Source organism: Streptomyces sp. NPDC048248 (genome assembly GCF_043201875.1).
GTDB lineage: Bacteria > Actinomycetota > Actinomycetes > Streptomycetales > Streptomycetaceae > Streptomyces.
Genome location: NZ_JBICZL010000002.1, coordinates 510752 through 559791, shown reverse-complemented (window position 1 = coordinate 559791; position 49040 = coordinate 510752). Strand labels below are relative to the sequence as shown.

Annotated in this window: 39 protein-coding genes and 2 pseudogenes (1 of these 41 cut by a window edge); 23 read left to right on the top strand and 18 right to left on the bottom strand. The window is 72.8% G+C overall.

The genetic code is table 11. The annotated features are described in order from the left end of the window. Window positions 1-148 precede the first annotated feature (148 nt). Window positions 149-964: a class I SAM-dependent methyltransferase gene (locus ACGFZW_RS05620; RefSeq protein ID WP_393891730.1), complete on the bottom strand. Its 816-nt coding sequence runs from the start codon at window positions 962-964 to the stop codon at window positions 149-151. Between the two features lie 153 nt (window positions 965-1117). Further along, window positions 1118-2602, bottom strand: a complete 1485-nt coding sequence (locus ACGFZW_RS05615) for a bifunctional phosphatase PAP2/diacylglycerol kinase family protein (protein WP_393891729.1) — start codon at window positions 2600-2602, stop codon at window positions 1118-1120. 145 nt (window positions 2603-2747) lie between these two features. Here ACGFZW_RS05615 and ACGFZW_RS05610 point away from each other — a divergent pair, with 145 nt between their 5' ends. From ACGFZW_RS05610 to ACGFZW_RS05600, 3 genes are all read left to right on the top strand, one after another. Then, the gene (locus ACGFZW_RS05610; RefSeq protein WP_393891728.1) at window positions 2748-3206 is read left to right on the top strand and encodes a GNAT family N-acetyltransferase; all 459 of its coding nucleotides are present in this window, start codon (window positions 2748-2750) and stop codon (window positions 3204-3206) included. A gap of 245 nt (window positions 3207-3451) precedes the next feature. Next, window positions 3452-4663: an aminotransferase class I/II-fold pyridoxal phosphate-dependent enzyme gene (locus ACGFZW_RS05605; protein WP_393891727.1), complete on the top strand. Its 1212-nt coding sequence runs from the start codon at window positions 3452-3454 to the stop codon at window positions 4661-4663. Between the two features lie 182 nt (window positions 4664-4845). Further along, window positions 4846-6102: an MBL fold metallo-hydrolase gene (locus tag ACGFZW_RS05600; RefSeq protein ID WP_393891829.1), complete on the top strand. Its 1257-nt coding sequence runs from the start codon at window positions 4846-4848 to the stop codon at window positions 6100-6102. 28 nt (window positions 6103-6130) lie between these two features. Here ACGFZW_RS05600 and ACGFZW_RS05595 read toward each other — a convergent pair whose 3' ends face one another. Beyond that, window positions 6131-6793: a DedA family protein gene (locus ACGFZW_RS05595; protein ID WP_393891726.1), complete on the bottom strand. Its 663-nt coding sequence runs from the start codon at window positions 6791-6793 to the stop codon at window positions 6131-6133. Continuing rightward, entirely contained in the window at window positions 6790-7572 is a 783-nt protein-coding gene (locus tag ACGFZW_RS05590) for an MBL fold metallo-hydrolase (protein WP_393891725.1), read from the bottom strand. The genes ACGFZW_RS05595 and ACGFZW_RS05590 overlap by 4 nt, the downstream gene beginning before the upstream one ends. A 180-nt stretch (window positions 7573-7752) precedes the next feature. On the opposite strand from ACGFZW_RS05590, the gene ACGFZW_RS05585 reads away from it, so the two are divergent. From ACGFZW_RS05585 to ACGFZW_RS05570, 4 genes are all read left to right on the top strand, one after another. Further along, window positions 7753-9966 (top strand): phage holin family protein, encoded by a 2214-nt coding sequence (locus tag ACGFZW_RS05585; protein WP_393891724.1) that lies wholly within the window; start codon window positions 7753-7755, stop codon window positions 9964-9966. An 86-nt stretch (window positions 9967-10052) separates the two neighbouring features. After that, entirely contained in the window at window positions 10053-11513 is a 1461-nt protein-coding gene (locus ACGFZW_RS05580) for an amino acid permease (protein ID WP_393891723.1), read from the top strand. Between the two features lie 658 nt (window positions 11514-12171). Further along, window positions 12172-12564 carry a VOC family protein gene (locus ACGFZW_RS05575; RefSeq protein WP_393891722.1) on the top strand — a complete coding sequence of 131 codons (393 nt, stop codon included), beginning with the start codon at window positions 12172-12174 and terminating at the stop codon, window positions 12562-12564. A gap of 315 nt (window positions 12565-12879) precedes the next feature. Then, complete coding sequence (locus ACGFZW_RS05570) at window positions 12880-13290, top strand: nuclear transport factor 2 family protein (RefSeq protein ID WP_393891721.1); 411 nt, start codon at window positions 12880-12882, stop codon at window positions 13288-13290. Window positions 13291-13333: 43 nt separating this feature from the next. Here ACGFZW_RS05570 and ACGFZW_RS05565 read toward each other — a convergent pair whose 3' ends face one another. Continuing rightward, window positions 13334-14146, bottom strand: coding sequence for a helix-turn-helix domain-containing protein (locus tag ACGFZW_RS05565; protein ID WP_393891720.1), 813 nt, complete (start codon window positions 14144-14146; stop codon window positions 13334-13336). A gap of 197 nt (window positions 14147-14343) precedes the next feature. Here ACGFZW_RS05565 and ACGFZW_RS05560 point away from each other — a divergent pair, with 197 nt between their 5' ends. Next, window positions 14344-14655, top strand: a complete 312-nt coding sequence (locus tag ACGFZW_RS05560) for a 4a-hydroxytetrahydrobiopterin dehydratase (RefSeq protein ID WP_393891719.1) — start codon at window positions 14344-14346, stop codon at window positions 14653-14655. Window positions 14656-14705: 50 nt separating this feature from the next. On the opposite strand, the gene ACGFZW_RS05555 is transcribed toward ACGFZW_RS05560, so the two are convergent. Both ACGFZW_RS05555 and ACGFZW_RS05550 read right to left on the bottom strand, forming a co-directional pair. Further along, window positions 14706-15623, bottom strand: coding sequence for a YihY/virulence factor BrkB family protein (locus ACGFZW_RS05555; RefSeq protein ID WP_393891718.1), 918 nt, complete (start codon window positions 15621-15623; stop codon window positions 14706-14708). Between the two features lie 430 nt (window positions 15624-16053). After that, on the bottom strand, window positions 16054-16578 hold the full coding sequence (locus ACGFZW_RS05550) for a DUF6286 domain-containing protein (RefSeq protein ID WP_393891717.1): 525 nt from the start codon (window positions 16576-16578) through the stop codon (window positions 16054-16056). A gap of 548 nt (window positions 16579-17126) precedes the next feature. Between ACGFZW_RS05550 and ACGFZW_RS05545 the strand changes: the two genes are divergently transcribed. Further along, the gene (locus tag ACGFZW_RS05545; RefSeq protein WP_393891716.1) at window positions 17127-18461 is read left to right on the top strand and encodes an NAD(P)/FAD-dependent oxidoreductase; all 1335 of its coding nucleotides are present in this window, start codon (window positions 17127-17129) and stop codon (window positions 18459-18461) included. A 90-nt stretch (window positions 18462-18551) separates the two neighbouring features. After that, a pseudogene (locus ACGFZW_RS05540) lies at window positions 18552-19051 on the top strand (DUF1295 domain-containing protein); the annotation flags it as partial. Between the two features lie 94 nt (window positions 19052-19145). On the opposite strand, the gene ACGFZW_RS05535 reads toward ACGFZW_RS05540, so the two are convergent. The 3 genes from ACGFZW_RS05535 to ACGFZW_RS05525 form a co-directional block, all read right to left on the bottom strand. Further along, a complete protein-coding gene (locus tag ACGFZW_RS05535) occupies window positions 19146-19904 on the bottom strand; it encodes an anti-sigma factor domain-containing protein (RefSeq protein ID WP_393891715.1) in 759 nt (252 codons plus the stop codon). After that, on the bottom strand, window positions 19901-20485 hold the full coding sequence (locus ACGFZW_RS05530) for a sigma-70 family RNA polymerase sigma factor (protein WP_393891714.1): 585 nt from the start codon (window positions 20483-20485) through the stop codon (window positions 19901-19903). The genes ACGFZW_RS05535 and ACGFZW_RS05530 overlap by 4 nt, the downstream gene beginning before the upstream one ends. Window positions 20486-20712: 227 nt before the next feature. Then, window positions 20713-21783 (bottom strand): DUF1266 domain-containing protein, encoded by a 1071-nt coding sequence (locus tag ACGFZW_RS05525; RefSeq protein WP_393891713.1) that lies wholly within the window; start codon window positions 21781-21783, stop codon window positions 20713-20715. 105 nt (window positions 21784-21888) lie between these two features. On the opposite strand from ACGFZW_RS05525, the gene ACGFZW_RS05520 reads away from it, so the two are divergent. Beyond that, the gene (locus ACGFZW_RS05520) at window positions 21889-22860 is read left to right on the top strand and encodes a class I SAM-dependent methyltransferase (RefSeq protein ID WP_393891712.1); all 972 of its coding nucleotides are present in this window, start codon (window positions 21889-21891) and stop codon (window positions 22858-22860) included. A gap of 76 nt (window positions 22861-22936) precedes the next feature. On the opposite strand, the gene ACGFZW_RS05515 is transcribed toward ACGFZW_RS05520, so the two are convergent. The 3 genes from ACGFZW_RS05515 to ACGFZW_RS05505 all read right to left on the bottom strand — a co-directional run bounded on the left by ACGFZW_RS05515 (window position 22937) and on the right by ACGFZW_RS05505 (window position 26919). After that, entirely contained in the window at window positions 22937-23770 is an 834-nt protein-coding gene (locus ACGFZW_RS05515; RefSeq protein WP_393891711.1) for an aldo/keto reductase, read from the bottom strand. A gap of 183 nt (window positions 23771-23953) precedes the next feature. Then, window positions 23954-25780, bottom strand: coding sequence for an AMP-dependent synthetase/ligase (locus ACGFZW_RS05510; RefSeq protein WP_393891710.1), 1827 nt, complete (start codon window positions 25778-25780; stop codon window positions 23954-23956). Window positions 25781-26055: 275 nt separating this feature from the next. Further along, window positions 26056-26919 (bottom strand): LysR family transcriptional regulator, encoded by an 864-nt coding sequence (locus ACGFZW_RS05505; protein ID WP_393891709.1) that lies wholly within the window; start codon window positions 26917-26919, stop codon window positions 26056-26058. A 216-nt stretch (window positions 26920-27135) separates the two neighbouring features. On the opposite strand from ACGFZW_RS05505, the gene ACGFZW_RS05500 reads away from it, so the two are divergent. Next, window positions 27136-28218, top strand: coding sequence for a bile acid:sodium symporter family protein (locus ACGFZW_RS05500; protein WP_393891708.1), 1083 nt, complete (start codon window positions 27136-27138; stop codon window positions 28216-28218). 112 nt (window positions 28219-28330) lie between these two features. Here ACGFZW_RS05500 and ACGFZW_RS05495 read toward each other — a convergent pair whose 3' ends face one another. Both ACGFZW_RS05495 and ACGFZW_RS05490 read right to left on the bottom strand, forming a co-directional pair. Continuing rightward, entirely contained in the window at window positions 28331-30301 is a 1971-nt protein-coding gene (locus tag ACGFZW_RS05495) for an exo-alpha-sialidase (RefSeq protein WP_393891707.1), read from the bottom strand. Between the two features lie 252 nt (window positions 30302-30553). Continuing rightward, a complete protein-coding gene (locus tag ACGFZW_RS05490) occupies window positions 30554-31495 on the bottom strand; it encodes a zinc-binding alcohol dehydrogenase family protein (RefSeq protein WP_393891706.1) in 942 nt (313 codons plus the stop codon). Between the two features lie 146 nt (window positions 31496-31641). Here ACGFZW_RS05490 and ACGFZW_RS05485 point away from each other — a divergent pair, with 146 nt between their 5' ends. Further along, a complete protein-coding gene (locus ACGFZW_RS05485) occupies window positions 31642-32085 on the top strand; it encodes a MarR family winged helix-turn-helix transcriptional regulator (RefSeq protein WP_393891705.1) in 444 nt (147 codons plus the stop codon). A 120-nt stretch (window positions 32086-32205) separates the two neighbouring features. Here ACGFZW_RS05485 and fdhD read toward each other — a convergent pair whose 3' ends face one another. From fdhD to ACGFZW_RS05470, 3 genes and pseudogenes are all read right to left on the bottom strand, one after another. Next, complete coding sequence (fdhD, locus tag ACGFZW_RS05480; protein WP_393891704.1) at window positions 32206-33081, bottom strand: formate dehydrogenase accessory sulfurtransferase FdhD; 876 nt, start codon at window positions 33079-33081, stop codon at window positions 32206-32208. A gap of 31 nt (window positions 33082-33112) precedes the next feature. Beyond that, window positions 33113-33292 (bottom strand): annotated as a pseudogene (locus ACGFZW_RS05475) (Fe-S-binding domain-containing protein); the annotation flags it as partial. A gap of 88 nt (window positions 33293-33380) precedes the next feature. Beyond that, window positions 33381-34658 (bottom strand): FAD-dependent monooxygenase, encoded by a 1278-nt coding sequence (locus ACGFZW_RS05470; protein WP_393891703.1) that lies wholly within the window; start codon window positions 34656-34658, stop codon window positions 33381-33383. Window positions 34659-35039: 381 nt separating this feature from the next. Here ACGFZW_RS05470 and ACGFZW_RS05465 point away from each other — a divergent pair, with 381 nt between their 5' ends. The 10 genes from ACGFZW_RS05465 to ACGFZW_RS05420 form a co-directional block, all read left to right on the top strand. Then, the gene (locus tag ACGFZW_RS05465; protein ID WP_393891702.1) at window positions 35040-36221 is read left to right on the top strand and encodes an ROK family protein; all 1182 of its coding nucleotides are present in this window, start codon (window positions 35040-35042) and stop codon (window positions 36219-36221) included. A 446-nt stretch (window positions 36222-36667) separates the two neighbouring features. Beyond that, window positions 36668-38254 carry a sugar ABC transporter ATP-binding protein gene (locus ACGFZW_RS05460; protein ID WP_393891701.1) on the top strand — a complete coding sequence of 529 codons (1587 nt, stop codon included), beginning with the start codon at window positions 36668-36670 and terminating at the stop codon, window positions 38252-38254. A 136-nt stretch (window positions 38255-38390) separates the two neighbouring features. Beyond that, on the top strand, window positions 38391-39470 hold the full coding sequence (locus ACGFZW_RS05455) for an ABC transporter permease (RefSeq protein ID WP_393891700.1): 1080 nt from the start codon (window positions 38391-38393) through the stop codon (window positions 39468-39470). Next, complete coding sequence (locus ACGFZW_RS05450) at window positions 39467-40543, top strand: substrate-binding domain-containing protein (RefSeq protein WP_393891699.1); 1077 nt, start codon at window positions 39467-39469, stop codon at window positions 40541-40543. Before ACGFZW_RS05455 ends, ACGFZW_RS05450 begins: the two co-directional genes overlap by 4 nt. Window positions 40544-40655: 112 nt before the next feature. Beyond that, window positions 40656-41831: a Gfo/Idh/MocA family protein gene (locus ACGFZW_RS05445; RefSeq protein ID WP_393891698.1), complete on the top strand. Its 1176-nt coding sequence runs from the start codon at window positions 40656-40658 to the stop codon at window positions 41829-41831. A 100-nt stretch (window positions 41832-41931) separates the two neighbouring features. After that, a complete protein-coding gene (locus ACGFZW_RS05440; RefSeq protein WP_393891697.1) occupies window positions 41932-42936 on the top strand; it encodes a sugar phosphate isomerase/epimerase family protein in 1005 nt (334 codons plus the stop codon). Between the two features lie 411 nt (window positions 42937-43347). Further along, entirely contained in the window at window positions 43348-45822 is a 2475-nt protein-coding gene (locus tag ACGFZW_RS05435) for a carbohydrate-binding protein (RefSeq protein WP_393891696.1), read from the top strand. 165 nt (window positions 45823-45987) lie between these two features. Next, on the top strand, window positions 45988-47352 hold the full coding sequence (locus tag ACGFZW_RS05430) for a ThuA domain-containing protein (RefSeq protein ID WP_393891695.1): 1365 nt from the start codon (window positions 45988-45990) through the stop codon (window positions 47350-47352). Continuing rightward, window positions 47352-48596, top strand: coding sequence for an inositol-3-phosphate synthase (locus ACGFZW_RS05425; protein WP_393891694.1), 1245 nt, complete (start codon window positions 47352-47354; stop codon window positions 48594-48596). Before ACGFZW_RS05430 ends, ACGFZW_RS05425 begins: the two co-directional genes overlap by 1 nt. A 281-nt stretch (window positions 48597-48877) precedes the next feature. Further along, on the top strand, window positions 48878-49040 hold the 5' portion of the coding sequence (locus ACGFZW_RS05420) for an SCO3242 family prenyltransferase (RefSeq protein ID WP_393891693.1). The gene runs 1031 nt beyond the window's last position; the window shows 163 of its 1194 coding nt (coding positions 1-163); its start codon is at window positions 48878-48880; the stop codon falls past the right edge of the window.

Sequence of the window (49040 nt, the reverse complement as noted above, 5' to 3'; positions counted from 1 at the left end):
CCCGCGCGCCACGTCGTTGTGCCACACCTACTCACAAACCCGGTAAAAAATTGTTTTAACGCCGGGGGGGGGGGGGGGGTGGCCCCTTCGGGGCCCCCCCCCAACCCCCTCCCGTCCCGAAGTGGCTCCGGCGGTGGCTACGCCGCTGTCAGACGCGGCACAGGATCTCGCCGTGCAGAACCGCGAACCAGCCGTCCTCCTTGGCGGCCCACTCGCGCCAGGCGCGGGCGATCCGGTCCAGCTCGTCCGCCGTGGCGTGACCGCCGTCCACCGCGTTCCGCGCGTAGGACGAGGCGACCGTGCGGTCCGCCCACAGCTCGCCCCACCAGGACCGTTCCTCGGGTGTGCGGTAGCACCAGGTGCCGGTGGTCACGGTGACCGCGGCGGGGTCGAAACCCGCCTGGCGGGCCCAGGCGTGCAGTCGGCGTCCGGCGTCCGGCTCGCCGCCGTTGGCGCGGGCCACGCGCAGATACAGCTGCTGCCAGTCCGCCATCCCCGCGACGTCCGGGTACCAGGTCATGGCCGAGTAGTCCGCATCGCGGACAGCGACGATTCCGCCGGGCTTGGTGACGCGGCGCATCTCGCGCAGCGCCTGCACGGGGTCGCCCACGTGCTGCAGTACCTGATGGGCGTGGGTCACGCAGAAGGAGTTGTCCGGGTAGTCCAGTGCGTGGACGTCCCCGACCGCGAAGCGGACATTGTCGATTCCGCGCGCATCGGCGGTGGCGCGTGCCTGCTCCAGCACGGCGGGGGCGTGCTCCAGTCCGGTGACCTGGCCGTCCGGTACCAGCGCCGCCAGGTCGGCGGTGATGGTGCCCGGGCCGCAGCCGATGTCCAGGATCTGCATGTGTGGCAGGAGTGAATCCACCAGGTACGCGGCCGAGTTGGCGGCGGTGCGCCAGGTGTGTGAGCGCAGTACGGACTCGTGGTGGCCGTGTGTGTAGACGGCGGATTCCTGCGGCATGGCCGACTCCTTCGCGTTCCCGGGAGCGGCGGTCGGTGTGGCACGACGCCATGCCGCCGACTGCCGCTCGGCGTGCGCGGGGGCCTACCGGGCACGCCTTTCGGTGTGGTGGTCACACCGTACGCGGGGATCTCGCATCATGAGAGTCTGATCTCACCATTCGGGCAGCAGGCGGTAGACCGTCAGTGCCTCGTTCTGCTTTTCCAGGGTCAGTCGACTTGGTGCCGCGTTCACTTCGCCGTCGAAGGCGAGGTCCGTGCCCGGTGGCAGGTCCTCGATCCGCAGCCCGCGCAGCCGGGCCTCGCTGAGCACCGGGGAGTGCCGCGCGGTGCCCATCAGCGCCGCGGCCAGCAGCCTGGTGCGGGCCAGTCGGCCGCCGTGCACCACCCGCACGTCGAGCACGCCGTCCGCCAGGTCGTGCCGGCGCACCGGAGCGAGGCCCAGACCCCGGTACTGGCAGTTGCCGACGAACAGCATCCATACGGCACGACGCTTGCCGTTCACGTGCATCGTGAGCGGCTCCGCGGTGCGCAGCACCTCCCAGGCGGCGAGCACGCCCGCCGGCCAGGCGCCGATACGGCCCGCCCACTTCTCCCGGATCCGCACCAGTTCCGGATAGGCGCCGATGGAGAAGGTGTTGAGAAAGACCTGCGCCTCGCGGTGCGGCCCGGCGCGGAACCGCGCCACGTCCACCGCGACCGCCTCGCCCGTCTCCACGGCGCGCGCCGCGTCGCCGTAGGTCTCGATCCCCAGGTCGTAGGCGAAATGGTTGTGGGTGCCGCCCGGCAGCACCGCCAGCGGGAGACCGTGCCGCAGCGCGACAGCCGCCGCGGCGTTGATGGTGCCGTCGCCACCGAGCACGCCCAGGGCGCCGTTCAGCTGCCTGGCCCGGTCCGCGGCGTCTTCGAGGAGCTTCTCCAGCGGCTGCGCGTCCGGCCCGCCGCACTCGCGCACCTCGGCCTGCGGCAGCACCCCGTGCACCTCCTGGGCGCGGTCGGGGCGCGGGCCACCACGCTGCCCCGAGCCCGCGTTCGCCACCACGACCAGACCGCGCCCCCCGGGCAGCGCGGGCGCGTCAGCCTGCGGCCGTGCGGGCGGCGCCAGCTGCGCACGGGTGGGGGCGAGGCCGCGCACCGCGAAGGCCGCACCGGCTCCGAGAGCCGCGCCGGCCAGCACATCGCCCGGGTAGTGGACGCCCGTGTAGATGCGCGAGAACGCCACCGACGCGGCGACCGGTGCCAGCGCCAGGCCCCACCACTTGTTCTCGAAGGCGACACCGGTGGCGAAGGCCACTGCCGACGCCGAGTGGCCGGAGGGGAAGGAGGAGGTGAAGGGCTGACGGCCGAGCTGCCGTATGACGGGCACCGTGTCCAGCAGCGGCCGCTCACGGCGTACGGAGCGCTTGCCGAAGGTGTTCACCGTCGCCGACGCCACCGCCAGTGAGGCCACCCCGCGCAGAGCGGCCCGGCGGGCGGGCCGGCCGCCGAGCGCGGCCGCGCCGGCCGCGATGCCGAACCACAGCAGTCCGTGGTTGGCGCTGCGGGTCAGCCTGGGCAGCACCCGCTGGGCGCCGGGCCACTCGCGAGTGGCGACCCGTTCGAAGGTCCGCCGGTCGAGGTTGGTCAGAAGCGTTCGCATGCGCCACCTTGTACCCCAGCCGGGGCGCCGCAGGCCACAAAAGCGCCGCTCGCGGCGTCGCCTGTCTCACACCGGCGTGCGTCCGTGGCCCGGACGGGAGAGAAAACCGGGTGACGGTCCCGCCCGGCTGTGCTTGCATGCCCCGGTGATCAGGAGACGCGGAAACGGTGACCTCGACGCCCTGGTGGCCGTCCTCGCGGAGGTGCACTCCCACAGCGGCTACCCGCACCACTGGCCCGCCGACCCGGCGAGCTGGCTGACCCCCGGAGACCTGACCGCCGCCTGGGTCGCCGAGGTGGACGGCGCGGTCGTCGGCCACGCTGCGCTCTGCGGACGGGAGATCAGCCGGCTGTACGTCGCCCCCGCCGCCCGGGGACGGGGCCTCGGCATGAGCCTTCTGCGCGGCGTCGAACAGGAGGCGGTGGCAAGCGGGCTGCGGCCCGTGCTGGAGGTGAAGACCACCGACATCTCGGCCATCGCCCTCTATGAGCAGCAGGGTTGGGTCCGCCGGGCGACCGAGCGGCAGGACTGGGGCGCGGGGGAGACGGTCGAGGTCCACCGGTACGAGGCGCCGTACCGCGCGGCTCCGGTCGCGGACGAGTGACCGCCGTGGCCCACGAGGCGCCCGGCGCGTCCCGGGTAACGTTCCCGTCCGGGTCCTGCCAGTGTCGTACGCGCGAGCGAACCGTTGCCCCATACGGCCCCGGCCCTCCGCCGCGCCGCCCGGCACCACCCCCGGCCGACGTGTCGCCCCCCACCGCCACGGCCCCGATCTGCAAAGGTGGACGGGGCCCGTCCCTCGTGTGAGGGCCCACGATCGACCTGCCGTCGTGGAGTGTGGAGGTACGGATGCAGCGGACCGTCCATGATCCGCAGCGCGAGCCGGACCCGGACCCGCCGGTGGGCCTGCCGGTCCTTCCGGACCTCGCCGCGCACCTCTCCGCCGCCGCCGGCCGCACCGAACCCGAACCCCCCGGCGGCGCCCTGCCGCTGCGCACCGCCGGCTGCGGCTACTGGGAACGCCGCGGCCTGGTCACCGCCCCCGACCGGGTGCTCGCCGCCCCGGGCGCACCGACCCTGCTCCTCGCGCTGTTCGCCGCGACAGGCGGCGCCGTGGTGCTGCCGCGCCCCTGCTCGCAGTGGTACGCGCCACCCGCCCGGCTGCTGGGCCGGCCGGTGCACCTCGCGCCCGTGCCCCCCGAATCCGGCGGCGTGCCCGACCCTTTCGCGCTGCTGGAGACCGTACGGCGGGCCCGGATGCACGGCGACACACCCCGCGTCCTGGTCCTCTCCGTCGCCGACGATCCGACCGGCACCTGCCCGCCGCCCGAGCAGCTGCACGAGGTCTGCGAGGCGGCGGCCGAGGAGGGCCTGTGGGTCATCAGTGACGAATCGCGCCGCGACCTGCTGCACGATCCGCACGACACGGTCGTGCTCAGCCCCGCCGAGATGCTGCCCGCCGAGGTCGTGGTGCTGACCGATCTGCGGGCCACCCTCGTGCCCGCGTCCTGGCCCGTGGCGCTCGCCCGGTTCCCGGCCACCGACAGCGGCGCGGCGCTGCGGGCGGCCGCGCATCACGCACTGTCCGGCCTCGGCGGCCCGCTGTCCGGCCCGATCGCCTGCGCCGTCACCCATGCGCTCGGCGAACCCGAGCCCGTACGCACCAGGACCGCCACCGCCGCCCGGGTGTACGGCACGCTGACCGCGGCGCTCCACCGGGCCCTCTCCGACGTCGGTGCCGTGTGCCGCCCTCCGCACGCCGGCAGCCATCTGTACGCCGACCTCGACCCGCTGCGTCCGCCCCTGGCCGCTCGCGGTATCACCGATTCCGTGGCACTGGAGCGGGAGTTGGCGCCCTGGGCGGGCCGCGGTGGGCACCGGTTCGGGGACGACCCGGGCGCCCTGCGGGTGCGGCTGGGAGCCGAGGCGCTCCTCGGTGCGGACACGGAGCTGCGGCAACGCGCTCTGGACGCGGCCGACCCCCTGCAACTGCCGCATGTCGAGCAGATGTTGACCGCACTGTCCCGGGCGCTGGCCGGGCTCGCGGCCCCGGACGGCTGAGCGCACGCGTCCCGCCGCAGCACGCAACAGCCCAGCCCCCAGCCCGTTTCGCATCAGCCTTGGTGCCCACCGAATTGGAGCCGTCGATGACCGAACAGACCGAGCGCTCCAGCGCGGGTTCCGCACCGGGCGAGCGCCGCCCGGCGGTCGAACGGAGCGCGCTGAACGGTCCGTTCGAGGCAATGCAGCCTGCGGCCGCGATGTCCTCGGCCGAGACGGCGTTCCCGGCCGAGGACGGTACGGGCGGGAGCGGGGTGGACGACGAGGCCACCGCGACGGCCGTCGGCGTCGAGGCGCCGCACGGCATCGATGGCGTGCGCCACGGCGGGCAGGTGCGTGTCGTCGAGCCCGCCCTCCCCGCCGAGGGCCTGGCTGGTCCGGCGACCGACCGTCCGGCCACCGCGTACCCACCCGTGAGCCCCGGTGCTCCAGTCCTCCCGCCCGTCCCCCCGCCACCGTTGCCCGAGCCCCGCCCGCTGGGGGAGCCCCGCAGCTGGCCGCGCGACTTCACCGACCGGTTGACGGCACCGCTGCCGGGCGTCCGCGCGCTCGCCAGGATCGCCCGGGAAGGCAAGCTACGACCTGCCCCCGAAGCGCTCCGCCAGATCACCGAACTCCCCTTCGCGCCGGGTTCGTTGCCGGCAGCCGGCCCCACGACCGTCGCTCTCACCTGGGCCGGGCACGCCAGTTGGGTCATCCGGATCGGCGGCCTGACCGTTCTGACCGACCCGGTCTGGTCCCGCAAGATCCTCGGCACCCCGGCCAGGGTCACACCTGTCGGCGTCCGATGGGAGGATCTGCCTCCCATCGACGCGGTCGTGATCAGCCACAACCATTACGACCACCTCGACGCCCCGACGCTGAAACGCCTGCCGCGCGAGACCCCGCTCCTGCTCCCCGCCGGACTGGCCTCCTGGGCCAGGCGCCGCGGTTTCACCCAGGTCACCGACCTCGACTGGTGGGAGGGCGTCGAACTGCCCGCCCCCGGGGGCGCCGTACGCGTCGACTTCGTGCCGGCCCACCACTGGAGCAAGCGGACCCTCACCGACACCTGCCGCTCCCTGTGGGGCGGTTGGGTGCTCACCGCGCCCGACGGGCGGCGGATCCACTTCGCGGGGGACACCGGCTACGGCCACTGGTTCGAGGAGATCGGCCACCGCTACCCCGGTATCGATCTGGCGCTGCTGCCCATCGGCGCCTACGACCCGCGCTGGATGCTGCGACCGGTGCACACCGACCCGGAGGAAGCCGTCCGGGCCTGCCAGGACCTCGGCGCCCGGAGCCTGGTGCCGATGCACTGGTCGACGTTCCTGCTCTCCGCCGAGCCACCGCTGGAGCCGCTGCACCGCGTCCGCGCCGCGTGGGCCGCCACCGGCCGTGCCAGGGAGGACCTTTGGGACCTGCCGGTCGGTGGGTCCCGGGTCCTCGACGAGGTATGAGGACGTCGCCGACCTGCGCACAGCTTCTTCAGTTCGACGTGCCGCCGCGGTGCCCGCCGTGCCTGTCCTGCCCGTCGGCCGGCCTGACGCGCCGCCAGAGCGCCGGTGCCGCGCCGAGCGCGAGCGTGAGGCCGACGGCCGCGGCCACGCCCTCCCACGGCTCGCTGAACAATGAGCCGCCCAGCAGGCCGATGAGCTGGTACGTCGCGGCCCAGGCCAGACAGGCCGGGATGTCGCCCCGGACGAACCGCCGCAGCGGCATCGCGGACAGCAGACACGCGAGCATGATCGGAATCCGCCCCGCCGGGACCAGCCGCGACAGCACCAGGACCAGCACGCCGTGCTCCCGAAGCTTGTGCCGGGCCCGGGCGAGCCGCTCCGGCGCGGCCCGGGCACGGAGCCGCTCCAGCCAGCGGGAGCCGTTGGAGGAGTGGACACCGCGCTGCCCGAGCCAGTACAACCCGATGTCGCCGAGCAGCGCGGCGCACGCCGCCACACCGAAGACGATCAGCAGCGAGAACGGCGAGGTGTGGTGGAAGGCCACCACCGCCGCCGAACTGACCAGCGCGCCGGTCGGCACCACCGGCACCAACGACCCCAGCACCACCAGCAGGAACAGCGAGGGATAGGCCACCGCCTGCTGTGTGGACTCCGGCGGCACACTCCGCGCCAGATCACCGAGGAGCGTCATCGGGCCACCACCGGCCGTATGCGCTCTCCGTGCCCGGGACGGTGCACCCGCACCTCCGGAGCGACCAGAGCGCTCTGCCGTTCGAACTCCTGGCCCGGCGAGTGGAATTCGTGCGGCCGTACCGCGTCCATGCCGATCGGCCAGTACGTGCCGTAGTGCACCGGGACGGCGCTGCACGGCGCAAGCCGGGCCGCCGCCTCTGCCGCACGCCGCGCGTTCAGATGGCCGTGACCGAGGAACGGGCCCCAGCCGCCCACCGGAAGCAGTGCCACCTCGCACACACCGACCTCGTCGGCCATCTCGTCGAACAGCCCGGTGTCCCCTGCGAAGTAGGTCCGGGCCGCGCCCTGCACGACATAGCCGAGCGCGGGCACCCGGTGCGGGCCGTACGGCAGCCGCCGCCCGTCGTGCGCCGCCCGCACCGCCCGCACCGTCACCGCCCCGGCCGCGACCTCCTCACCGGGCAGCACCTCGGTGACCCGCAGGCGCCGTTCAGCGGCGACCCGCCGCAGACCCGCCACCGCCGCCATCGCCCCGCGCGGCACCACCAGCCGGGTACCGGGAGCGAGACGGGCGAGCGACGCCGGATGCAAGTGGTCGGCATGCAGATGAGAGACCACGACGAGATCCGCCCGCGCGGCCTCCGGTGGAGGCAGGGCGCCACGCCGTCGCCGCAGATGCGCCAGCCGGCGCACGAACAGCGGGTCGGTCAGCACCCGCACCCCGGAGTCCTCGACCGTCACAGTGGCGTGCCCCCACCAGGTGACCTCCACCGGCATCGATGACCTCCCGTCCCGTCGCTCTCTCCCGATCCTCCACCATGCACCCGCAAGCAGGGGCCGGGTGCCCGAACGGCTCGCGGAGCCCGAGCGGTGGCCGCTCGTCCCTCCGACGGTCTGTGACACGCTGGCCGCACGCCCGCGCAGCCGGCGTGGGCCGAGCGTGTGAGGTGGCAGGACGTGCGGACGGCGAGGTGGCGGAGCCTGAGCGGCGCGTTGCTGCGCGTGCTCGCCGTCTGGGTGGTTTCCAGCCTCACCCTGCTCGCCCTCGCCGCGCTGCTGCCCGACTTCCGGCTGCAGTCCCCGGGCGGTGACAGCGTCACCCGCACCTTCGTTACCGCCGCTCTCGGTGCCGGAGCGTTCGGCCTGCTCAGCGCGCTGGTCTGGCCGCTGCTCGTGCGTGCCCTGCTGCTGGTGCCGGCCCTCGTGCTCGGGCTGCTGGTCTTCTTCCTCAACGGCTCCCTCCTGCTGCTCGCTCTCGGCCTGATCCCCGAGGGGCGCGGACAGGCCGCGCCGGAGACCGCCGTGATCGTCGCGGCAGTGATGTCCGCGACCTCCTCCGCGACGTCCGCCTTCCTCGCGCTGCGCAACGACGAGGCCTACCGCCGACGGCTGGTGCGGCTCGCCGGGCGCCGCCTGCGCCGAGCCGGCCCGGCCCGGCGCCCGAGGACCCCCGGCACGGTCTTCCTCCAGCTCGACGGCCTGGGCCACGACCTGCTCCGCGAGGCCATCAGCGGCGACCGGCCGCTGATGGAGACCGTCGCCCGCTGGGCCGGCAGCAGCCACCGGCTCACCCCCTGGCGCACCGACTGGTCCAGCCAGACCGGCGCCAGCCAGCTCGCCCTCCTGCACGGCAGCAACGACGACCTGCCCGCCTTCCGCTGGTACGAGAAGGAGACCGGCGAACTCCTCGTCTGCAACCGGCCCACCGGCGCCGCCGAACTCCAGCGGCGCGCCATCGAGCGCACCGGGTACGGCGGCCTGCTCGCCTTCGACGGCGCCAGCCGCGGCAACCTCTTCAGCGGCGGCGCCGACCAGGTCGCCCTGGTGATGTCGGTGGCGGCCCGCCGGGGCAGGCACAACCGCTCCCGGGCCGGCTACTTCGCGTACTTCTCCGACCCGGCCAACGCCACCCGCACCGCTGTCTCCTTCGTCGCCGAGGTGGTCCGCGAGATCGTCCAGTCGCTGCGCGCCCGCTTCCGCCATGAGCTGCCCAGGGTCAAGCGCGGCGGCCTCTACCCCGTCATCCGGGCCTTCGCGACCGTCGTCGAACGCGATGTGGTGGTGGCCGCCGTCGTCGGCGACCTGCTCGCCGGCCGCAGCGCGGTCTACGCCGACCTCGTCGCCTACGACGAGGTCGCGCACCACTCCGGGCCGGGCCACCGCGACACCCACCAGGTGCTGCGCAGCCTCGACCGGTCGATCGCGCTGATCGGCGCCGCCGCCCGGTACGCGCCGCGCCCGTACCGCATCGTGCTGCTCTCCGACCACGGCCAGAGCCACGGCGCGACCTTCCTGGAGTGCTACGGGCTGAGCCTGGGCGACCTCGTACGCGCAGGGTGCGGGCTGCCGGTGTCACGGCGTGTGGGGCGCACCCCGAGCGGCGCCGAGGCGAGGGAGGCGGCGCGCGCCGCCCTGCACCGGCCGGAGGAGACCGAGGGGCACAGCTCCACCCGCCCGATCGTGCTGGCCTCCGGGAATCTGGGTCTTGTGTCCTTCCCCGACGTGCCCGGCCGGATCACCCGGGAGGAGCTGGACCGCCGCCACCCCGCGCTGCTCCCCACCCTCGCCAACCACCCCGGGATCGGCTTCGTCCTCGTGCGTTCCGCGAAGCACGGAGCGGTGGTGCTCGGCCCCGCGGGCACCGAGCACCACCTCGACACCGGGCACGTCGTGGGCGCCGATCCGCTGGCGCCGTTCGGGGAGGGCGCGGCCGACGCGGTGCGCCGCACCGACCGTTTCCGCCACACCGCCGACCTCATGGTCAACTCCGCCCACGATCCGGTGACCGGGGCGGTGCACGCCTTCGAGGAGCAGATCGGCTCGCACGGCGGACTGGGCGGCGCCCAGAGCCACCCGTTCCTGCTGTGGCCGCTGGAGCTGACCGCACCGACCGCCGACGAGGAGCCGCTCGTCGGCGCGGAGCACGTCCACCGGGTGCTGCGGCGCTGGCTGGTGGAGGCCGACGGGCCGCAGCTGCCGGTCACGACGGGGCCGGGCACGCCACAGCCCGGCACGGCATCCCCGGCGGACGATCCCAGGTCACGGGTCGCGTCAGGTGGGAGGGGTCAACAGCCCCCGGCCACCGATGGTGCGGACGAACTGCGGCGCGCGGTGACTCCACCCGAAGGTTTTTCACCCGAGAGCCACACTCCACAGGACAAAACCCGCTGATTTTGGCCGACGGCCGCCGTTCGCCGACGATAATCAACCGCCCGGCAATCCCGGGTGCACCGCGTACGACGAGAGGCCACCACGCCATGCACGACCGGCACACCCGCCGCTTCGGTCTCGGAACCGCCACCGCCCTGGTGATGGGCAACATCATCGGCGGCGGCATCTTCCTGCTGCCCGCCTCGGTGGCCCCCTTCGGCACCGTCAGCCTGGTCGCCTTCGGCGTGCTGACGATCGGCGCCCTCGCTCTCGCCCTGGTCTTCGGACGGCTGGCCGAGCGCCACCCGGACACCGGTGGGCCCTACGTCTACGCGCGCGAGGCGTTCGGCGACTTCGCCGGCTTCCTCTCCGCCTGGTCCTACTGGACCATGACCTGGGTCAGCAACGCGGCGCTCGCGGTCGCCGCGGTCGGCTACGTCCACGTCCTCGTCCCCGGACACGAGTCCGGCGGTATCGACCTCGCGGTGGCGCTGTGCGCACTGTGGCTGCCGGCGCTGTCGAACTTCGCGGGCACCCGCTACGTCGGCGCCGTCCAGATGGTCTCCACCGTCCTGAAGTTCGTCCCGCTGCTCTTCATCGCCGTCGTCGGCCTGTTCTTCTTCGACCCGGACAACCTCGGCTCGTTCCACGAGGGCGGCGGCAGCGCCGTCGGCGGAATGTCCGCGGCGGCCGCGATACTGCTCTACAGCTACGTCGGGGTGGAGTCCGCCGCGATGAGCGCCGGCGAGGTCCGCGACCCGGAGCGGAACGTCGGCCGCGCCACCGTCCTGGGCACCATCGGCGCCGCCGTCGTCTACCTGCTCGGCACCCTCGCCGTGTTCGGCACCGTCTCCCACGACAAGCTGGTGGAGTCCAAGGCGCCGTTCTCGGACGCCGTGAACGCGATGTTCGGCGGACAGTGGGGCGGCACCCTCGTCGCCGGCGCGGCGGTCGTCTCGATCATCGGCGCGCTCAACGGCTGGACGCTGATGAGTGCCCAGTCTCCGTACGCCGCCGCCAAGGACGGCCTGTTCCCGGCGGCCTTCCTGACCAAGCGGCGCGGCGTGCCGACCTTCGGCGTCCTGACGGCCGCCCTGCTCGCCACCGCCCTCACGGTGATCAACTACCTGGCCGGCACCGGTGGCGTCTTCGAGATCCTGGTGCTGATCACCACCTTCTCGGCCACCGTCCCGTATCTGCTCGCCGCCGGCGCCCAGATCTACTTCCTGCTCACCGGCCGCCGCGACCGGGTCCGCCCGGCCCGCTTCGCCCGCGACCTGACCCTGGCGCTGGCCGCGTTCGGCTTCACCTTCTGGCTCGTCGCGGGCGCCGGCTACGCCGCCATCTACCAGGGCGTGCTGTTCCTCTTCGCCGGGATCCTGGTCTACGCGTGGATGGCGGCCCGACGCACGGGCCGGCAGCCGACGCCGACCGAGGCGCCGAAGACTGCCGACAAGGCCGTGGACGCGGTCTCCGACGAGTCCGGCCGGCCGGAGCAGCCCGCGGCGCCCGCCGCCGTGGCGGCCGCGCCGGCCGAGGGTCCGTCGGCGGCAACGGACGCCCGGTAGGCACTGCCCCCTCGGGGCGAACGGAAGACGGGACGAGGCCCATCCACGCCCCGGCCGTCCCCGCTGCCCCCGCACGTCCCCGGCATCACCTCTTGCGTGAGACGGCACCACGCGGGGGCACAGGCAGACGGCGAGGAAACGGGTTGGGGGAGCTGGGACTGCTCCGCCAACCGTCCGTGACTGTCGAGACAGCCCGCCTGGATGCGTCTCCGGTGGCTCCCCCCTTTGGCTACCGACCACTCCTCGGCGGCTCCCAGGCAGACGCCGAGGGATCCCTCAAGGTCTGTGTTCATCGGCCCACCTGCAGCACGATGCTTCTCTGGGGCACCGTCAGGCACCGCATCAGTTCGTTGTGTCAGTTCTGGAGCCCGGTGGCTTCTTGCCGTGTCGACCGGCCCTGACGCTCTCTCGCATAAGGGGAGCGGGGGCGCGCGACCCGCCCTCGCGTCTGGCCCGCGGGCAATACCGCCCGACACCCGGTTGGACCTCGCCGCCTCGTCCCAGGACAGCGACGTCGCTACGTTCGCCGTGCACCCTGGTCATGTGCGCGCAGGGCTGCGGTGCACTGACCAGGGAGTGGTGCGCCGCAGTCCACCACACAGAGGACGCCGTGCCCGGCGATGCGCGCCAGCGGTCAAGATCGAAAACACTTGCCGACGTGTCCGCCGAAGGGAATACCATGGCCCAATTCGAGATCTTCGCGAACGACTTCGCGCCCATGCGCACCTTCTACGAGTCCGTCTTCGGGTGGACCTTCGTCCGGAACGGGAGTCGCTGGGCGATCAGCACCGGCGACCAGGGCCCAGGAATCGACGGCAGCATGGTGGAACTCACGGAAAAGATCACCATCGGCACCCCCGGGTGCACTCTCCGCATGGTGGTCAGCGATGCTCAGGAGACGTATGGGGCCGTCTTTGTACACGGTGGCAAGATGCAGTCTTCCCCGCTGCCGGTGCCCGACGTCGGCCTTTTGGCTTTCGGCGAGGACCCGGACGGCAATGTCTTCGAAGTGGTCCAGTTGGTGCCGGATGAGCCGCCTTACCAGGCCTGACGTCACCAGATCCCCCTTGGTGTCGCCTGACTTGTCAAGCGTCGTGCGCCACGGTGGAGCCCACCCCTGACAACGACGCCCAGAAGACGAACGGCCCTGCAGGCGAGGGGCCGCTTCCATAGGGGGCTGCGATGCACGTTCGTCTCCGACCTGCACCGCAGCCGCGCCCGCTGCCCCCACCGCCATTACCTCTCGCGTAATCGACCGCCGCTCCCCGCCCCGGCAGGGTGAGGGCATCGGTTCACGGGCCGGCGCACTCCGGCTCGTGGATCGGTTTCCGTCAGCCGTCCCATCCGGACATCCAAGGAGCGTGTCATGACGCAGCACGAGCAGCAGGCCGGTCGTCCGTCCGCCGAACCGTCCCGTTACGCGGACGCCGTCGCGCGGTACTTCGAGGCGTGGAACGCGACCGAAGAGGACGCCCTGGGCAAGGCGGTCGTCGGGGCCTTCACCGAGGAGGGGCGTTACACCGATCCGCTGGCGGACGTGGCCGGCCACGAGGGGATCGCGGCGGTGATCGCGGGCGCGCACGAGCAGTTCCCGGGGTTCGTCTTCCGGCCGCTGGGCGACGTCGAGGGCCATCACGACATCGCGCGCTTCGGATGGGAACTCGTCGCGGTCGCGGACGGCAGTGCGCCGGTCGCGGGCTTCGATGTGGTGCGGCTGGCCGAGGACGGCCGGATCCGCTCCGTTCTCGGGTTCCTCGACCGGGTACCGGCAGCCTGAGCCCCACGGGCCGGTGGGCAGCGGTGGAGCCGCCCGGCGCTCCCTACAGCGACCAGGTACGGAGCGCGGCGGCTGTCTGCGGATCGGCCGGGAGGAAGGTTTCCACGGCGAGTTCGGAGACCGTGACATCCATGGGGGTGTTGAAGGTCGCGAGGGTGGAGATGAAGGACAGCACCGCGCCCCGGTGCTCGATCCTCAGGGGGAGCGCGAACGGCGGGTGCTCCCCGAGGGCCGCCGCCTCCCGGCCGCCGTCGGGCAGTGGATAGCCGCGCACCTCGTCGTGGAGCGCCCGCAGCGGTGCGGAGCGCAGCAGGGCGAGCTGCCGTTCCATCTGTGCGAAGAGGTGGGCGCGCCATTCCAGGAAATTGCGGATACGCGGTGCCAGCCCTCGCGGGTGGAGGGTGATCCGCATGGCGTTCAGGGGCGGACGCAGCAAGGACGCGTCGACGCCCTCCAGGAGCACGGCGATCCCCCGATTCGCGGCCTGCACGTCGTACGTGCCGTCCATCACCAGCGCGGGGAACGGCTCGTATGCGGTCAGCATCCGTTCCATGCCCGTGCGCAGGGCTTCCATCGACGGGTCGTCCATGGGGGTCTCGGGGAAGCGTGGCGCGTAACCGGCCGCGACCAGCAAGGCGTTGCGCTCACGGACCGGGACGTCGAGGTGTTCGGCGAGCCGGAGCACCAGTTCCGCGCTGGGGCGGGAGCGGCCCGTCTCGATGAAGCTGATGTGCCGCGCCGAGGAGTCGGCGCGCAGTGCCAGCTCCAGCTGGCTGATGCGGCGGCGATCGCGCCAGGCGCGCAACAGGGCTCCCACGCCCGTGGTCTTCGTCGAGAGCGCCGCGGCAGTCGTCATGGGAGGGACCGTACTGGACGGAGTCCCGCAGGGGCGCGCGTGATGCGCCTCCGCCCCGAGGCACCGGCGCCGGCACCGGGGGCGCCTGTGCCGGAGTCGTCCCTCGTGTCTCGCCGCGATGGGCCTGCCGGCGTGCCAGGCTGAAGCCGCCGCAGGAGCTGCGGCAGGCACCGGCACACAGCGGAGAGGCGAGCGCCATGACAGCTCAAGGGCAACCGCTCGGCGAAGAGGAGATCCAGGAGCGTCTGGCGCAGCTGCCGGGCTGGTCCGTCGAGGACGACCTGCTGCGCCGCAGCTACTCCTTCGACGAGAACTTCGCGGCGGCCGCGGCGCTGCTGCATGTCGCGGCGATCCAGGAGGAACTGGGCCATCACGCCGTCCTCACGCTCAGCTACCAGCAGCTGCGCGTGGCGGTGAACACGCACAGCGCGGGCGGCCGGGTCACCGACCTCGACTTCGACCTCGCGCGCCGCGTCGAGAAGATCGCCCCCGGCCACGGAGCGCGCTGACCGCCGGGCGGGCGCCAGGGTCGGGCCAGCCGCCTCGCGTCGGGCTGCCGTCAGCGGTTCTCGGGAAACTCCATGGGCCGCCTCGCGCGGGCCAGTTCGGCGTTGAACTGGGCGCCGGACAGCAGCGACAGGTGGGAGAACCAGAGCCAGATCAGGAAGACCACCGGGCCCGCGAGCGAACCGTAGAGCCGGTTGAAGGTGCCCACGTAGGAGGCGTAGATCGCGAAGGCCGCCGAGGACACCAGCCACATCAGTACGGACACCAGTCCGCCGGGCGCCGCCCGTCGCACACCGCGGGAACGGGGCGGCCCGGACCGGAAGAGCACCATCACCAGCACGATGGCGAGCAGCAGCAACAGGGGCCACTTCAGAATGTTCCAGGTGGCCTCGCCCGCCGTGCCCAGTCCGAGCGCCCGGCCGAGTGCGCTCGCGATCGGCCCGCTCACCAGCAGCGCCACCGCGCTGATGATCAGCAGCGCCATGAGCAGCAGCGCCGTCGCGAGGATGCGCGGCGCCTTGCGCCACGGCGGGCGGTCGTCCTTCGTACGGTGCATGGCGTGCAGGGCCCGCCGGAACACCGCGAGATAGCTGCACGACGACCACAGGGCGCTGATCATGGCGCCGCCCACCACCACCCACGCGGCAGCGCGCTGATGGGCCATGGTCACCAGCGCACGGCGCACGGTCGGACCGGAGTCGGCCGGGGCGAGGGAGGTCAGGTGGTTGATGAGTTGCTCGGTGGCCGGGGGATCGGCCAGCCCGATCAGGGACACCGTGACGATCAGCGCGGGCAGCAGCGCCAGGACCGAGTAATAGGTCAGGCTCGCCGCCCAGTCCGTCACATCGTCGTTCCAGACGGACACCGGCGTCCGGCGCAGCGCGGTGCGGCACTGGGCCCAGGTGGGCAGGGTCGAAGGCGGCGTGTCGGGCTGCTCGGGTCCGGCGGGCCGGGGGGCGTCAGCGGACACGAAGGTCTCCTGGAGCCGGGGTGCGCAGCAGTGGCTCTTCGACCTGCCGGTTCGGCCCGGAGCCGCGCCGCGCTGCCGCCGACGCCGGCTCACGGCGCGTCGGCAAGCCGCGGGCGGGCACGCGCCCCGCCCTCGCTGCCGATCCCGTCGGAGCCCGCCGTGTCCGGCCCGGCCCGCGGCGCACACCGCTCCCACCCATGTCCACTTCGTCCTCTCCTGCGAGCCGGTTCACCGCGACCGGCCCATTTCCCCGCGCTCAAGGGTGGCGTGCCCTGCGCTCCGTGCCGTCGGCGTACGGCGGTGGTGCCGCCGGTGCGCCTTCACTCTCGGCCGTCAGGCCGGTACCGCCATCATCCCTCGCGCCGGTGCCCCGCCCACGCTCGCCCCTCCCGTGCCCCTCGGCTCCCGGGCCCCTCCGCCGGGACGCGTCTCACGGAGTGGGGCACACCAGCGGCGCGATGCGTACGACCAACCGCGGCGGGCGGGTGAGGCCGAGCCGGTCCCGATGGGCTGCGAGCGCGGCGACCAGCGTCTCGCGGGCCTCGGCGGGGTCGCCGAAGGCCAGTACCGCCCGCACGACGGCCCGCCGCCGGTGGACACGCACGCGGACGCCGGCCACCCCGGGGACCCGTAGGGCCGTGTCGCGCAGCACGCTGCCGACGCCGCGCCGGTCCAGCGACGCGCGTACCCCGGGGATCAGCGGACGCCTCGTCAGCTCCCGGTGGGTGCCGGGTATGAGGGCCGTGACCACCATGGCCGCTCCGGCCAGCGCGAGGAGCACGACGCCGCCGATCGCCCAACCGTCCGTGGCCCCCAGGGCGAGGTGCCCGGTCCACGTGCTGATCCGGGTGGGCAGCTCACGCGACAGCAGAACGGCCGCAGCGGGTCCGAGCAGCACGGCACAGCCCAGCAGCCCGAGGCCCACCGGCCACGCCGCGGAGCGGTGGCGCTCCACCCCTCGTATGCCTGCGTCCGCCGCCTGCCCCCTGCTCCTACGCCACATCGCAGCCCGCCTCCGTAGTCGTCTTCCTCGCCAACCGCCGCTTCACGTGCCCCACCGTCCCACGGTCCCGCCGCATCACCGACCGATCTCCCGGATCGGCACGGTTCGCCCGGCCGCATGATGCCGGATGGTATGACGTGACCGCCTCTGGAGCCGCATGGCGGGGGAGCGAAGAGACGGGCCGATGCCGCGGGCCCGCGTCGCCGCAGGGTGGCCGGAGTATCTGCCCCAGCACCGCCCCGGTAAACGGCATCGGACACCTGGCCGCACACCGTCTTCCGGGGCACCCGCACCGGCGGCCGGCGGCGGACCGCCCCTATGCGGCCCGCGGATGTGCGTGACCGCGTCCGACATGACCGGCTCGCCCGTTTCCCGTCGGTGAGGGCGTCGATCGGAGGACGATCTTCCGGAGCACGCCAATCCGTTCGCCCCTCGGCTCCGAATAGCCGGTGAAGGGGCGGCGTACCGGGCGCCGCTCACCGGCGTGAGGAGGGCCAGGGATGCGGCAGCGCAGCGTCGCGGTGATCGGCGGTGGAGTGGCGGGACTGACCGCCGCGTATGTCCTGAGCACCGCACGCGACGTCACGCTCTACGAAGCGGACGGCCGGCTCGGCGGACACGCCCACACCCACGATGTCCGCACCCCCGACGGCCGGGTGGTGCCCGTCGACAGCGGCTTCATCGTGCACAACCGCCGCACCTACCCCCATCTGCTGCGCCTCTTCGACGAGTTGGACGTGCCGACGCAGGAGTCGGAGATGAGCATGTCCGTGCGATGCGAGGGCTGCGGGCTGGAGTACGCGGGCGCCCGCGGCCCCGCCGGGCTGTTCGCCCGGCCGGGCAACGCGCTGCGCCCGCGCTATCTGCGGATGCTGGCCGAGATCGCCGCCTTCCGCCGTGCGGCACGCGCTCTGCTGGCCACCGCGGCGACGGACGCCCGGGACGGTACGCGGATGCGTACCGCGGCGCCCGGACCTCCGGCGGGCGGCACCGACATGGCCACGGAGCCGCACGAGGCTCCCGACCCCACCCTCGGCGAATTCCTGCGGCGCGGCCGGTTCTCCGCGTACTTCACCGCCCACTTCATGACCCCGCTGGTCTCCGCGGTCTGGTCCTGCGGCCCGGCCACCGCCCTGCGCTGCCCCGCCCGGTACTTGTTCCGCTTCCTCGACCACCACGGCATGCTGGCCGTCGGCGGCCCCCCCACCTGGCGCACCGTCACCGGCGGCTCGCGCACCTACGTCGACCGGGTCGCCAAGCAGCTGCACGCCGTCCGGACGGGTACGCCCGTGCGGGCCGTGCGCCGGGTGGCCGCGGCCGGTGGCGCCCCGGCCGGCGTCGTGGTCGTCGCGGAGGACGGCGGCGTCGACCGCCACGAGGCCGCCGTGATCGCCGTGCATCCCGACCAGGCCCTCCGGCTGCTGCCCGACGCCACCGACACCGAGCGCGAGGTGCTCGGCGCCTTCACCTACTCCCGCAACCCCACGCTCCTGCACACCGACACCGCGCCCCTGCCGCGCCGTGGGGGCGCCGCCGCCTCCTGGAACCACCTGATGCCGTCGTGCTCCGCGGACGCCGGCCAGGTGCTGGTCAGCTACCACATGAACCGGTTGCAGCGGCTGGAAGCTGCCGAGGACTACGTCGTCACCCGCAACCCCGCCGAGCGGGTGGACCCGGCGAAGGTCTGGCCCGCATGGTCTACGAACACCCCGTGTTCACCCCGGAGTCGGTGGCGGCCCAGGCGCGCCTGCCGGCCCTCGACGACACCGTCATCGCCTTCGCCGGCGCGTATCACGGCTGGGGTTTCCACGAGGACGGCGCGCGCTCCGGGGTGATGGCCGCGGCCAGGCTCGGGGTGCGGTGGTGAGCCCCGGGAGGCTCGGGACTCCCGTGCGCCGCCGGAGCCGAGGGGGACTTCGGGGCGTGTGCAGCTGGTCTCCTACCTGCTGTCCGGCGCGGCGGAGGGATCGGACGTGGGACGGCGCGCGCTGACCGTTGCTCTGACTCTCCGCTGGGGACTGCGGCTTGCCGGGCACATCGCCCGGCGCGGCCGCGGCGAGGATCCCCGCTACGTCCGGAAGCTGGGCAGCCGTCGGCGACCATCAGCTCGCGCGCTTCAAGGCCGCGGCGAACAAGGACCGGATCATGGACCTGGGTCTGTAGGCCTGGACCCGGCACCCCAACTACGTCGGTGACTTCTGCGTCTGGTGGGGCTCTATCTGCTCGCCTGCGAACAGTGGAAGGCCGCGGCGGTCGCCGCCGTCGTACCGCTGGTGATGACCGCCCTGCTGACCGTCGGCAGCGGAAGGCGCCTGCTGGGGGCCCATAGGGTAGGGCCGACCGGCCCGGCTTCGCCGCGTACCGGGACCGCACCAGTGGGTTCTTCCCGGCGCCGCCGCGGCGTGGTGGCGCGGGAGGACGCTGACCGCCCGTTGCCGGATGCCGTACGCGCGCCGGGCCGTTGCCGCGGCCCGGTCCAGGATCGGGCGTCCCTTGCTCCCCCAAGGGACGCCCCCGCCCTACACCCTGGAGAATTCCATCAGGGCGATCGGCTTCGTCGTGGGTTGCGGCGAACCGCCGGCCGGCTCGACGGTGACGCCCATCCCCGATGCCCCGTCCACGGCCCCGTCCATCAGCACCGCCGCGTCCGCGCGCCCGGGGTCGAGCAGACCGGCGGGCCGCATCGTGCCCCCGTCGTTGAACCACAGTTGGTAGACCCTGCCCTCCGCAGGGCGCGGCAGGCCGGACACCAGGAAGGCGGCACGGTTCCGGCCGGGGGAGACCACCACCGTGCCGGTGCCGGCATCGCCGACCTTCCCGTTCGTCACCACCGCGTCCGGGGCGGTCAGCACCCGGGCCACCGACTCGGCACGCTGCTCGATGCGTTGGGCCTGCGCACGGGCGTTCTCCGCCTGGTCGTGCTGCCACACGGCGACACCACCGAACGCGGCGGCCGCGGCGAGGCACGCCGCGAGGGCCCACCGCGGCAGGCGGCGCGCACGGGGCGCCGGGCCCGCGGCCCTACGGCCCCCACGCGCCACCCTCGGCGGCTCCTGGCGGACCGCGGAGATCCGGTGCAGCACCCGTTCCTTCATCTCGGGTGGCGGCACCACTGCCATCGCGCGCCCCAACCGCTCCGCGGTCGCGGCGAGTTCCCGCACCTCGTGGGCGCAGGCTTCGCAGACCAGCAGATGCCGCTCGAACTCGCGGGCCTCTTCCTCGGGCAGCGCGTTGACGGCGTACGCGCCCGTCAGCGTGTGCAGGTCGGCGCCGGTCATACGCTCACTCCCAGGCAGTCACGGAGCCGGATCAAGCCGTCCCTCAGCCGCGTCTTGACCGTGCCGAGCGGCACGGTCAGCAGCCCCGCCACCTCGCGGTAGGTCAGGCCCTTGTAGTACGCGAGCGTGACGGACTGGCGCTGGAGTTCGGTGAGCGTACGCAGACAGCGGCGCACCTGCTCGCGCTCCAGCCGGTTCTCCACCTGCTCGGTCACCTCGTCGAACGCCGGGGTGTGGTCCAGCAGCGCCGCCCGGTGCTCCCGGTCGGCCGCCGCCTGCGCCGAACGCACCCGGTCGATCGCCCTGCGGTGGGCCAGTGTCAGGACCCAGTTGGTCGCCGAGCCCCGCTCGGGGCGGAAGCGCGCCGCGGTGCGCCACACCTCCACCAGGACCTCCTGCGCCACCTCCTCCGACTGCGCCGGATCCCGCAGGACCGACCGCACCAGCCCGAGCACCGGCCCGGCCAGGGCGTCGTACACGGGCCCGAAAGCCCCCTGGTCGCCACGGGCCACCTGCCCCAGCAGCTCCTCCAGGTCGGGCCCGCGCCGAGCCGGCCCACCGATCCATACGGGTTCTCTCACCGAGCCGTCCTCCTGAATGCCGTCTGCGCCGTCCGTCCCTCCGCGCGCGGGTGACGCCGCCGAGGTCCTTGCCATGATTCGGAGCGGGCAGGTGGATGGATGGGCCGGTTGGCGGTTTTCTCTCCAAAGGCGCAAAGATTTGGGCAGCACGGCCCGACCCGGGGGCAGGAGAAGCCCGCGGCCGCTGCGAGGAGACGGTCCGGACGAGGCCGCGGGAGATACGGGCGTCAGGCGAAGGGCAGGCCGCGCCACGGGGAGCCGGGGTCCTGCGTGAGGACTCGGTGGATGTGCACGGTCTCGGCGTACTGCGGCCCGAACCAGCCGTTGTCGAACGCCAGCATCCGACCCAGCGCGTAGCCCGCGGCGAACTCCTCCCACGAGGAGTACACCTCCCTGGCCTGCGCGCCGGCCCGCTGTACGGCCTGCTCGGCACGCTGCGGGTCGCACAGCCGCGCGCCCAGGCCCCAGCGGACGAGATTCACCGCGTGCGCGTGGTCGAGCGCGACGAGCGAGACCACCTGGCCGTCGGGGGGCAGCAGCCCGTCGGCGCGGAACCGCTCCTCGTACCGGCCCACCAGCTCGGGGATCCCGGGCGAAGCGGCGTCCTCGGACGCGGCCCCCGCCTCGTCGCCCCGGCTGCCGGCACGGGCACGCAGCGCGGCCTCGGTGTCCGCGGGGACGAACCCGCCGCCGAGCAGCTGCTCAAGCCGCTGCTGCCAACCCGTCGGATCGGTCACCGACCACTGTGTGCGCAGGGTTTCCGCGTCCGTGGCGTGGTCGAGGAAAGCCGTACCGAGCTCGTTCCACGGCACGCTGTGGTGCACCGCGAGGGGCGCGCCGCAGGCCAGCCCCTGTGCGGTCGGACCGTGCAGGGGAGCGCCGAAGTGGGTGGCGAGCAGCCCGCCGGGCCGCACGCCCACCTGCCCGCGGATGCGCATCCAGCCGGCGCGGTGGGCTGCCGAGGCGCCCAGATACGCGGCGCACGGCGTACCGGGGTTGACCGCGAGCTGCCACTTGTCGTTGGGCCAGTCCTGCGCGAGGTCCTCGACCGACACCCGGTCGAAAAACTGCTGTGGCTGCCAGGGCGGCAGCATGCCGCGCGTCAGGACGGGAATGCACTTGCTGCCCGTCGTGGGGTCGTCGTAGACGGGCAGCGGGTCCTGACCCTGCTGCGGCACCGCCAGATACAGATCCTCACCTGCGATCGCCGCGACCTGTCCGTCCCGGTCACCACGCGCCGTCGCTTCGCACAGTCGCCGCTCCGTATCGGTCGGCGGCATCCATCCCGGAGTACCCACAGCCAGACCCTACGGTGAGCCGGCAGTCCGGCGGGAATCGGGGGGACGTTGCCGAACCGGCAAGGAAACTTGCCCCAGAACGACCCGTATCGGAGGCTCGGCCCCATGAGCAATCACCCCCACCCCGGACACGGGCAGGCCGCCCCATCCCACGCGCGCACCCACCGCCCGGCGGGCGGCAACGCCCCCGCGGCACATACGCACGCCTCCGAAGACGCGCTGGTGGACTGGGAGACCCTCGGTCCCTTCCTGGAACGCGGCGCCGAGCTGCACACACCGCTCCACGAGCAGGCGGCGGCCTGGCTGCGCGAGCTGTTGACCGTCGCCGACGGCACCGGCCCCGACGCCGTGCGGCGGGTCCTCGACGTGGGCAGCGGGCCGGGCGTCGTGACCTGTCTCCTGGCGCGGGCCTTCCCCGACGCCGAGGTGGTCGCGGTGGACGCCACCGAGGGGCTCCTGGAGCGTGCCCGTGCCCGCGCCGAACGCCTCGGGCTGGCCGGCCGGGTGCGCACGCATCTCGCCGAGGTCCCCGACGGGCTCGACGCGCTCGGCGGGGCGGACCTCATCTGGTCCAGCAAGGCCCTGCACCACGTCGGTGACCAGCGGGCCGCGGTCGCCGCCCTCGCCGGACATCTGCGGCCCGGCGGTCTGCTGGCCGTCTCCGAGGGCGGTCTGTCCCCGCGTTTCCTGCCGCGCGACATCGGCATCGGCCGACCGGGGTTGCAGGCACGCCTCGACGCCGTCGCTGAGGAGTGGTTCACGCAGATGCGGGCGGAGCTGCCCGACGCCGCCGTCGAGGTGGAGGACTGGCCGGCCTTCCTCGCGGACGCGGGCCTGCGTGCGCCTCTGACCCGCAGCTTCCTGCTGGACCTGCCGGCTCCGCTCTCCGGCGCCGCGCGGGAGTTCATTTCGGCCAATCTCACCCGTAGCAGTGAGGCGTTCGCCGAGCGCCTGGACGCGGACGACCTCGGCGTCCTCGCCCGGCTCATCGACCCGGAGGACCCCGCGGGCGTCACCCGCCGCCCCGACATCTTCCTCCTGGCAGTCCAGACCGTGCACACGGCCCGGGCACAGTAACGGCGCGGCTCCCGCCGGGGCCGGACACCGAACAGCGCCGCCCGGCACGGCCGGGCGGCGCTGGGGGTGGTGCGGGTCAGGCCACGTCGAAGGTGGCCGGGTCCGGGCCCAGCCGGTTGCCGGCGTCGAGGCCGGCGACGGCCGCGAGGTCGGCGTCGTCCAGCGTGAAGTCGAAGACGTCGAGGTTCTCCTTGATCCGGGACGGGGTCACGGACTTGGGGATGACGACGTTGCCCAGCTGGAGGTGCCAGCGCAGGACGACCTGGGCGGGCGTCTTGCCGTGCTTCGCTGCGAGCTCGGCGATCGTCGGGTCCGCCAGCAGACCCTTGCCCTGGCCCAGCGGCGACCAGGCCTCGGTGGCGATGCCGTGCCGGGCGTGGAAGGCACGCGACTCGGCCTGCTGGAACTGCGGGTGCAACTCGATCTGGTTCACGGTCGGGACGACGGAAGTCTCCCCCAGCAGCCGCTCCAGGTGGGCGGGCTGGAAGTTGGAGACGCCGATGGACTTGGCGCGACCGTCCGCGAGGATCTTCTCGAACGCCTTGTACGTGTCGACGTACGCGTCCTTGGAGGGCAGCGGCCAGTGGATCAGATACAGATCCACGTACTCCAGGCCCAGCTTGCCGAGGGAGGTGTCGAAGGCGCGGAGGGTGGAGTCGTAACCCTGTTCCGCGTTCCAGAGCTTCGTCGTGACGAACAGTTCGTCACGCGCGATGCCGGAAGCGGCGAGGGCCTTCCCCGTGCCCTCTTCGTTGCCGTAGATCGCCGCGGTGTCGATGCTGCGGTAGCCGGCCTCCAGGGCATGACCGACGGAGGTGAACGCCTCGTCGTCGGGGATCTGCCAGACGCCGAAACCGAGCTGCGGCATCGCGATGCCGTTGTTGAGCGTGATGGAGGGGACCTTGCTCACGGGGGATTCGATCCTTACGTCGACTTTCGTGTTCCCCCGTGTCAACGATCATCGGCCGTGGCGCATTCCCGTGCATCTCCACGGGATACGGAAAATCCGGCGTCCGCATCTGTGTGCGAATGACCTCGGCCGGGGTTCGCGGCGGACGGCGGGGGCGGGCCCCGCCGTCCGCCGGGCCCGCCCTCAGGACCGGTACAGCGCGTCCACCTCGGCCGAGTACGCCGTCTCGATCGCCTTGCGCTTGAGCTTCAGGGACGGCGTCAGCAGCCCGTGTTCCTCGCTGAACTGGTGAGCCAGTATCCGGAACGTGCGGATCGACTCCGCCTGGGAGACCAGCGTGTTGGCGGCGACCACGGCGCGCCGGATCTCGGTCTCCAGGTCCGGGTCGCGCACCAGGTCGGTCGGCGGCAGTTCCGGCTTGCCGCGCATGGCCAGCCAGTGGGCGACCGCCTCGGGGTCCAGGGTCACCAGCGCGGCGACGAACGGCCGGTCGTTGCCCACGACGATGCACTGCGCCACCAGTGGATGCGCCCGTACCCGCTCCTCCAGGCCCACCGGCGAGACGGACTTGCCGCCGGAGGTGACCAGGATCTCCTTCTTCCGGCCGGTGATCGTCAGATAGCCGTCCTCGTCGAGGGCGCCCAGGTCACCGGTGGCGAACCAGCCGTCGTGCAACACCGCGTCGGTCGCCTTGGGGTCGTTGTGGTAGCCCTGGAAGACCTGGCCGCCGTACAGCCAGACCTCACTGTCCTCCGCGATGTGCACCGTGGTGCCGGGGACAGGGGTGCCGACGGTGCCGAAGCGGGTCCGCTCGGGCGGGTTGGCGGTGGCGGCCGCGGTGCTCTCCGTCAGGCCGTAGCCCTCGAAGATCCGCACTCCGGCGCCGGCGAAGAACAGCCCCAGACGGCGCTCCATCGCCGAGCCGCCGGACATCGCATGCCGCACCCGGCCGCCCATCGCCGTACGGACCTTGCTGTAGACGAGCTTGTCGAAGAGCTGATGCTGCATCCGCAGCGCGGCGCCCGGGCCCGGGCCGATGCCGAATGCCTTGTTCTCCTGCGCCTCGGCGTACCGCACCGCGATCTCGACGGCCTTGTCGAACGGTACCTCCTTGCCCTCCGCCTCCGCCTTCCGCCGGGACGCCGCGAACACCTTCTCGAAGATGTACGGCACCGCGAGGATGAAGGTGGGCTGGAAGGACTGCAGGTCCGGCAGGAGGGCGCGGGCGGCCAGCTCCGGCTGGTGGGCCAGTTTCACCTGCCCGCGGATGGCGGAGACCTGGACCATCCGCCCGAAGACATGCGCCAGCGGCAGGAAGAGCAGGGTCGCCGCCTCGTCGCCCGGCTTCGAGGTGAAGACCGTCTCGTAGCGCATGACCATGTTGTCGGCCTCGGCCATGAAGTTGGCGTGCGTGATGACGCAGCCCTTGGGACGGCCGGTGGTGCCCGAGGTGTAGATGATCGTCGCGACCGCGTCCGGGGTGACGGCCAGCCGGTGCCGGTGCACGACGTCGTCGTCGATGTGCGCCCCCGCGGCGGTCAGCTCCGCCACCGGGTCGGCGTCCAGCTGCCACAGCTTGCGCAGATGGGGGAGCCGGTCGATGACCGAGCCGATGGTCATCGCGTGGTCCTCGTGCTCGACCAGGCAGGCCGTGACGTCGGCGTCGTGCAGCATCCAGCAGACCTGCTCGGCCGACGACGTCGGATACAGCGGTACGGACTGGGCGCCCACGGACCACAGCGCGAAGTCGAACAGGGTCCACTCGTAGCGGGTGCGCGACATGATGCCCACCCGGTCGCCGAACCGGACGCCCTGCGCGAGCAGGCCCTTGGCAAGGGCGAGAACCTCGTCCCGGAAGTGTGCTGCGCTGACGTTCTGCCAGTTGCCGTCGTCGTCCTTACGGGCGAGCGCGACCCGCTCGGGCTCGGAGTCGGCGTGATCGAAGACGGCGTCCGCCAGCCCGCCGACCCGGGGCGCGGTCGCCAAAGGCGGGACGGTGAACTCGCGCAATGACCCAGCTCCTCGTGGTGCTCCTCACAGGGCCGCGACCGTACCCCACGGTGGCGGTCAGCGGGAGTCCCGTACCACGTCGCGAACGGACAGGAGCGGGAAGTGGCCAACGGCGAAATCGGGCTACTTCGGAGAAGCGTGGACATGATCCGGCTCGGTGGTCGTCGAACGATCACGGCATCGGGACGTTATCTGCACCAAATCTCTGCACGTGCCCGCCACGAACGGGTGACCTGCGACGGGGGCGCCCGGGGCGCATGTGCGCCGGGCCGCGCCTAGGGGAGGTGCAGCCGGTCGCCGCCGGCCAGGATCGCGTCGGCCAGCGCCTCCGCCGGGCCCCGCGCCGCCGCGTCGCGCTGCCCGTGGAGCAGGACGAAGTCCACCCCGCCCAGGTCCGGCAGCCCCGCGCGCGGCGGGATCCGCACCAGACCGGGCGGGATCATGCCGAGGGTGTGGGCCATGACGCCCAGACCCGCGCGGGTCGCGGCGATCAGCCCGTTCAGGCTCCCGCTGGTGCAGGCGATCCGCCACTCCCGGCCCTGGCGCTCCAGGGCCTCCAGCGCGCGGGCGCGGGTCAGCGCGGGCGGCGGGTAGACGACCAGCGGGACCGGCCGCTGCGGGTCGAGCCGCAGCCGTTCGGTACCGACCCAGACCAGCCGGTCGTGCCACACCAGCCGGCCGCGCGACTCCTGCGGGCGGCGTTTGGCGAGAACCAGATCAAGCCGGCCGGCCGCCAGCAGCTCGTGCAGCGTCCCCGACAGCTCGACCGTCAGCTCGAGATCGACTTCGGGATGCTCGCGCCGGAACCCCTCGAGGACCTCCGGCATCCGGGTCAGGACGAAGTCCTCCGAGGCACCGAACCGCAGCCTGCCGCGCAGCCGGGTGCCCGCGAAGAAGCCGGCCGCCCGCTCGTTCGCCTCCAGGATGGTGCGCGCGAAGCCGAGCATCGCCTCGCCGTCCTCGGTCAGCTCCACGGCGTGCGTATCCCGGACGAACAGCCGCCGCCCGGCCGCCTCCTCCAGCTTCCGTACGTGCTGGCTCACCGTCGACTGGCGCAGCCCCAGGCGGTGCGCGGCCTGCGTGAAGCTCAGGGTCTGCGCCACGGTGAGGAAGGTGCGCAGTTGGGAGGGCTCGAACACGGGGGCTCACCTCTTGGCCTGCGGGCACGGCGACTCGGGTACGCGAGTGCGTTCCCGACGGTCGTCAGAGCCGGGATCAACGATGGCCATCATCACGATACGGAATAACAGTCACCACGGTAAGAGGGGTTCCCGATTGCCGGTGCACGCGGCACGCTGGGCAGGTCACCGTCCACGCCGACGCCCATGAGCCGCCGAACGACCTGAAGAGAGACCATGCGCCGCCCTTCGCTCCGTCCACCCTCCTGGCTGCCCGTGGACGGCTACATCCTGGCTCTGGTGGGCACCATCGCGCTGGCCGCCGCACTGCCCGCCCGAGGGCCGGTCGCGACGGCGGCGGAAGGAACCTCGACGGGCGCCGTCGCCCTGCTGTTCTTCCTCTACGGCGCCCGGCTCTCCACCCACGAGGCGTTGGCGGGGCTGCGCCACTGGAGGCTCCACCTGACCGTCCTGGCCTGCACGTTCGTGATCTTCCCGTTGCTCGGCCTGGCGGCCCGCGGGCTCGTCCCGTACGTCCTGCCGCCCGCCCTCTACACCGGGCTGCTGTTCCTCTGCCTGGTGCCGTCCACCGTCCAGTCGTCGATCGCGTTCACCTCCCTGGCGCGCGGCAACGTGGCGGCGGCGATCTGCGCGGGCTCGTTCTCCAGCATCGTCGGCATCGTGGCCACTCCGCTGCTGGCGGCGCTCGTCCTGCGCAGTGGAGGCGCCGGGTTCTCGGCAGGCGCGCTGCTCTCCATCGGCTGCCAGCTCCTGCTGCCGTTCGTCGCCGGTCAGCTGCTGCGGCGCTGGATCGGCGGCTTCCTCACCCGGCACAAGAAGGTCCTCGGCTACGTCGACCGCTCCTCGATCCTGCTCGTCGTCTACACCGCGTTCAGCACCGGGATGGTCCAAGGCATCTGGCACCAGGTATCGCCGCTGCGCCTGCTGTGCCTGCTGGGCGTGGAGGCCGTGCTGCTCGCGGTGATGCTGACCGGCACCTCGTTCGGCTCGAAGAAGCTCGGATTCGCCCGCGAGGACCGGATCGCCATCACCTTCGCCGGTTCCAAGAAGAGCCTGGCGGCCGGCCTGCCCATGGCCAGCGTGCTCTTCGGCGCGCAGGCCGGACTGGCGGTGCTGCCGCTGATGCTGTTCCACCAGATGCAGCTGATGGTCTGCGCGGTCCTGGCGAAGCGGTACGCGCGATCCGGCGCGGAGGCCGTGGGCGAGGCCGAGGCGGCACAGGGCACCGACGCCCGCGCGACTGCCGGTGAGCAGACGGAGACGAAGGCCGGGGTCGTCATGGGCGGCGCCCGGCGATAGCGGCCGGTTGAGGACAGCGCGCAGCACTCGACGGCGTGCCGGAACGGGTGCGCCGACGGCCTGTGCCGACCTGCCCTTCGGCGCGCTGTCCTCGTCCGATGACCTGCTCGGTTCAGCTCTGCTCTCCTCCGCGCACCCTGTCCAGCGCCAGCCGGAAAACCGGGAGAGCGGAGCGGGGGACCTTGCCGGTGCGCAGGCCGGACAGCTCGGCGTCGGTCAGGGCGCGTCGGTAGACGCCCACCTCGTCCAGGGCGCCGGTGAACTGGGCGCGGCTGTCGGCCCTCTGACCCAGGTGTACGCCGAAGACCGAGCCGCGGCTGACCGTCCCCGGGACATCGGGCGCGGCGACGGGCGGCAGGGCGTCCACGGTCAGGAGGAGCCGGCCGCCGGTACGGCGCAGCGCCAGATGGTGCCAGCGGCCGTCGTTGTACGCCCCGTCGGTCGCGACCTGGGCCGTGGCGGCCGGCTTGGCGCCGTCAACGGCGGTGACCCGCGCGGTGATCCGCCCGCCCGCGGGATCGGCGCCGAGGGTGACCTGCGGTGACCTGCTGCCCACGCCGCCCATCCACAGCAGCGGCTGTTCGCCGGTCGCGGCGTCGTAACGGAACCACAGGGCGCAGGTGAAGTCGTGGGTGCCGAGGGGGAGCGAGGCGCGGTAGGGGAGGCGGACCGCGTCGTCCCTGCCGTCGAAGGACAGTGCGCGGCCGAGTACGCCGTCGGTGCTGCGGGCACCGCCCAGCACGAGGGCCGGCCGGGCGCCGGGTGCGCCGTCCCGCGTCGTCGGGTCCGGGGCGCGGCGCGGGCCGAGCCAGTCCTCGGTGAAGCGGGCGAAGCGGATCTCGTCGCGCGCGTCGACCGCGCCGCCCTCGTAGAGCAGGCCGGTGACCTCGGGGGAGACGGCGACCAGGTCGGAGTAGCCGGCCCAGTCGGTGGACACCCGGGCACCCCGGTCGACGCCCTCCCAGGTGCGGCCCTCGTCGTAGGAGGAGCGGATGGTCATCGTCCGGCGCCGGTCGGGGTCGGCGGGTGACGCGAGCAGGGTGCGGCTGCGTCCGCCGGCGGCCGCGGAGGCGGGCAGGCGCAGTGCCGAGCCCTGCACCATCGGGGTGTAGAGGTCGGGGATCGCGCGGAACGGGGCGGTGAAGGAAGCGCCGCCGTCGCGGCTGACGGCGTGGTCGCGGTGCCCCAGGTCCCTACCGTCCTGCTCGCGGCCGTTGACGTAGATCGAGCCGTCGGAGCGTTCCAGGAGCGTCATCTCGGACGGCTTCTGGCGGAAGGAGCCGTCCGCGGCGATCGGCCAGGTGTCCAGGGCACCGACCCGCCAGGAGCGGCCGCCGTCGTCGCTGTGGACCAGGGCCGCGTGGTTGGCGGTGACGCGTCCGTCCGCGTAGCTCTCGGCGTTGATGCCGAAGACCAGGCGGCCGGCGTGCCGGCCCCGGGCGAGCTGGATGCCGTGCACGGGCCCCGTCGCGTACCAGGAGTTCCACTGCGGGGGGCGGATGGTGGGGGTCAGGTCCCGGGGCGCGGACCAGGTCGCGCCGTCGTCGTCGCTGTACTGCAGGTGCGGGGTCCGGTCACAGGGGACGTCGCAGCTGCGGCCGTCGTCGCGGCCCTTGTTGTAGGTCTCGGCGAGGACGATGCGTCCGGTGCGGCGGTCCACGATGGGGGCGGGGTTGCCGTGGGTGTCGCCGTCGCCGTGGTTGATGATCTGGAGCGGCCCCCAGGTGCGGCCGCCGTCGGTGGAGCGCTTGAGGACGAGGTCGATATCGCCCGAGTCTCCGCAGTCGTGCGCCCGGCCCTCGGCGAACGCGAGGAGGGTGCCGCGTACGGACTTCACGATCGCCGGTATACGGAAGCAGGCGTACCCCTGCTCCTGCGCGGACTTGAAGAGGACCTGCTGATCGAACCCGCCCGCCGGGGAGGGTGCGGTGGACGCGGCGCTTCCTTCCGACGCCACGTCAGGCGCAGCCTGCGCGGGGGTTGCCGGGAGAAGGGTGAGGGCTGCGGCGGCAAGGGCGACCGCGGCGCGGTTTCGCCGGGGTCTGCTGCGGGGGCTGGGGTGTGCGCGGAGAACTGACGTCATGTCCGGCCTGCCCTTCGAGGCATCGGCGTCGGGTCATCAGGACATCCCACGTCCTAGGTGCGGTGCGACGGAACGTACTGCTGCGCGGGGGGCGCGACAAGGAGCGTGCGCCGGTTCTCAGCGCCGGGGCCGGAATTCACTCGCCCGGCTCGCAGCGGATGTGCCGGATGCGCCGCGTGAGCCTGTCGTGCCCGGCGCGGCGCACGCTGCGCAGGGGCCGGGTGCGCCGCCCGGCCCGTCGGTGACATGGCGTCACGGCACGAGCACCACCTTGCCTTGGTTGGCCCGTGCCTCGATGATCTCGTGCGCCTTCGCGGCGTCGGCCAGCGGCAGTTCGGCGTGAACGGCGGCCCGCACCCGCCCCGAACCGGCCAGCTCCCACAGCCGGGCCCGGTGCCGCCGGTACAGCTGCTGGTGGACGGAGACGAACCGCCGCATCGTCAGACCGGTGATGGTCTTGGAGCCGGCCAGCAGCTCGAACGCCGGGACCGTGCCGCCACCGGAGTTGAAGAAGATCAACCGTCCGCCGGGGGCGAGCGCGCCGAGCGCGCGCGGCAGCAGATCGCCGCCGACGCCGTCCAGGACGACGTCGACCGGCTCGCCCCAGGACTCCTGGTCGTAGGTGACGACCTCGTCGGCCCCCAGCCCGTACAGGAATTCGGCCTTGGCCGCCGAGCTGACGGCTGCCACCACCCGTGGCACGCCCTGGAGCTTGGCCAGTTGGACGGCGAGATGCCCGGTGGCGCCCGCCGCTCCGGTGATCAGTACGGACTCGGTGCCGGTGGGTGCGGCGGTGCTCAGCGCGGCGAGCGCGACGTGCCCCGGGCGCACCAGCGCCACCGCCTGCACCGCGCTCATGGCGTCGGGAATGTGTCCGGCCATGAAGGTGGGGGCGAGGGCGAGTTCGCCGTAGGCGCCGCTGAAGGTGAGCGAGGTGACGCGGTCGCCGACGGCGAAGCCGGTGACCTCCGGTCCGAGCGCGATGACCTCACCGGCGATCTCGTCGCCGGGCACGCAGGGCAGCGGGACGCCGCCGCCCTTGCCGTCGCCGCGCACCCGCCGCACGACCGGCAGCGTCACACCGATCGCCTCGGTGCGCACCAGGAGCTCGCCGGGGCCCGGCTCGGGCGCCTCGACCTCCTCGACACGCAGCGCTTCGGGGCCTCCGTAGGTATGGAATCGGACCTGGCGCACGGGCGGACACCTCCGGGTTCGTCGACCGGCCGGATCACCGGCGACATTCATTGGGTGCCCCAACGATAGACCCAAAGTCGTTGGGGGTTCCCATGGTTTTCGGATTTCTGTTGGGGAGCCCAATGAATTGTCGCTACCGTGGTCCCATGACCGACCTCCCCTACGCACCCAGCAGCATCCGGGCGCTCCCCAGCTGGCTGCTGGGCCGCGCAGCCGCCCGTGGCCACCGCCTCGTCGCCGAGGCGCTCGCCTCCGAGGGCCTGCGGATGATGCACCACGCCGTGCTCTCGGCGGTCGCCGAACTCGGCCCGGTCTCCCAGGCGGAGCTCGGCCGCACCCTGGGCATCGACCCCAAGGACATGGTCGCCATCGTCAACGACCTCCAGAAGGAGGGGCTGGTCACCCGCACCCCCGACCCGGACGACCGGCGCAAGAACGCCATCGGGATCTCGGACGGGGGCCGGCGCAGGCTGCGCCGTACCAGGCGTCTCGGCGACGAGGCCAACGCCGAACTCACCGCGGCCCTGAGTCCGCAGGAGCGCGAGCAACTGATCGCGCTGCTGACACGCATCGTCACCCCGGAGCGGTGAGCGGCCCGTCGGTGTCCGGCCGTTGAGTGCGAGGGACGGGAAGGGACCGGCCGTGGCCGGGCCGGCGCAGGGGGTGCGCCCCGCCGGCAGCCCCGCCGGCCCGGTGACGGGCGAGCGTGCTCAGCCCGTGCCGGCCTCTGCCGGCAGAGCCAGCCGGTGCTCGCCCGCGTACACGTTCATGGAGGTGCCGCGCAGAAACCCGACCAGTGTCAGACGGGTCTCCGCGGCCAGGTCCACGGCCAGCGAGGAGGGCGCGGAGACGGCCGCGAGCACCGGGATGCCCGCCATCACGGCCTTCTGGGCCAGCTCGAAGGAGGCCCGGCCGGAGACCATCAGCACACACGACGACAGCGGCAGCAGTCCCTGTTGCAGCGCCCGCCCGACGATCTTGTCGACCGCGTTGTGGCGTCCCACGTCCTCGCGGATGTCCAGCAGTTCACCGTCCGTGGTGAACAGGGCCGCGGCGTGCAGCCCCCCGGTCCAGTCGAAGACCCGCTGGGCGGCCCGGAGCCGGTCGGGGAGCGCGGCCAGTGTCGCCGGTTCGATGCGGACCGGGGTGTCGGGGGAGGGGTCCAGGGTGAAGCGCGCGGTGGTGCGGACCGCGTCCAGGCTGGCCTTGCCGCACAGTCCGCAGGACGACGTCGTGTAGACGTTGCGCTCCAGGGAGATGTCCGGGACGGGGACGCCCTCCGCGAGCCGGACGTCGACGATGTTGTACGTGTTGGCGCCCCGGCCTCCGGCCTCACCGGCCCCCTCGGTGGCACCGGCGCAGTAGACGATGTTCGCCAGGTCGTCGGCGCTCGCCAGGACGCCCTCGCTGACGAGGAAGCCCGCCGCGAGCGCGAAGTCGTCCCCCGGGGTGCGCATCGTGATCGCCAGCGGCTTGCCGCCGAGGCGGATCTCCAGGGGCTCCTCGACGACGAGGGTGTCCGGGCGGGTGCTGACCGCCCCGTCGCGGATACGGATGACGCGGCGTCGCTCGGTGACCCGTCCCATGTCTGATCAGTCCCGTCCTTACCGGTCGCGCTCAGCCCCGGTTCTGTATGTGTTGGCAGCCGAAGCGGCCCTTGACGCAGAGAGTGCCGTGGGTCACCGGGCTGTCGTGCGGTGAGATGACCTCGACGTTCTCATTCTCCTGCACGTCCGGTGTGAGGTTGCGGCCCCCGCCGCATTACGCGCACACGGTGGTCGTCCCGGCCTGCCCGCTCGGTGTCGGTCCCAATCACCAGGTCCGGGCCGGCCTGCCACGAGCATCCGGGGCCAGGACCATCTTGCGGGCGCCGACCGCTGCCGGGTCAGTCGCGCAGCTCGCCGCCGCCGAAGACGCCCGAGCCGTCCGCCGCGGCCCAGGCCGTCTCCAGCTCTGCCCGGGTCGATGTCCGCCAGTCGGGGGTGTCCTGGACGAAGGAGCGGCCGAGGCGGCGGCCCAGCTCGACCATCTCCCGGCCGGCCGCGCCGCGCTCCACGCCGTACGACGTCAGCGCGTCGGGCCGCTTCGGCAGGGCCCGCAGCGCGGATTCCAGCGCGACCGCGTCCTGGAGGGCCTTCACCGCGCCGGCGCCGGTGTGCGGACGGGCGACGGTCGCCGCATCGCCGAGCAGGACGAGGCGCCCCTGGCTGTAGCACGGCGCGGTGACGTCGTAGATCGGCTGGACGAATCGCTCCTGTGCCGGTGTCAGCCGGATCAGCCCGCCCCAGTAGGGCGGCAGGAGCTCGTCCGCGACCTGCCGGAAGCGGGCGTGCAGGGGCTCTGTGAGGGTGCCGGGCGGCAGGCTGCCCGGGCTGTCCAGCCGAAGTGCGAGGCCCGCGGGCGGCGCGGTGTAGAGGACCCAGTTGGCGCGGTGGCCGCCTTGGCCGTCCGGGATGCGGTAGATGATGACATGGCCGCCGGGGAAGGCGCCGTAGACGCAGTCCTCCTGCGCCCAGGGGTCGTGCGGCAGGCCCGGGAGGTCGAGCGTGGCCAGCCGGGCGGTCGATACGGTGCCGCGCCAGGCGAGGTAGCCGGCGTAGCCGGGCCGGACATCGGGGAAGGCGGCGTCGCGGACCACCGAGCGGTAACCGTCGGCGCCGATCACCAGGTCGAAGCGGGCAATGCCCTTGGTGCCGCCGAACGCGCCGTCGCCCGCGCCGCCGTCGTGATGCAGTGTGGCGCCGTCCGCGGACCCGGTGACGCCGCGAACCGTGATGCCCGTGCGGTATCCGACCGTTGACGGCAGCCGGTCGCGGAGCGCGTGCCAGAGCGGGCCCCAGGAGTACGCGCGGAACGGGAAGGGCTGGACGGCGATCTGCCGGCCGAGCGGTGCGGCCCCGTCGCGGACGTACCAGCGGCGGGTGGTCAGTTGCACCCAGGGCATGGCCGCGTCCAGATATCCGGCGGCCGACAGCTCGGCGTACCGGTCGTTGTGCACGGCGAGACCCACGCCGCGCTCCGCGAGGCGGCCCCCGGTGCGCTCAAGGACGGTGATCCGGCCCGCCCCTGCCCGGTGCGCGGCCAGCGCCGCGGCGCAGCCGGCGATACTGCCGCCCACCACGGCGACATCGGCTCCCGTGAGCGCCGAGCTGTGTGTGCCCATCCGATCCGCCCCCGTCCCGGCCTCCGCTCCCGCGTCCGCCGGCCTCGCCCCGCTGTGCCCGCCGGCCGGCCGGACCGGTGCAAACGCGCTCATTGTCGCAGGAGTCGGGGCGGCGCGAGCGGAACTCGGCACACCCGCCGCACGCGCCACGAGCGCCACGACGCCCGACCGCCCCCCGGCGCACCGCCCGTTCGCACCGCGCCGTCTCGCCCTTTGTCCTCGGACAGGAGAAAGTCGGTACGGATTCTGTCCGTAGTTCTTCCCCGTGCGGACAAGCGCTGCTACGTTCCCCTCGAAAGACCGGAGCCGACGCCGGGACGAAGGCGTCGGCAACACCGGTCCGTCGATGCCGAGTACGGCTGGAGGGGTGGCGTGAGGCGCATGACGGCACGGCCCGCGAACGCGCACCAGGCGCGGCTGCTCCGCCTGTTGCGCGACGGCGGCCCCAACTCCCGTGCCCAACTGGGTGATCAGGTCGACCTCTCCCGCTCCAAGCTGGCGGTGGAGGTCGACCGGCTGCTGGAGACCGGGCTGGTGGTCGCCGACGGACTCGCCGCCTCGCGCGGCGGCCGCCGCTCCCACAACATCCGGCTCGCCCCCACGCTGCGCTTCCTCGGCGTGGACATCGGCGCCACCTCGGTCGACGTGGCCGTCACCAACGCCGAGCTGGAGGTGCTCGGACATCTGACCCAGCCCATGGACGTGCGCGAGGGGCCGGTCGCGGTCTTCGAGCAGGTCCTGGCGCTGGCGGCCAAGCTGAAGGCCGGCGGGGTCGCGGAGGGGTTCGACGGCGCCGGGATCGGAGTCCCCGGGCCGGTCCGCTTCCCCGAAGGAGTGCCGGTCGCCCCACCGATCATGCCCGGCTGGGACGGCTTTCCCGTCCGCGAGGCACTCAGCCAGGAGCTGGGCTGCCCGGTCATGGTCGACAACGACGTGAACCTGATGGCGATGGGGGAGCAGCACGCCGGCGTCGCCCGCACCTCGCAGGACTTCCTCTTCGTCAAGATCGGCACGGGTATCGGCTGCGGGATCGTCGTCGGCGGGGAGGTCTACCGCGGTACGACGGGCAGCGCAGGCGACATCGGCCACATCCAGGTCGAGCCGGACGGGCGGCCCTGCGCCTGCGGCAACCGCGGTTGCCTGGAGGCGTACTTCGGCGGCTCCGCGCTCGCGCGGGACGCCACGGACGCCGCCAGCGACGGCACGTCCGCCGAACTCGCCGCACGCCTTGAGGCGGGCGGCCCGCTCGCCGCGTCCGACGTGGCCGCCGCCGCGGCTTCCGGCGACGCCGCGGCACTGGAGCTCATCCGCTCCGGTGGCACCCGCACCGGTCAGGTCATCGCCGGCCTGGTCAGCTTCTTCAACCCCGGGCTCGTGGTCATCGGCGGCGGGGTCACCGGCCTCGGCCACACCCTGCTCGCCGCCATCCGCACCCAGGTCTACCGTCAGTCGCTGCCGCTCGCGACGGGCAACCTCCCGATCGTTCTGGGCGAGTTGGGGCAGGCCGCCGGGGTGACCGGCGCCGCCCGCCTGATCAGCGACCACCTGTTCTCACCCGCCTGACCCGCACGGCACACGCCCCCGGGCGTACCGCAGGCTCGGCATCACCGAGCCACCCCGGACGCACCGCACCCGACGTACGCACCGCCAGGACGCAGACCGCACGCAGCACCACGAGAGTTCAGCGCAGCGCAGTCGCAGCACCGTGACAGTTCGACGCCCGACAGTTCGACGCCGTGGCAGTTCCACGCGGCGACAGCTCAGCACCACGCACCCGCACGAGCCGGAACTGCCCGCGCACGTCCCGTTCTTCCGCAGGCACCGCCCCGCTTTGCCCGCCGCCTCGCACTGCTCCTCGCACCGTCCGTGCCGCACCCGTACCGAGCCGCCCGCGCACCGCCACCGCATCGCACCCCCGGCACACCGCCTGATCACCGTCACGCCGCGCACCGCTTCGCCCTGCCCGTTTGCCCTGCCCGCTCACCGGCGCCCCGCCGAGGAGGCCCGCCATGGCACCAGAGCACCTCCCTGAACGACCCGCCGGTCCGCCCGGCCCGCCCGCACCCCTGCTCACCATGCGGGGCATCACCAAGTCCTTCCCGGGCGTCCGGGCCCTGGACGGCGTGGATCTCGATGTAGCCGCCGGGGAAGTGCACTGCCTCCTCGGCCAGAACGGCGCCGGGAAGTCCACCCTGATCAAGGTGCTGGCCGGTGCGCACCAGCCCGACGGCGGAGAGATCCGCTGGCAGGGCGAGCCGGTCACCCTCAAGTCGCCGATCGCCGCCATGCGCCTGGGCATCGCTACCATCTACCAGGAACTCGACCTGGTGGAGCACCTGTCCGTCGCGGAGAACGTCTTCCTCGGCCACGAGGTCGCCACCGGCGGCTTCGTCCGCTCCGGCGAGGCCAGGGCCCGTACGGCCGCGCTCCTCGCCCGCCTCGGCCACCCGGAGATCGCGCCCGGCGCGCTCGTCGGCAGTCTCTCCGCGGCCGGGCAGCAGATCGCGTCGATGGCGCGGGCGCTCTCCCACGACGTCCGGTTGATCGTGATGGACGAACCCTCCGCCGCACTGGACCCGGACGAGGTCGACAACCTCTTCCGCATCGTCGCCGACCTGACCGCCGCGGGCGTCGCCGTCGTCCACATCTCGCATCGCCTGGAGGAAATCCGGCGGATCGGTGACCGCGTGACCGTCCTCAAGGACGGCCGGGCCGCCGCACGCGGACTCGACGCCCGTGCGACGCCCACCCGCGACATCGTCGCCCTGATGACCGGCCGGACCGTCGAGCACGCCTTCCCACGGCGACCGCCACCCGTCGCCCCCGTGCACGCACCGGTGCTGACCGTCCAAGGGCTGGCCCGCGAGGGCGAGTTCGCGCCCCTTGACCTCGTCCTGCACCCGGGCGAGATCCTCGGCCTCGCCGGGCTCGTCGGCTCCGGCCGTTCGGAGATCCTGGAGACCGTCTTCGGGGCGCGCCGGCCCACCGCCGGGCGCGTCCTCGTCGAAGGGCGCCCGCTGCGGCCCGGCAGCGTACCCGCCGCGGTACGCGCCGGCCTCGGCCTCGCGCCCGAGGAGCGCAAGTCCCAGGCGCTGCTGCTCCTGGAATCCGTCAACCGCAATGTCTCGGTCTCCTCCCTGACGCGGTTCGCCCGCGCGGGCTGGCTGAACCGTACGGCGGAGAAGGCCGCGACCAGGGCCGCCATCCGCGGCCTCAGCCTGCGGCCCGACGATCCGGACCGCCCGGTCCGCACCCTCTCCGGCGGCAACCAGCAGAAGGCGGTGCTGGCCCGCTGGCTGCTGCGCGGCTGCCGGGTGCTGTTGCTGGACGAGCCGACGCGCGGCGTGGACGTCGGCGCACGGGCCGAGTTGTACGCGGTGATCAGGCGGCTGGCCGACGAGGGAGTGGCGGTGCTGCTGGTCTCCAGTGAGGTGCCCGAAGTGCTCGGCCTCGCCGACCGGGTGCTTGTTCTGCGCGAGGGGCGGGTGGTCCATGAGGGCGCCGCCGCCGCGCTGGACGAGCACCGGGTGCTGGATCTGGTCATGGCCGGTGGTGGCCCGACGCCGGCCGGGGCACGGCCCGGGAGCCGGTCATGAGGGCGCGGCGCACCGCGCACGCCCCGTACCCGTTCCGACCGGCCGCCGCACCGCGCCGGGCTGCCGCCGCCACGTCCCGCGATCCGCGACCCGTACGGCCGGCAGCGCCGTCGCCGACACTGCGAGGAGATCGACCGTGAACACCTCCGAAGGGCAAGTCCCCCTCGCCAAGAGCGCCGGTGGCCACACGGCCGGGCCGGGCGGTCCACAGGGCGGGACGGCGCCCGGCGCGTCCGACCCGCACAAGGAGCGGCCGAAGCGGCACGCCTCGGCCCGCCCCGGCGGCCGCCTCGACCTGCGCAACCTCTCGCTGCTCGGGGTGCTCGCCGCACTCGTCGTGGTCGGCGCGCTCACCGAGCCCGACCAGTTCCTGAGCGTGCAGAACCTCCAACTCGTGCTCACCCAGGCGTCGGTCATCGGTGTGGTCACCGTCGGCGTCACCTTCGTCATCATCGGCGGCGGCATCGACCTGTCCGTCGGCGCGATGGTCGCCCTGGCCACCGTCTGGGCGACGACCCTGGCCACCCAGGAGTACGGGGCGGCCGGCATCCTCTTCTGCGCGCTGGCCGTCGGCCTGGCCTGCGGCCTCGTCAACGGCCTGATGGTCAGCTTCGGCAGCATCGTGCCGTTCATCGCCACCCTCGCCATGCTCGCCTCCGCCCGCGGCCTGGCCCTGCAGATCAGCGAGGGCCGCACCCAGATCGTCACCGTCGAGCCGGTGCTCGAACTCGGCCGGCGGGACGCCTACGTGCTCGGCGTGCCACCGATCGTGCTGGTCTTCGCGGCCGTCACCGCCATCGGCTGGCTGGTGCTGAACCGCACCACCTTCGGACGCCGCACCGTCGCCGTCGGCGGCAACCCCGAGGCCGCCCGGCTCGCCGGGATCGACGTCCGGCGCCAGCGGCTGATGCTGTATCTGCTGTCCGGCCTGTGCTGCGGTATCGCGGCCTTCCTGCTCATCGTGCTCACCGGCTCCGGCCAGAACACCAACGGAAACCTCTACGAACTCGACGCCATCGCCGCCGCGATCATCGGCGGGACCCTGCTCAGCGGCGGCCGCGGCACCATCACCGGCTCCGTGCTCGGCGTCCTCGTCTTCACCACCATCACCAACCTGTTCGCGCTGAACAACCTGGAGACCGCAGTCCAGCAGATCGCCAAGGGCGCGATCATCGTCGCCGCCGTACTGATCCAGAGGAAGGGCCGTACGTCATGACCGAGCACACCGAGCACACACCGGGCACCGGGCCACGCACCAGCCGCAGAGGCATGCTCTTCGGCGCCGCCGCGGTCTCAGCGGGCGCCTTCCTCACCGGCTGCACCAGCAACGAGAGCAACGCCAAGGCGGCGGGGAGCAGCGAACAGCAGGCGGGAGGCGTCGACGACAAGCCGGGCCGGCACGTCACCCTCGGCTTCGCCGGGCCGCAGGCCGACCACGGCTGGCTCAACGCCATCAACGAGAACGCCAAGTCCCGGGCGGCGCGCTACAAGGACGTCACCCTGGAGATCACCGAGGGGTCCAACGACACCGCCCAGCAGATCGGCCAGATCGAGACCCTCATCAACAAGAAGGTCGACGTCCTGGTGATCCTCCCGGCCGACGGCAAGGCCCTCACCCAGGTCGGACTCAAGGCCATGCGGGCGGGTATTCCCGTCGTCAACCTCGACCGGGTCTTCGCCTCGCCGCAGGCCTACCGCTGCTGGATCGGCGGTGACAACTACGGCATGGGCCTCAACGCCGGCCGCTACATCGGCGAACAGCTCAAGGGCAAGAAGCGCGCCAAGGTCGTCGAGCTGGCCGGCATCGACAACCTGGAGCTGACCCGGCAGCGCACCAAGGGCTTCGACGATGCCCTGAAGAACTACCCCAACATCGAGAAGGTGGGCCGGCAGGCGGCGGACTTCACCGTCGAGTCCGGCCAGTCGAAGATGGCGGGCCTGCTGCAGGCGCACCCCGACTTCGACGCGCTGTGGAACCACGACGACGACCAGGGGGTCGGCGCGGAACGCGCCATCGAGCAGGCCGGCCGCGACGGCTTCCTGATGGTCGGCGGCGCCGGGTCCCGCAAGGCCATGGACACCATCAAGGCCGGTGGCTCGGTGCTGAAGGCGACCGTGCTCTACCCGCCGACGATGTCCGCCTCCGCCATCGACCTGGCCCGCGCCCTCGCCCAGGGCAAGGGCATCGGCGGCATGGCCGAGCTGGAGATCCCGGCCTCCCTCACCCTCTACTCCGCCGTCGTCACCAAGGACAACGTCGACGACTACCTCTCCACCGGCTTCAACTGACCGGCCGGGGTGACCGGCCGCGGACCGCGCGGTGCCGCCGCGCACCGGCGTCGACCGCCCGGCCGCGCGCCGCAGGAGAGCGACCTCCCACCGTCGACAGACGAGGTGATTCATGGAAGACAACGCGCAGGACTCCCGTCAGGCACCCGCACTCGGCGTCGGCATGGTCGGGTACGCCTTCATGGGCGCCGCCCACTCCCAGGGGTGGCGCACCGCGGGACGCGTCTTCGACCTGCCGCTGCGCCCGGCGATGAATGCCGTCTGCGGGCGCGACCCGGCCGCCGTACGCGCCGCCGCCGGCAAGCTCGGTTGGGCCGCCACCGAAACCGACTGGCGGCAGCTGATCGCCCGTGACGACGTGCAACTGGTCGACATCTGCACACCCGGCGACAGCCACGCCGAGATCGCCGTCGCCGCCCTGGAGGCGGGCAAGCACGTGCTGTGCGAGAAGCCGCTCGCCAACTCGGTCGCCGAGGCGGAGGCGATGACCGCCGCCGCCGAGGCTGCCCGGGGCCGCGGCCAGATCGCCATGGTGGGCTTCAACTACCGCCGTACGCCCGCGCTCGCGCTGGCCCGTCGGATGGTGACGGCGGGCCGTATCGGCCGGCTGCGCCATGTCCGTGCGGCCTATCTCCAGGACTGGCTGGTGGACCCCGCGGCACCCATGGGCTGGCGGCTGCGGCGCGAGCACGCCGGGTCCGGCGCGCTCGGCGACCTCGGCGCGCACATCGTCGACCTCGCCCAGCACCTGGCGGGGGAGCGACTGACCGGTGTCTCCGCCCTCACCGAGACCTTCGTCCCCGAGCGCCCGCTGCCCGAGGGCGGGCGCGGCCGGGTCACCGTGGACGACGCGGCGCTGTTCACCGGCCGCTTCGCCTCCGGCGCGCTGGCCTCGTTCGAGGCCAGCCGGGTCGCGGCCGGCCGCAAGAACTCCCTGCGCATCGAACTCAACGGTGAGCACGGCTCGCTGGCCTTCGACCTGGAGCGGCTCAACGAGCTGTCCTTTCACGACCAGACCGAACCGGCCGACGCCGCCGGGTTCCGCCGCATCCTGGTCACCGAGCCCGAACACCCCTACCTGAAGGCGTGGTGGCCGCCCGGTCACGGCCTCGGCTATGAGCACACCTTCGTCCACCAGGCGCGCGACCTCGTGCACGCCATCGCCACCGGGCAGCCGCCGGAGCCGTCCTTCGCGGACGGGCTGCAGGTCCAGCGGGTGCTGGCGGCGGTGGAGGACAGCGCGACGAAGAACTGCGCGTTCACCTCGGTGGTGCCGGTGCCGGTCTGAGTCCTCCGGATCTCCCGCACTCCCCTCAGCGCCTGCCCTCGTTGTACCTGCCGTGCCCCCGCACTCCCCGTTTGTGTCCGACCGCTCCAAGGAGGCTCGAATGCCGAGACCGTTCACGCTCTTCACCGGGCAGTGGGCCGATCTGCCGCTGGAAGAGGTCTGCCGGCTCGCCCGCGACTTCGGCTACGAAGGACTGGAACTCGCCTGCTGGGGCGACCACTTCGAGGTCGACCGGGCGCTCGCCGAGCCCGGATATCTCGCCGGCAGACACCAGCTCCTGGAGAAGTACGGACTCACCTGCTGGGCGATCTCCAACCACCTGGTGGGGCAGGCGGTCTGCGACGCGCTGATCGACGAACGCCACCAGGCCATCCTGCCCGCCCGGATCTGGGGCGACGGTGAGCCCGAAGGGGTGCGGCGGCGAGCGGCGGCCGAGATCGCCGACACCGCGCGGGCCGCCGCCGCCTTCGGCGTGCGCACCGTCATCGGCTTCACCGGCTCGGCCATCTGGCACCTGGTCGCGATGTTCCCCCCGGTGCCGCCCGGCATGATCGAGCGCGGCTACCAGGACTTCGCCGACCGCTGGAATCCGATCCTGGACGTCTTCGACGCCGAGGGCGTGCGGTTCGCCCACGAAGTGCACCCCGGCGAGATCGCCTACGACTACTGGACCACGCACCGCGCCCTGGAGGCGGTCGGCCACCGCCCGGCCTTCGGTCTCAACTTCGACCCCAGCCACTTCGTCTGGCAGGACCTGGACCCGGTGGGCTTCCTCTACGACTTCCGCGACCGGATCTACCACGTGGACTGCAAGGAGGCCAGGCGGCGGCTGGACGGCCGCAACGGGCGGCTCGGGTCCCACCTGCCCTGGGGCGACCCGCGCCGTGGCTGGGACTTCGTCTCCGCCGGACACGGTGACGTGCCCTGGGAGGACGTCTTCCGGATGCTCCGCTCGATCGGCTACGACGGGCCGGTGTCGGTGGAGTGGGAGGACGCCGGGATGGACCGGCTGCAGGGCGCCCCCGAGGCGTTGGCCCGGCTGCGGGCGTACGACTTCGAGCCGCCCACGGCCTCCTTCGACGCGGCGTTCGGCGGTGGCGACTAAGGCCTTTCGTTCGGACCAGGTCGGCCCGGCCTTTGTCTTCTGTGGAGAAAAAGGCAATGTCGTTGCTGTGTGAAGGCTTCCCGGATCCGGCGAATGAGGCTACCGTCCCAGACGATGTCGACACATGTCGTGCGCATGACAGCAGTGAATCCGATGTCATGTCACGACGCCGGCACGAGGTGTCCGACCCGCATATTTGACGCTATGTCACCATCCGGCTCCGCGCACCGCTCGACGTACCGCTCGACGCACCGCCACGACGTCACACCGACGCAGACGCACCGCCCACGCAGCGAGAACGCCGGCCCCGCCGGTTCCGCTGCCGCGGCACCCGTACCCGAAGCGCAGCGCAGTGAGATCAGCGCAACACAGCGAACTCCCCCCACCGACAACCCGCACGGGAGGCACCGCGTGTACCGCAAACGGCACCGACTTCGCAGAATCCGCCCGGCCCTCGCCCTGTTCGCCGGCGGCCTGCTGGCAGCCGGATCGCTCTCCCTGACCGGGGTGACGTCCGCCGGCGCCGCCCCGGCCGGTGACAAGGCCGCGACCTCGGCCGCCGCCGAGGACTTCCAGCAGGTCACCCTCGCCAAGGGCGAGGCCGAGATGGGCGAGCCGATGACGCTCGCCGTCCTGCCCGACCGCTCCGTGCTGCACACCGCACGCGACGGCACACTGCGGCTGACCGGCTCCGGCGGCGACACCGGCGTGGCCGGCAGGATCCCCGTCTACTCCCATGACGAAGAGGGACTGCAGGGCGTCGGTGTCGACCCCGGGTTCACCGAGAACCGCTTCATCTACCTCTATTACGCACCTCAGTTGGACACCCCCGCTGGCGATGCACCCAACGACGGTACGGCCGCCGACTTCGCCAAGTTCGACGGCGTCAACCGCCTCTCCCGCTTCGTGCTGAAGACCGACGGCACCCTGGACACCGCCAGCGAGAAGAAGATCCTCGACGTCCCCGCAAGCCGCGGCATCTGCTGCCACGTCGGCGGTGACATCGACTTCGACGCGCAGGGCAACCTCTATCTCTCGACCGGCGACGACTCCAACCCGTTCGCCTCCGACGGCTTCACCCCCATCGACGAGCGCGCCGGCCGCAACCCCGCGTACGACGCGCGGCGCAGCGCAGGCAACACCAATGACCTGCGCGGCAAGATCCTGCGCATCAAGGTGGCCGACGACGGCTCGTACACCGTCCCGGACGGCAACCTCTTCCCGCAGGGGACCGAGAAGACACGGCCCGAGATCTACGCCATGGGCTTCCGCAACCCCTTCCGGATGAGCGTCGACAAGCCCACCGGCATCGTCTACGTCGGCGACTACGGCCCGGACGCCGGCGCCGCAGACCCCAAGCGCGGCCCGGCAGGGCAGGTCGAGTTCGCCCGCGTCACCAAGCCCGGCAACTTCGGCTGGCCGTTCTGCACCGGCAAGAACGACGCGTACATCGACTACGACTTCGCCACCGGCACCTCGGGAGCGGCCTTCGACTGCGCCGCCCCCAAGAACACCTCCGCGCTCAACACCGGCCTCACCGACCTGCCGGCCGCGCAGCCCGCCTGGATCCCCTACGACGGCGGCTCGGTGCCCGAATTCGGCACCGGCTCGGAATCACCCATGGGCGGCCCGGTCTACCACTACGACGCCGCGTCCGACTCCCAGGTGAAGTTCCCCGAGTCCTACGACAACAACTTCTTCGCCGGGGAGTTCGGCCGCGCCTGGATCAAGCGCATCGACCAGACCGACGACGGCACCGTGTCGTCCATCAACGCCTTCCCCTGGGCCGGCACGCAGGTCATGGACATGGCCTTCGGCCCCGACGGCGCGCTGTACGTCCTGGACTACGGCACGGGCTACTTCAACGGCGACGAGAACTCCGCGCTCTACCGCATCGAGAACGCCACCGGCGGCCACTCCCCGGTCGCCCAGGCCAAGGTCGACAAGACCTCGGGGCAGGCGCCGCTGGCCGCCGAGTTCACCGCATCGGCCACCGACGCGGACGGCGGAGCCCTCAGCTACAGCTGGGACTTCGGCGACGGCGACACCGCCACCGAGCAGAACCCGGCGCACACGTACACCGAGAACGGGACCTACACCGCGACCGTCACCGCCAAGGACAGCACCGGCCGCACCGGGTCCGCCAGTGTGCACCTCACCGTCGGCAACACCGCACCGAAGGTGACCCTGGAGCTCCCCGGTGACGGGCAGCTGTTCACCTTCGGCGACAAGGTGCCGTTCAAGGTGAAGGTCAGTGACCCCGAGGACGGCACGATCGACTGCAGCAAGGTCAAGGTGACCCACATCCTCGGTCACGACAGCCACGGGCACCCCGTCACATCGGCCAACGGCTGCGAAGGCACCCTCCAGACGCTGGCGGACGGCGAGCACGACCCCAACGCCAACATCTTCGGGGTCTTCGACGCCGAGTACACCGACAAGGGCGCGGGCGGCCAGCCCTCGCTGACCACGCACGACCAGAGCATCGTCCAGCCCAAGCACCGGCAGGCCGAGCACTTCGACACCTCCGAGGGCGTCAAGATCGTCTCGCACACCTCGGCGCACGGCGGCCGGACCGTCGGCGATATCCACAACGGCGACTGGATCGCCTTCACGCCGTACATCGTCGGCAACGCCAAGAAGATCACCGCGCGGATCGCCTCGGAGGGCTCCGGCGGCACCCTGGAGATCCGTACCGGCTCGGCCGACGGCAAGCTCATCGGCTCCGCCAAGGTCCCGGTGACGGGCGGCTGGGAGACCTACGCCGACGTCAGCGCCGATCTCAAGGCACCGAAGGCCGGCACCACGACGCTCTACCTCGTCTTCAAGGGCAGCGGCAGCGAGGCCCTCTACGACGTGGACGACTTCACCTTCACCACCGGGTGAGGTCCACGGCGCCGACCCCGCCGCCCCGCAGCACGGCCGACCCGCACCACCGCCGACAGCCGTCCCACGGCTGACACCCGCCGACCGGGGCGTACGGACCGGACCCACCCGCCGCAACCGGCGGGCCGACCGGACCGTGCGCCCCGCCCGGAGGAAGGACACCCGATGCACCCCTCCGCACGCCTGGGCGTCACGGCCGCCGCGGCCGCCACCCTCCTCGCCGCCATGGCCCTCCCCGGCGCCGCCGCACCGGCCCCGCACGACGACGAACGCCGCGTCCTGGTCTTCTCCAAGACCGCGGGCTTCCGTCACGACTCCATACCCGACGGCATCGCCGCCGTCGAAGAACTCGGCAGCCAGAACGGCTTCGCCGTCGACGCCACCGAGGACGCCGCCACCTTCAACGACACCGACCTCGCGCGCTACGACGCCGTGGTCTTCCTCTCCACCACCGGCGATGTCCTCGACAGCGGCCAGCAGGACGCCTTCGAGCGCTACATAGCCGACGGGGGAGGGTACGTCGGGGTGCACGCCGCCGCCGATACCGAGTACGACTGGCCCTTCTACGGCGGTCTCGCCGGCGCCTACTTCGACTCCCACCCGGCCATCCAGCCCGCCACCGTCCGCGTCGAGGACCGCGCGCACCCCGCCACCGCCCACCTGGACGGCGCCTGGAACCGCACGGACGAGTGGTACAACTACCGCACCAACCCGCGTGAGCGCGCCCATGTCCTCGCCACCCTCGACGAGTCGACGTACAGCGGCGGCAACATGAACGGCGACCACCCGCTCTCCTGGTGCCAGGAGTACCAGGGCGGACGTGCCTTCTACACCGGCGCGGGCCACACCAAGGAGTCGTACGCGCAACCGGCGTTCCGCACCCACCTGCTCGGCGGCATCCGCTACGCCACCGGCGCCGCCCAGGCCGACTGCCGTCCCGAACAGGGCTACCGTCCCCTCTTCGACGGCACCTCGACGGACGGCTGGAAACAGGCCGGGCCCGGATCCTTCACCCTCGGCGACGACGGCACCCTGACGTCCTCCGGCGGCATGGGCCTCCTGTGGTACGAGGCGAAGGAGTTCGGCGCGTACTCCCTCAAGCTCGACTGGAAGATGACCGGGGACGACAACTCCGGGATCTTCGTGGGCTTCCCGCCCTCGGACGACCCCTGGACCGCCGTCGACAACGGCTACGAGATCCAGATCGACGCGACCGACGCACCCGACCGGACCACCGGCTCGGTCTACACCTTCCAGGCCGCCGACATCGCGGCCCGCGACGCCGCGCTGAACCCGCCCGGCTCCTGGAACACCTACGAGATCCGCGTGCAGGGCGAACGCCTGCAGATCTGGCTCAACGGCAGCAAGATCAACGACTTCACCAACACCGATCCCGCCCGAAGCCTGCGTCAGGGGCACATCGGCATCCAGAACCACGGTGCCGACGACGAGGTGTCCTACCGCAACATCCGGGTGAAGGAACTGCCGGACACGCCGGCGGGCGGGACACGGGGGAAGGGTGGCAAGTGATGGCCCGACGGCATTCTGACGGGACGCCGGCGGAGCAGGCAGCCCCCGCCGGGGCGGCGGGAGGGGACAACGCCAGGGCCGTACGAGCGGTGGAGGCCGCGGGGGAGCGGGGCGCGTCGCCCGGCCGCACCGGGGTCTGGCTCATCGGTGCCCGCGGCTCCGTCGCCACCACCGTGATCGCCGGCTGCGCCGCGCTCACCGCGGGCCTGCACCCGCCCACCGGCATGGTCACCGAGACCGGCCCCTTCACCGAGCCACCCGTCCCGGCCCTGCCGCCGCTTGCCTCCCTCGTGTTCGGCGGCCACGACATCGCCTCCTGCTCGCTCCCCAAACGCGCCGAGGAACTGGCCGCGGGCGGCGTCCTGCCGCCCGGCCTGCCGCGCGCCGTGCACGCCGAACTCGCCGCGGCGGACGCCGCGATCCGCCCCGGCGGCCCACAGAACGGCGACACCCGCGACGACGCCGAGCTGGTCGCGGCCTTCGCCGCCGATCTGCGCGCGTTCCGCCGCGACCACGGCCTCGACCGCACCGTCGTGATCAACGTCGCCGCCACCGAGCCGGCCCCCCGGGACCCCCGCGCGGACCGGCTGCCGACCAGCTCGCTCTACGCGCACGCCGCGCTGCGCGCCGGCTGTCCCTACCTCAACTTCACCCCCTCCACCGGCCTGCACCACCCCCTCCTCCAGGAGATGGCAGCCGTGAGCGGGCTGCCGTACGCCGGCCGCGACGGCAAGACGGGCCAGACCCTGCTGCGCAGTGTGCTCGCCCCGATGTTCAGCCAGCGGGTGCTCGCCGTACGCGCCTGGTCCGGCACCAACCTTCTCGGCGGCGGTGACGGCGCGACCCTCCAGGAGCCGGGTGCCGCTGCCGCGAAGAACGCGGGGAAGGCGCGCGTGCTGTCCGACACCCTCGGTGAGCTTCCCGCGGGCGAGGTGCACATCGACAACGTCCCGGCACTCGGCGACTGGAAAACCGCCTGGGACCACATCGCCTTCGACGGGTTCCTCGGCAACCGGATGATTTTGCAGACCATCTGGCAGGGCTGCGACTCGGCACTCGCCGCGCCCCTCATCCTGGACCTGGCCCGGTTGCTGGCCGCCGCCCAGGCCGTCGGCCTGTCCGGGCCGCAACCCGCGCTCGGCTTCTACTTCAAGGACCCGGACGGCGGCCCGTCCGCCCTCTCCGACCAGTACGCGGACCTCGTCGCCTTCGCCGACCGGCTGCGCGCGGGCCGGCGCCCGTGAGCGGGGCGGGCGCGGGCGACGAGGAGACCGGTGTGCCGACACATGGGCGTGAGGCGAAAGGGGCTGGTGAGGTGACGGGCGAGCGAGAGACCTACGGGGCGGACGTGGCGCGAGGGCCACGGGCGGTGGGTGCCACGAACGCGTCGCAAGGAGCCGGACGCCGGAGGCATGAACCGACGGAGCAAGGGGAAGCCGGAGACAGGCAGGGCGTCCGCCCGGGCGGCTCTCCGGCCGGTTCGGGCAGTGCGGCGCCCGGGGGCGGCGCGCGGACGCCGCCCGTCATGAGCGGCCCGGTGGCGGGCTCTGTGGGGGATTCCGTCACCGGGCGTACGGGCGCGGCCGGGCTCTTGGAAGGGGGTCCGGCCCGCACCGCCCACCCGTCCGGACCCGTTCCCGGCAGTTCCTCCTCGCTTCGCGCGACGGGGCGCGCCTGGGCCGAGCTGC

What these genes read in the sequence shown, in the direction of transcription:
- ACGFZW_RS05560 (WP_393891719.1), top strand. Translation starts at nt 14,344, where the DNA reads ATGACAGCTCAAGGGCAACCGCTCGGCGAAGAGGAGATCCAGGAGCGT.
- ACGFZW_RS05615 (WP_393891729.1), bottom strand. Translation starts at nt 2,602, where the DNA reads ATGCGAACGCTTCTGACCAACCTCGACCGGCGGACCTTCGAACGGGTC.
- ACGFZW_RS05460 (WP_393891701.1), top strand. Translation starts at nt 36,668, where the DNA reads ATGGCACCAGAGCACCTCCCTGAACGACCCGCCGGTCCGCCCGGCCCG.
- ACGFZW_RS05545 (WP_393891716.1), top strand. Translation starts at nt 17,127, where the DNA reads ATGCGGCAGCGCAGCGTCGCGGTGATCGGCGGTGGAGTGGCGGGACTG.
- ACGFZW_RS05465 (WP_393891702.1), top strand. Translation starts at nt 35,040, where the DNA reads ATGACGGCACGGCCCGCGAACGCGCACCAGGCGCGGCTGCTCCGCCTG.
- ACGFZW_RS05600 (WP_393891829.1), top strand. Translation starts at nt 4,846, where the DNA reads ATGCAGCCTGCGGCCGCGATGTCCTCGGCCGAGACGGCGTTCCCGGCC.
- ACGFZW_RS05565 (WP_393891720.1), bottom strand. Translation starts at nt 14,146, where the DNA reads ATGACGACTGCCGCGGCGCTCTCGACGAAGACCACGGGCGTGGGAGCC.
- ACGFZW_RS05425 (WP_393891694.1), top strand. Translation starts at nt 47,352, where the DNA reads ATGGCCCGACGGCATTCTGACGGGACGCCGGCGGAGCAGGCAGCCCCC.
- ACGFZW_RS05440 (WP_393891697.1), top strand. Translation starts at nt 41,932, where the DNA reads ATGCCGAGACCGTTCACGCTCTTCACCGGGCAGTGGGCCGATCTGCCG.
- ACGFZW_RS05595 (WP_393891726.1), bottom strand. Translation starts at nt 6,793, where the DNA reads ATGACGCTCCTCGGTGATCTGGCGCGGAGTGTGCCGCCGGAGTCCACA.
- ACGFZW_RS05485 (WP_393891705.1), top strand. Translation starts at nt 31,642, where the DNA reads ATGACCGACCTCCCCTACGCACCCAGCAGCATCCGGGCGCTCCCCAGC.
- ACGFZW_RS05430 (WP_393891695.1), top strand. Translation starts at nt 45,988, where the DNA reads ATGCACCCCTCCGCACGCCTGGGCGTCACGGCCGCCGCGGCCGCCACC.
- ACGFZW_RS05450 (WP_393891699.1), top strand. Translation starts at nt 39,467, where the DNA reads ATGACCGAGCACACCGAGCACACACCGGGCACCGGGCCACGCACCAGC.
- ACGFZW_RS05470 (WP_393891703.1), bottom strand. Translation starts at nt 34,658, where the DNA reads ATGGGCACACACAGCTCGGCGCTCACGGGAGCCGATGTCGCCGTGGTG.
- fdhD (WP_393891704.1), bottom strand. Translation starts at nt 33,081, where the DNA reads ATGGGACGGGTCACCGAGCGACGCCGCGTCATCCGTATCCGCGACGGG.
- ACGFZW_RS05500 (WP_393891708.1), top strand. Translation starts at nt 27,136, where the DNA reads ATGCGCCGCCCTTCGCTCCGTCCACCCTCCTGGCTGCCCGTGGACGGC.
- ACGFZW_RS05495 (WP_393891707.1), bottom strand. Translation starts at nt 30,301, where the DNA reads ATGACGTCAGTTCTCCGCGCACACCCCAGCCCCCGCAGCAGACCCCGG.
- ACGFZW_RS05605 (WP_393891727.1), top strand. Translation starts at nt 3,452, where the DNA reads ATGCAGCGGACCGTCCATGATCCGCAGCGCGAGCCGGACCCGGACCCG.
- ACGFZW_RS05570 (WP_393891721.1), top strand. Translation starts at nt 12,880, where the DNA reads ATGACGCAGCACGAGCAGCAGGCCGGTCGTCCGTCCGCCGAACCGTCC.
- ACGFZW_RS05520 (WP_393891712.1), top strand. Translation starts at nt 21,889, where the DNA reads ATGAGCAATCACCCCCACCCCGGACACGGGCAGGCCGCCCCATCCCAC.
- ACGFZW_RS05620 (WP_393891730.1), bottom strand. Translation starts at nt 964, where the DNA reads ATGCCGCAGGAATCCGCCGTCTACACACACGGCCACCACGAGTCCGTA.
- ACGFZW_RS05445 (WP_393891698.1), top strand. Translation starts at nt 40,656, where the DNA reads ATGGAAGACAACGCGCAGGACTCCCGTCAGGCACCCGCACTCGGCGTC.
- ACGFZW_RS05590 (WP_393891725.1), bottom strand. Translation starts at nt 7,572, where the DNA reads ATGCCGGTGGAGGTCACCTGGTGGGGGCACGCCACTGTGACGGTCGAG.
- ACGFZW_RS05580 (WP_393891723.1), top strand. Translation starts at nt 10,053, where the DNA reads ATGCACGACCGGCACACCCGCCGCTTCGGTCTCGGAACCGCCACCGCC.
- ACGFZW_RS05535 (WP_393891715.1), bottom strand. Translation starts at nt 19,904, where the DNA reads ATGACCGGCGCCGACCTGCACACGCTGACGGGCGCGTACGCCGTCAAC.